This is a genomic window from uncultured Escherichia sp., from assembly GCF_948475835.1.
Classification (GTDB): Bacteria; Pseudomonadota; Gammaproteobacteria; order Enterobacterales; family Enterobacteriaceae; genus ECMA0423.
Genome location: NZ_CAOLGM010000019.1, coordinates 1 through 40,717 on the forward strand (window position 1 = coordinate 1; position 40,717 = coordinate 40,717).

Annotated in this window: 37 protein-coding genes and 3 pseudogenes (1 of these 40 cut by a window edge); 22 read left to right on the forward strand and 18 right to left on the reverse strand. The window is 50.7% G+C overall.

The genetic code is table 11. The features are described 5' to 3' along the window. From QZF50_RS05970 to astC, 7 genes and pseudogenes are all read right to left on the reverse strand, one after another. Window positions 1-101: pseudogene (locus QZF50_RS05970) on the reverse strand (hypothetical protein); the annotation flags it as partial. 202 nt (window positions 102-303) lie between these two features. Beyond that, window positions 304-789, reverse strand: a complete 486-nt coding sequence (gene spy / locus QZF50_RS05975) for an ATP-independent periplasmic protein-refolding chaperone Spy (RefSeq protein ID WP_290388834.1) — start codon at window positions 787-789, stop codon at window positions 304-306. 329 nt (window positions 790-1,118) lie between these two features. Further along, the gene (gene astE, locus QZF50_RS05980; protein WP_000368506.1) at window positions 1,119-2,087 is read right to left on the reverse strand and encodes a succinylglutamate desuccinylase; all 969 of its coding nucleotides are present in this window, start codon (window positions 2,085-2,087) and stop codon (window positions 1,119-1,121) included. Then, entirely contained in the window at window positions 2,080-3,423 is a 1,344-nt protein-coding gene (gene astB / locus QZF50_RS05985) for an N-succinylarginine dihydrolase (RefSeq protein WP_000995007.1), read from the reverse strand. The genes astE and astB overlap by 8 nt, the downstream gene beginning before the upstream one ends. Beyond that, window positions 3,420-4,898, reverse strand: a complete 1,479-nt coding sequence (gene astD / locus QZF50_RS05990) for a succinylglutamate-semialdehyde dehydrogenase (RefSeq protein WP_000177208.1) — start codon at window positions 4,896-4,898, stop codon at window positions 3,420-3,422. Before astD ends, astB begins: the two co-directional genes overlap by 4 nt. Continuing rightward, window positions 4,895-5,929: an arginine N-succinyltransferase gene (gene astA, locus QZF50_RS05995; protein WP_000989414.1), complete on the reverse strand. Its 1,035-nt coding sequence runs from the start codon at window positions 5,927-5,929 to the stop codon at window positions 4,895-4,897. The genes astD and astA overlap by 4 nt, the downstream gene beginning before the upstream one ends. Further along, entirely contained in the window at window positions 5,926-7,146 is a 1,221-nt protein-coding gene (gene astC, locus QZF50_RS06000) for a succinylornithine/acetylornithine transaminase (RefSeq protein WP_061892377.1), read from the reverse strand. Before astC ends, astA begins: the two co-directional genes overlap by 4 nt. A 445-nt stretch (window positions 7,147-7,591) precedes the next feature. Between astC and xthA the strand changes: the two genes are divergently transcribed. From xthA to ynjE, 9 genes are all read left to right on the forward strand, one after another. Beyond that, complete coding sequence (gene xthA / locus QZF50_RS06005) at window positions 7,592-8,398, forward strand: exodeoxyribonuclease III (protein ID WP_000673918.1); 807 nt, start codon at window positions 7,592-7,594, stop codon at window positions 8,396-8,398. 166 nt (window positions 8,399-8,564) lie between these two features. Beyond that, window positions 8,565-9,275, forward strand: a complete 711-nt coding sequence (locus QZF50_RS06010) for a TVP38/TMEM64 family protein (RefSeq protein WP_001315661.1) — start codon at window positions 8,565-8,567, stop codon at window positions 9,273-9,275. Between the two features lie 4 nt (window positions 9,276-9,279). Continuing rightward, complete coding sequence (gene ydjY / locus QZF50_RS06015) at window positions 9,280-9,957, forward strand: lipoprotein YdjY (protein ID WP_000077941.1); 678 nt, start codon at window positions 9,280-9,282, stop codon at window positions 9,955-9,957. A 14-nt stretch (window positions 9,958-9,971) separates the two neighbouring features. Continuing rightward, entirely contained in the window at window positions 9,972-10,679 is a 708-nt protein-coding gene (locus tag QZF50_RS06020; RefSeq protein WP_000975812.1) for a TVP38/TMEM64 family protein, read from the forward strand. After that, a complete protein-coding gene (locus tag QZF50_RS06025; RefSeq protein ID WP_000524080.1) occupies window positions 10,679-11,227 on the forward strand; it encodes a carboxymuconolactone decarboxylase family protein in 549 nt (182 codons plus the stop codon). The genes QZF50_RS06020 and QZF50_RS06025 overlap by 1 nt, the downstream gene beginning before the upstream one ends. Window positions 11,228-11,236: 9 nt before the next feature. Then, complete coding sequence (locus tag QZF50_RS06030) at window positions 11,237-12,403, forward strand: ABC transporter substrate-binding protein (protein WP_061892378.1); 1,167 nt, start codon at window positions 11,237-11,239, stop codon at window positions 12,401-12,403. Continuing rightward, window positions 12,376-13,911, forward strand: coding sequence for an ABC transporter permease subunit (locus QZF50_RS06035; protein WP_000224977.1), 1,536 nt, complete (start codon window positions 12,376-12,378; stop codon window positions 13,909-13,911). The genes QZF50_RS06030 and QZF50_RS06035 overlap by 28 nt, the downstream gene beginning before the upstream one ends. Then, window positions 13,911-14,564, forward strand: coding sequence for an ATP-binding cassette domain-containing protein (locus QZF50_RS06040; protein ID WP_001299561.1), 654 nt, complete (start codon window positions 13,911-13,913; stop codon window positions 14,562-14,564). Before QZF50_RS06035 ends, QZF50_RS06040 begins: the two co-directional genes overlap by 1 nt. 66 nt (window positions 14,565-14,630) lie before the next feature. After that, on the forward strand, window positions 14,631-15,938 hold the full coding sequence (gene ynjE / locus QZF50_RS06045; protein ID WP_001356079.1) for a thiosulfate sulfurtransferase YnjE: 1,308 nt from the start codon (window positions 14,631-14,633) through the stop codon (window positions 15,936-15,938). An 8-nt stretch (window positions 15,939-15,946) separates the two neighbouring features. Here the strand turns inward: ynjE and QZF50_RS06050 are convergent, their stop codons facing one another. After that, window positions 15,947-16,567, reverse strand: a complete 621-nt coding sequence (locus tag QZF50_RS06050) for a CDP-alcohol phosphatidyltransferase family protein (RefSeq protein WP_001307237.1) — start codon at window positions 16,565-16,567, stop codon at window positions 15,947-15,949. An 86-nt stretch (window positions 16,568-16,653) separates the two neighbouring features. Between QZF50_RS06050 and nudG the strand changes: the two genes are divergently transcribed. Beyond that, window positions 16,654-17,061: a CTP pyrophosphohydrolase gene (nudG, locus tag QZF50_RS06055; RefSeq protein ID WP_000781892.1), complete on the forward strand. Its 408-nt coding sequence runs from the start codon at window positions 16,654-16,656 to the stop codon at window positions 17,059-17,061. On the opposite strand, the gene QZF50_RS06060 is transcribed toward nudG, so the two are convergent. Further along, window positions 17,027-17,299: a YnjH family protein gene (locus QZF50_RS06060; protein ID WP_000085233.1), complete on the reverse strand. Its 273-nt coding sequence runs from the start codon at window positions 17,297-17,299 to the stop codon at window positions 17,027-17,029. The genes nudG and QZF50_RS06060 overlap by 35 nt on opposite strands. 235 nt (window positions 17,300-17,534) lie before the next feature. Here QZF50_RS06060 and gdhA point away from each other — a divergent pair, with 235 nt between their 5' ends. Then, window positions 17,535-18,878, forward strand: coding sequence for an NADP-specific glutamate dehydrogenase (gene gdhA / locus QZF50_RS06065; protein ID WP_000373043.1), 1,344 nt, complete (start codon window positions 17,535-17,537; stop codon window positions 18,876-18,878). 116 nt (window positions 18,879-18,994) lie between these two features. Here the strand turns inward: gdhA and QZF50_RS06070 are convergent. The 4 genes and pseudogenes from QZF50_RS06070 to QZF50_RS06085 all read right to left on the reverse strand — a co-directional run bounded on the left by QZF50_RS06070 (window position 18,995) and on the right by QZF50_RS06085 (window position 23,841). After that, window positions 18,995-20,036 (reverse strand): annotated as a pseudogene (locus QZF50_RS06070) (DUF1266 domain-containing protein). Window positions 20,037-20,163: 127 nt separating this feature from the next. Further along, window positions 20,164-22,125: a DNA topoisomerase III gene (gene topB, locus QZF50_RS06075; RefSeq protein WP_001235819.1), complete on the reverse strand. Its 1,962-nt coding sequence runs from the start codon at window positions 22,123-22,125 to the stop codon at window positions 20,164-20,166. 4 nt (window positions 22,126-22,129) lie between these two features. Beyond that, on the reverse strand, window positions 22,130-23,173 hold the full coding sequence (gene selD, locus QZF50_RS06080) for a selenide, water dikinase SelD (RefSeq protein WP_001298241.1): 1,044 nt from the start codon (window positions 23,171-23,173) through the stop codon (window positions 22,130-22,132). 116 nt (window positions 23,174-23,289) lie between these two features. Further along, the gene (locus QZF50_RS06085; protein WP_000339283.1) at window positions 23,290-23,841 is read right to left on the reverse strand and encodes an NAD(P)H nitroreductase; all 552 of its coding nucleotides are present in this window, start codon (window positions 23,839-23,841) and stop codon (window positions 23,290-23,292) included. Window positions 23,842-24,001: 160 nt separating this feature from the next. Between QZF50_RS06085 and sppA the strand changes: the two genes are divergently transcribed. The 3 genes from sppA to pncA all read left to right on the forward strand — a co-directional run bounded on the left by sppA (window position 24,002) and on the right by pncA (window position 27,693). Then, window positions 24,002-25,858, forward strand: coding sequence for a signal peptide peptidase SppA (gene sppA / locus QZF50_RS06090; RefSeq protein ID WP_001259809.1), 1,857 nt, complete (start codon window positions 24,002-24,004; stop codon window positions 25,856-25,858). A gap of 166 nt (window positions 25,859-26,024) precedes the next feature. Beyond that, entirely contained in the window at window positions 26,025-27,041 is a 1,017-nt protein-coding gene (gene ansA, locus QZF50_RS06095; protein ID WP_001170162.1) for an asparaginase, read from the forward strand. A 10-nt stretch (window positions 27,042-27,051) separates the two neighbouring features. Next, window positions 27,052-27,693 carry a bifunctional nicotinamidase/pyrazinamidase gene (pncA, locus tag QZF50_RS06100; RefSeq protein ID WP_001135062.1) on the forward strand — a complete coding sequence of 214 codons (642 nt, stop codon included), beginning with the start codon at window positions 27,052-27,054 and terminating at the stop codon, window positions 27,691-27,693. 160 nt (window positions 27,694-27,853) lie between these two features. On the opposite strand, the gene QZF50_RS06105 is transcribed toward pncA, so the two are convergent. Further along, the gene (locus tag QZF50_RS06105) at window positions 27,854-28,126 is read right to left on the reverse strand and encodes a YeaC family protein (protein WP_001046790.1); all 273 of its coding nucleotides are present in this window, start codon (window positions 28,124-28,126) and stop codon (window positions 27,854-27,856) included. 41 nt (window positions 28,127-28,167) lie between these two features. Continuing rightward, a complete protein-coding gene (gene msrB, locus QZF50_RS06110) occupies window positions 28,168-28,581 on the reverse strand; it encodes a peptide-methionine (R)-S-oxide reductase MsrB (RefSeq protein WP_001284613.1) in 414 nt (137 codons plus the stop codon). A 341-nt stretch (window positions 28,582-28,922) separates the two neighbouring features. Here msrB and gapA point away from each other — a divergent pair, with 341 nt between their 5' ends. Further along, window positions 28,923-29,918 carry a glyceraldehyde-3-phosphate dehydrogenase gene (gene gapA / locus QZF50_RS06115; protein WP_000153502.1) on the forward strand — a complete coding sequence of 332 codons (996 nt, stop codon included), beginning with the start codon at window positions 28,923-28,925 and terminating at the stop codon, window positions 29,916-29,918. A gap of 83 nt (window positions 29,919-30,001) precedes the next feature. After that, the gene (locus QZF50_RS06120) at window positions 30,002-30,886 is read left to right on the forward strand and encodes a D-hexose-6-phosphate mutarotase (RefSeq protein ID WP_001299317.1); all 885 of its coding nucleotides are present in this window, start codon (window positions 30,002-30,004) and stop codon (window positions 30,884-30,886) included. A gap of 50 nt (window positions 30,887-30,936) precedes the next feature. Here the strand turns inward: QZF50_RS06120 and yeaE are convergent, their stop codons facing one another. Continuing rightward, window positions 30,937-31,791, reverse strand: a complete 855-nt coding sequence (gene yeaE, locus QZF50_RS06125; protein WP_001186343.1) for a methylglyoxal reductase YeaE — start codon at window positions 31,789-31,791, stop codon at window positions 30,937-30,939. A gap of 89 nt (window positions 31,792-31,880) precedes the next feature. Then, window positions 31,881-32,627: a scaffolding protein MipA gene (mipA, locus tag QZF50_RS06130; protein ID WP_000163771.1), complete on the reverse strand. Its 747-nt coding sequence runs from the start codon at window positions 32,625-32,627 to the stop codon at window positions 31,881-31,883. Between the two features lie 436 nt (window positions 32,628-33,063). On the opposite strand from mipA, the gene yeaG reads away from it, so the two are divergent. The 5 genes from yeaG (at window position 33,064) to yeaK (ending at window position 40,233) form a co-directional block, all read left to right on the forward strand. Then, a complete protein-coding gene (gene yeaG, locus QZF50_RS06135) occupies window positions 33,064-34,998 on the forward strand; it encodes a protein kinase YeaG (protein WP_061892379.1) in 1,935 nt (644 codons plus the stop codon). A gap of 112 nt (window positions 34,999-35,110) precedes the next feature. Then, window positions 35,111-36,394 (forward strand): YeaH/YhbH family protein, encoded by a 1,284-nt coding sequence (locus QZF50_RS06140; RefSeq protein WP_000219686.1) that lies wholly within the window; start codon window positions 35,111-35,113, stop codon window positions 36,392-36,394. A gap of 146 nt (window positions 36,395-36,540) precedes the next feature. Further along, a complete protein-coding gene (locus QZF50_RS06145; protein ID WP_000616433.1) occupies window positions 36,541-38,016 on the forward strand; it encodes a GGDEF domain-containing protein in 1,476 nt (491 codons plus the stop codon). A gap of 180 nt (window positions 38,017-38,196) precedes the next feature. After that, entirely contained in the window at window positions 38,197-39,687 is a 1,491-nt protein-coding gene (gene dgcJ, locus QZF50_RS06150) for a diguanylate cyclase DgcJ (protein WP_001295489.1), read from the forward strand. 42 nt (window positions 39,688-39,729) lie between these two features. Next, window positions 39,730-40,233 carry a mischarged aminoacyl-tRNA deacylase gene (yeaK, locus tag QZF50_RS06155; RefSeq protein ID WP_000138052.1) on the forward strand — a complete coding sequence of 168 codons (504 nt, stop codon included), beginning with the start codon at window positions 39,730-39,732 and terminating at the stop codon, window positions 40,231-40,233. On the opposite strand, the gene yoaI is transcribed toward yeaK, so the two are convergent. Further along, the gene (gene yoaI / locus QZF50_RS06160) at window positions 40,234-40,338 is read right to left on the reverse strand and encodes a small membrane protein YoaI (RefSeq protein WP_000999630.1); all 105 of its coding nucleotides are present in this window, start codon (window positions 40,336-40,338) and stop codon (window positions 40,234-40,236) included. 169 nt (window positions 40,339-40,507) lie between these two features. Here yoaI and QZF50_RS06165 point away from each other — a divergent pair. Further along, window positions 40,508-40,717: pseudogene (locus QZF50_RS06165) on the forward strand (DUF441 domain-containing protein); it runs 249 nt beyond the window's last position.

A 40,717-nucleotide genomic window follows, 5' to 3' on the forward strand; every position in this document is an offset into this window, starting at 1 on the left:
AAGAATGCCTGCGCTTGGCCATGGAGGAGAATTTCGCGCGTTTCACCGGCAGCATTTCGCCACAGATTCACCGACATTTTACGCATATCAAAGTATTCCATACTCGCTCCCGGCCCGTTCTTTTCATTGTTATCGTTCAGGTAACCGTGGATGGTTATCGGCAACTCGGGTGATTTACGTTAGTGGTGATCAGGCTTTTTTTACAACTGTTTGAGAAGAGAAAAGAAAACCGCCGATCCTGTCCACCGCATTACTGCAAGGTAGTGGACAAGACCGGCGGTCTTAAGTTTTTTGGCTGAAAGATTATTCAGCAGTTGCAGGCATTTTACCTTTTGCCGCTGGACGTTCTGTCAGACGCTTCTCAAAATTAGCATTAAATTGCTTTTTCTGTTCCGGCGTCAGGATGTTGTAAATTTTGTTCTGGGTTTCCATGTGCGCCAGCATGTTAGCTTTGCGCTGTTCTTCCATTTTTGCGATCTGCGCTTCAGCTTTTGCTTTATCGAAGGTATCGCTGGCAATGATGTCATGCATTGCGCGGCGTTCTTCCAGCCGCGGACGTTTCATCTGGTCACGCTGGCCTTTCATGATTTCGCGGATCTGCTGTTTCTGCGCGTCGGTCAGGTTCAGGTCTTTGAACATCATGTCCTGATGCGGACCGAACTTGCCTTTGTGGTGCATCATCGGCTTCGCGTCAGCCGGTGCTGCGGTAGTGGTGTCTGCGGCATGGGCCAGGTTAGCCGCGCCAAGAGCCAGGGTAGAGGCAACAAACAGTGCAGTTAATTTACGCATATTCTATATCCTTCCTTTCAGTTATTTATTACGGCTTTCTTAAGTAGCGTGCCGTGTTGACGAGATTAACTTTACTGACTTTAGCGTCAATTAATCAGAGCAACGGTAAAACAATGAAAGTGTAAAAAACACTTTTGCGCCAATTATGGAGAAAAAAAGAAAATTTGATGGAGAGTGATGAGAGAATATTACAACACGATGATTTTGCAGAGATTATGAAGAACTATACCGGATGACTGGTGATAAATAAAGCAAATAACCAGGATTAATCTGTATTAATTTATAAGAAAGCAACTTAATACCCGCAGAATGATTTCTGCGGGTAAGTATTAGCTTATTTTTTCGAGCATTAATCCCGCGCGTAATCCCAACGCTACCAACGGATTAGGGAATAACACATACTCTACATCATGGGTTACGGTAAAACGTTCCTCTCCGTCCTGCGCCAGCAATGTTCCTTTCTCAAACGGCATAAAATTCAGCGTGTCACTTGCCATATGCATTTCGAAGGACGGCGAGTGGCGAGTAATTTGCGAAACCACCCGATAACGGAGCGGCGGTGTTCTCACGATACCGACACTCTCACCAGATAGCAGCGCAGCAATTGCGCTGGCAGTTACTGCAAACTGGCGAAGATCGTTTTGCCCAAAGGGCAACGCTTTGCCAAGTTCCAGCGTACAGGCCAGCGCGCCAAAATGTCTGGCGCTGAAATGGGTAAACGTACCACCAGGTTCCTGATGGAACACCAGCGCCTCCAGCCCCGCCGCACCCAGCCACGTCAGAAATTTCTCGTCCCAGGGAATGTCGCGTTGCGGTAATACACCGAACTGCGGATGCAAGGAGCCACGAATTGCGGTATGTAGATCAAGGTGCCAGCGCACAGATTCTTTGCCCTGGTCATAAAAATCTTCCAGGCACTGTTCCAGTTCGCGCGCCCGACAGGTTTCTCCGCTTTCAGCAAATAGCTGCCAACGACCGCCAAACATTCGATTCATATCGCTATGGCAATAACGTTTCCCTTGCTTCAGCGCAGGAGGATTCCCGAGGATCACCAGCAACCGCCAACGTAACGGGATCTCGCCGTGAGATATCGCGCCAAGCAACGCGTCCAGCATCTCCACAGGTGCCGTCTCATTACCGTGTATTCCCGCTGAAATCACCAGTGCGCCTTGCGGTGGCGTTAATGGCGTCAGTTCCAGCACACCATCGCCCAGCCAGCGCCAGCGAACGCCGTTGATTTCTCGCTCGGTGATAACCGGTTTTTTACCCGTTAAGGTCAGAGCAAGAAAATTATCCATTGCCCCCTCCCTCGCGCTGGAACGGATAAACCGAACCGAGATTCAGTAATTGGCTCAATACATCCAGTGCTTCCCGCCCTCCGCGCAGCAATTGCGGGTCGGCCAGATCGGCAGCAGTAAGGCGATCGCGGTAGTAACGATCCACCCAGTCATTGAGCGCATTAAACAGCGTATCGTTCATCATCACCGCCGGATTCACCGCCCGGCGTTCTTCTTCTGTCAATACCACCCGCAACCGCAGGCACGCCGGGCCGCCGCCATTCGCCATGCTTTCACGTAAATCAAAGACTTTTAGTTCGCTAATCGGGTTGTCAGCGGCAAGGAGTTCATTGAGATAACCCCATACTCCGGCGTGTTCCCGACACTCCTGAGGCAGCACCAACATCATGGAACCATCATCGCGGCTCAACAGTTGGCTGTTAAACAGATAGGTAGACACCGCATCCGACACGGAAACCTGAGTTGCCGGAACTTCTATCGCCATAAAACCGTTCACCCGCGCACGCAGGTTTGCCAGTAACTGTGACTGGCGAGCGAACGCCTGTTGGTGGCAAAACAGCACCTGGCGGTTACTCACGGCAATCACGTCATTATGAAAAACGCCCTGGTCGATAACGTCCGGGTTTTGCTGGGCGAAAATCACCTGTTGGGGATTCACCTGATTCAGCCTTGCCACCGCCTCGCTGGCTTCGCGAGTCTGTCGCGCCGGATAACGGGAAGGCCGGGTATCATTGCCTTCTTCTCGCCCGTAGACAAAAAGTTGCATACCCGGCTCACCGTAATGACCGCCGAGACGATTGTGGTTTGCCGCCCCCTCATCACCGAGCAACGCTACCTGCGGCAACGCCGAATGAACGCTAAATTTCTCTTCGTCGTTAAAAATCGCTTTTAAAAGTGATTCGGTGACGTGCGCTTCCAGCGAGCGGTGAAATTTATTGTTCAGGTTGGCAACGGTGAGATGCACTTTGCCATCCAGCGTATCGGCAGATGGCGCGATCGTTGCCGCATTGGCTACCCACATTGGCGAAGCGGAACTGACGCTGGAAAGCCAGTGCGGTGCCTGGCGTGCAACTTTTTCCAGTACCTGCTCATCGCTACCACTGAATCCCAACTGACGCAGCACCGGAATAAACGGACGCTCGTGCGGCGGGATCACGGCCTGGGGGAATCCCGCATCGGCAAGGGCTTTCATTTTCAGTAAGCCCTGTTTTGCCGCCTGTCGCGGGTTAGACACCTGAAAACGGTGACGGGTAGAGGCTTCATTACCAAACGACAGGCCAGCGTAATGATGCGTCAGCCCTACCAGCCCGTCGAAATTAACTTCCCAGGCGTTCATCGCACCACCTCATCGGAAAAATCCAGCCCGGGGTTAAGCGTTGCGGGCAAAGTTAACGAGTCCGACTCCAGGCTCGCCATAGGCCATGCGCAGTAATCTGCGGCATACCAGGCGCTGGGGCGATGGTTACCGGATGCACCAATGCCGCCGAATGGCGCGGTACTGGCAGCACCAGTAAGCGGTTTGTTCCAGTTAACAATCCCCGCCCGCGCCTCCAGCAACAGTTGATCGAATTTTTCCCGCTCGGGGGAAACCAGACCGCAAGAGAGTCCGAAGCGAGTGTTATTCGCCATTAGAATCGCTTCCTCGAAAGAATCATAACGCCAGACGCGCAATAACGGTCCGAACACCTCTTCATCTGGTACGCCAGCAACGCCTGTCATTTCAATGATCCCCGGCGTCAGCAACGATGTCTCTGATTGTAATAAGCGCGGCGCAAGCAGGGTTCGTCCGCCCATCGCTTCCAGTTGCTGCCAGGCAGTAACCACCTGCTGTGCGGCCTGTTCAGAAATCAGCCCGCCAATAAACGGCTGCGGTTCGTCATCCCAGTTGCCCGGCGTTAATCGCTGGCTGACGGCAACCAGACGAGCAAGAAACGCATCGCCCTGCGCTCCGCTTTTGAGCAATAAACGGCGGGCGCAGGTGCAGCGTTGCCCGGCTGTGACAAACGCCGACTGAATGGTCAGATGGACAGCCGCGTCGATATCCGCCACCTCATCGATAATTAGCGGATTATTACCGCCCATCTCAAGGGCGAGAATTTTCTCCGGCTGACCGGAGAGCTGGCGATGCAGCTGGTAGCCGGTATTGGCGCTACCGGTAAACAGCAAACCGTCGAGATCCTCCAGCGCACTCAGCGCCTGACCCGTTTCACGCCCGCCCTGCACCAGGTTCAGTACGCCCGGCGGCAAGCCAGCCTGCTGCCATAAACGCATTACCGCTTCGCCACTCCACGGTGTCAGTTCGCTGGGTTTAAAGATAATGGTGTTACCTGCCAGCAATGCCGGAACGATATGTCCGTTCGGCAAATGACCAGGGAAATTATACGGCCCAAACACCGCCAGCACGCCGTGCGGGCGATGTCGCAGGCTCGCCGCACCGTCCGGCATTTCACTACGCTGCTCGCCGGTACGAGCGTGATACGCCTTAATTGATATCGCGATTTTATTGATCATCGCCGTCACTTCGGTTGCCGCTTCCCAGCGCGGCTTGCCGGTTTCTCGGGCAATGATTGCGGTTAATTCGCCTTTATTCCTTTCCAGCAATCCGGCAAAGCGTTCGACAACGACCTGACGTTCAGCCAATGAGAGCCGCGCCCAGCGCGGAAACGCCGCACGAGCTGCCCGACAAGCCTGCTCGACCTGAGCGGCATCGGCATCATTGCCTTGCCATAACACCTCGCCCGATACCGGATTACGCTTCACACGCGATGCGCCCTGGCCCGTTATCCAGTCACCGTTAATCCATAAAGTCATGCTGTTTTCTCCTCTGCGCACAGGCGCACCAGACGAACGCGATCCCCTGCGTGGCATTTGAGGGCATCCAGTTGTGCGGCGGTTAAAATCAAACGCTCGGTTGCCGGATCGGTACGCGCCAGCACCACGCGGAAATGGTGATAATTTTCATTGGCGACCAGGCAGGCCGGAAAATCGCCCTGCGCAGGCTGCCCTTCTGCCACTTCCACCAGCCGACTTTTACGAATGGCGCGCACGCGGTCGATGTCACACTCAAGCGTTGGCCCGCCGTCGAAGATGTCGATATAGTTGCGGTAACGAAAACCTTCTTTCTCCAGCACCGCGCGGGCAGGCGCGGTTTGCGGATGTACCTGACCGATGACGTCCTGGGCTTCCTGGGATAAAAAGTGGGTATAGATCGGATGTTTCGGCATCAGTTCTGCAATAAATGCCTTTTGCCCGGTGCCGCAGAGAAAATCGGCGCGGCTAAAATCCATCGAAAAGAAGCGTTTACCGAGGCTTTGCCAGAACGGTGAATAGCCGTGTTCGTCAATCACCCCGCGCATTTCAGCAACCACTTTGTCATTAAACTTGTCGCGAAAAGCCGCCATAAACATAAAGCGCGATTTCGACAGCAAATAGCCGTTGCCCTCTTTGCGCCAGTCCGGGTCGAGAAACAGCGTGCACAGCTCGCTGCTGCCGGTGTGATCGTTACTGAGAAACAGCGTCGGCAATGCGTTATAGACATTCAGCTCTTTTGAGGCGTGAACCAACGTGCCGACGCGATAGTTGTACCAGGGATCGTTCAGCCCAACCGCCACCTCAATGGCACAAATCCCCGCCACGGTGCCTGTCTCGCTATCTTCCAGCACGAACACATAGCCCTGCTCACTTTTGGGCAGTTCGCCTTGCCAGGTTTTGATTGCCCTTTCGATACGCGCCGAAAGCGTGGCTTCATTGGCGGGAAGCGACGTCAGGCCGCCGCCCGTTTTGCTGGCAAGCTGCATCAGCGCCGAGACATCTGATCGCTCAACGGGACGGATGACCATCATGATGAACCTCGGCTAACAAAGTGTTCGCAAGCAGCTGCAAAGCGATCCAGTCCGGTCGTCACCTCTTCTTCGCTGACATTGAGCGCAGGCGCAAAACGCACCACGTTGCCACCCGCAATCAGTACCATCACGCCTGCTTTCGCCGCTTCCTGAGAGATCTGTTTCGCTTGCCCGGCGTAATCGGCATTCAGTACACAGCCAATCAGCAAACCTAAGCCGCGAACTTCACTGAACAAACCATAGCGGTGATTAATAGTATTAAGACGCTCAACAAACCAGTCGTGACGCTGTTTAACGCCATTAAGCATCTCTGGTGTGTTGATGAGCTCCAGCACTTTGCCTGCCACCGCCGAGGCCAGCGGATTACCGCCATAGGTGGTGCCATGAGTGCCAACGGTCATCACGCGGGCGCACTCTTCGGTTGCCAACAACGCACCGACCGGGAAACCGCCGCCCAGCGCTTTGGCGGTAGTTAACAGATCAGGCGTCACGCCGTAGTGCATATAGGCATACAGTTCCCCGGTGCGCCCGACGCCGGTTTGTACTTCATCAAAAATCAACAGCGCATTGTGGCGGTTACACAATTCACGCAGACCTTGTAAAAACGCGTTGCTGGCTGGCACCACACCGCCTTCCCCCTGGATGGGTTCGACAATCACCGCACAGGTAGAGTCGTCAATCAGCGCGCTGGCAGAGTTAATATCGTTATATGCAGCATGACGAATATCCGCCGGCAGTGGCGCAAAATCCTGTGAATAGGCTGGCTGCCCACCCGCACTGACAGTAAACAGCGTGCGACCATGAAACGCATTTTTGAACGCCACGATGCCGCTCTTATGGCTGCCGTAGCGGTCGTGAGCGAATTTACGCGCCAGTTTTAGCGCCGCTTCGTTGGCTTCCGCACCGGAGTTACAAAAGAAGACGCGATCGGCAAACGTGGCGTCGATCAATTTTTTCGCCAGTCGCAGTACCGGCTCGTTGGTGTAACCGTTGCCGGTATGCCAGAACTTACTCGCCTGTTCGTTCAGCGCTTCACGCAGTTCCGGATGCGCATGGCGCAGCGCGTTCACCGCAATGCCACCCGCGAAGTCGATATACTCTTTCCCCTGCTGATCCCACAAGCGCGAACCTTCGCCACGTACCGGTATAAAGGGTGCCGGAGCGTAAACAGGTATCATCCATTCATCAAAGTTTTCACGCGTAATTGGCTGAGACATAGCGACCTCTATAGTAAATAATTCGTTATTTATATGTTAACAATAAGTAATGTTTGCGCTGTAAATGTAGATTGCAGGGTTCGTGCCAGCCAGTGATAAAAGTGCATAAACGGCGGAGGCTAACTGGAAATCAAGGAGTTATAACCAAACCATATGCATTTAAAGTGCATATAAAGTGAATACGTTTGCGATGTGGGTGAATAAAAAGAATAAAAAACGCAATGTTATGCAGAAGTAAAATATAATTCTGGAATTGTGATCATTGACGAAATTTACTGGAAATTACTGCGCCATTCTGACGCAGCGCGCACCAAAAGCGGGCATTTTTTGCGCCATCGTTGACATCATTAACAACCATCGATCAAATCACTTAACAACAGGCGGTAAGCAACGCGAAATTCTGCTACCATCCACGCACTCTTTATCTGAATAAATGGCAGCGACTATGAAATTTGTCTCTTTTAATATCAACGGCCTGCGCGCCAGACCTCACCAGCTTGAAGCCATCGTCGAAAAGCACCAACCGGATGTGATTGGCCTGCAGGAGACAAAAGTTCATGACGATATGTTTCCGCTCGAAGAGGTGGCGAAGCTCGGCTACAACGTGTTTTATCACGGGCAGAAAGGCCATTATGGCGTGGCGCTGCTGACCAAAGAGACGCCGATTGCCGTGCGTCGCGGCTTTCCCGGTGACGACGAAGAGGCGCAGCGGCGGATTATTATGGCGGAAATCCCCTCACTGCTGGGTAATGTCACCGTGATCAACGGTTACTTCCCGCAGGGTGAAAGCCGCGACCATCCGATAAAATTCCCGGCAAAAGCGCAGTTTTATCAGAATCTGCAAAACTACCTGGAAACCGAACTCAAACGTGATAATCCGGTACTGATTATGGGCGATATGAATATCAGCCCTACAGATCTGGATATCGGCATTGGCGAAGAAAACCGTAAGCGCTGGCTGCGTACCGGTAAATGCTCTTTCCTGCCGGAAGAGCGCGAATGGATGGACAGGCTGATGAGCTGGGGGTTGGTCGATACTTTCCGCCATGCTAATCCGCAAACAGCAGATCGTTTCTCATGGTTTGATTACCGCTCAAAAGGTTTTGACGATAACCGTGGTCTGCGCATCGACCTGCTGCTCGCCAGCCAACCGCTGGCAGAATGTTGCGTAGAAACCGGCATCGACTATGAAATTCGCAGCATGGAAAAACCGTCCGATCACGCCCCCGTCTGGGCGACCTTCCGCCGCTAATTTAGCAGCTCTCCTGGCTCAAACTGGGTCAGGAGAATTAACCTTGAGAAAAATCAACAAACTGTCAGTAATGATTTGTTGCCTGCCGTCCTTTGTTATACCGTCACTGCGTTTTTAGTTGTCTGACCACTTCTCTATTATCAAGTTTGATATAGGAAACTCCACGATGAACGCTGAGCGTAAATTTCTTTTGGCCTGTCTTATTTTTGCGCTGGTCATTTACGCTATCCACACTTTCGGTTTATTCGATCTGCTCACCGATTTACCCCACTTACAGACACTCATCCGCCAGAGCGGATTGTTCGGTTATAGCCTCTATATTCTGTTATTCATTATTGCCACTCTCTTTCTGTTACCAGGAAGCATACTGGTGATCGCTGGAGGAATAGTTTTTGGCCCGCTCTTAGGGACACTACTCTCATTAATTGCCGCCACGCTCGCCTCCTCGTGCTCATTCCTGCTGGCGCGCTGGCTGGGACGTGATTTACTGCTGAAATACGTTGGTCATAGCCATACCTTTCAGGCCATTGAAAAAGGCATTGCGCGTAACGGTATTGATTTTCTTATTCTGACCCGCTTAATCCCGTTGTTTCCTTACAATATTCAAAATTATGCTTACGGATTAACCACAATCGCCTTCTGGCCTTATACCCTTATTTCGGCACTCACGACCCTGCCCGGTATTGTTATTTATACCGTGATGGCAAGCGATCTCGCCAATGAAGGCATTACGCTGCGCTTTATTTTACAACTCTGTCTGGCGGGCCTGGCGCTGTTTATTCTCGTCCAGCTCGCAAAACTCTACGCCCGACACAAACATGTGGATCTGTCTGCTTCGCGCCGCAGCCCACTTACTCACCCAAAAAATGAAGGATAGAACGATGTCGCAACATTATTCAGTGTCATGGAAAAAAGGACTGGCTGCACTCTGCTTACTGGCTGTTGCCGGGCTTAGCGGCTGCGATCAAAAAGAGAATGCGGCGGCAAAAGTGGAATACGACGGACTTTCGAACAGCCAACCGCTGCGCGTCGATGCCAATAACCATACGGTAACCATGCTGGTGCAAATTAATGGTCGTTTCCTCACCGACGACACTCGTCACGGTATTGTGTTTAAAGATGGCTCCAACGGACATAAATCGCTGTTTATGGCTTATGCGACCCCGAAAGCATTTTATGAAGCCCTGAAAGAGGCAGGTGGTACGCCGGGCGAAAACATGACGATGGATAATAAAGAAACGACTCATGTCACAGGCAGCAAACTGGATATTTCGGTCAACTGGCAAGGGGCGGCAAAAGCGTATTCCTTCGATGAAGTGATTGTTGACAGTAATGGCAAGAAACTGGACATGCGCTTTGGCGGTAATTTAACGGCAGCAGAAGAGAAGAAAACGGGTTGCCTGGTGTGTCTGGATAGCTGCCCGGTCGGCATCGTCAGCAATGCAACATACACTTATGGTGCGGTGGAAAAACGCGGCGAAGTGAAATTCAAAGGCAATGCCTCAGTTCTCCCGGCGGATAACACGCTGGCAACGGTTACCTTTAAAATCACCGAATAAAGCCAGGATAAAGGATGATGAAGATACAATCGCGTAAAATCTGGTACTACCGTATAACCCTCATCATCCTGTTGTTCGCTATGCTGCTCGCATGGGCGCTGCTTCCCGGCGTCCATGAGTTTATCAATCGCAGCGTTGCGGCGTTTGCCGCCGTGGACCAACAGGGTATAGAACGCTTTATTCAGTCTTACGGCGCACTAGCGGCAGTTGTCTCGTTCTTGTTGATGATTTTACAGGCCATTGCTGCACCGCTACCTGCGTTTTTGATCACCTTTGCCAATGCGTCGCTGTTTGGCGCGTTCTGGGGCGGCTTGCTGTCGTGGACCAGTTCGATGGCCGGCGCGGCGCTGTGCTTTTTTATCGCCAGAGTGATGGGCCGCGAAGTGGTGGAAAAATTAACCGGCAAAACCGTGCTTGACAGTATGGACGGCTTTTTCACTCGCTACGGCAAACACACCATCCTGGTCTGTCGGTTATTGCCTTTTGTCCCTTTCGATCCAATCAGCTATGCTGCCGGTCTGACTTCAATACGTTTTCGCTCGTTTTTTATCGCCACCGGGCTTGGTCAATTACCGGCGACTATTGTTTATTCCTGGGCGGGCAGCATGTTAACAGGCGGTACTTTCTGGTTTGTCACCGGACTGTTTATTCTGTTTGCCCTGACCGTGGTGATTTTTATGGCGAAGAAAATATGGCTTGAGCGCCAGAAGAGGAATGCCTGATGGGTTTACCGCCGCTTAGCAAAATTCCTTTCATTTTACGTCCGCAGGCGTGGCTGCATCGTCGCCATTACGGCGAGGTGCTAAGCCCGATTCGCTGGTGGGGGCGGATCCCGTTTATCTTTTATTTGGTGTCAATGTTTGTTGGGTGGCTGGAGCGCAAACGCTCACCGCTCGATCCGGTAGTGCGATCGCTTGTCAGCGCGCGCATTGCGCAAATGTGCCTGTGTGAGTTTTGCGTGGATATCACCAGTATGAAAGTCGCCGAGCGTACCGGCAGCACCGATAAACTGCTGGCAGTGGCTGACTGGCGGCAAAGCCCGCTCTTCAGCGATGAAGAACGGCTGGCGCTGGAGTACGCCGAAGCCGCAAGCGTAACGCCGCCAACGGTCGATGATGCCCTGCGCACCCGACTGGCTGCGCATTTTGACGCTCAGGCGCTCACCGAACTGACGGCATTGATCGGCCTGCAAAACCTGTCGGCTCGTTTTAATTCTGCCATGGACATTCCCGCTCAGGGGCTGTGCCGTATTCCGGAAAAACGTTCTTAAGGAGAGAAGATGCGCCATTGTGGGTGGTTGCTGGGATTGTTATCGCTGTTTTCTCTGGCAACACATGCCAGTGACTGGCAGGAAATTAAAAATGAGGCCAAAGGGCAAACCGTCTGGTTTAACGCCTGGGGCGGCGATACCGCAATTAACCGCTATCTCGACTGGGTTAGCGGCGAGATGAAAACCTATTACGCTATAAACCTGAAGATTGTTCGTCTGGCGGATGCCGCAGACGCGGTGAAGCGCATTCAGACCGAAGCTGCTGCCGGACGTAAAACGGGCGGCTCGGTGGATCTGCTCTGGGTGAACGGCGAAAACTTCCGCACCTTAAAAGAGGCCAATTTATTACAAACGGGCTGGGCGGAGACTCTGCCCAACTGGCGCTATGTCGACACACAGCTGCCGGTGCGGGAAGATTTTTCAGTGCCTACAGAAGGGGCTGAATCGCCCTGGGGCGGCGCACAACTGACGTTTATCGCCCGCCGCGATGTTACGCCACAGCCACCACAAACGCCGCAAGCCTTACTGGAGTTTGCTAAAGCCAATCCCGGCACGGTTACCTATCCGCGCCCACCGGACTTTACCGGCACGGCGTTTCTTGAACAGTTGCTGATTATGCTGACGCCCGATCCCGCCGCGTTAAAAGTTGCCCCGGATAAAGCCACTTTCGCCCGCGTCACTGCGCCCTTGTGGCAATATCTTGACGCGCTACATCCCTATTTATGGCGCAAAGGAAAGGATTTCCCGCCTTCGCCCGCGCGGATGGATGCTCTGCTGAAAGCCGGCACATTGCGCCTGTCGCTGACCTTTAACCCTGCTCATGCCCAGCAAAAAATCGCCAGCGGCGATTTGCCTGCAAGCAGTTACAGTTTTGGTTTTAACCAGGGGATGATTGGCAACGTGCATTTCGTCACCATTCCTGCTAACGCAAATGCCAGTGCTGCGGCGAAGGTGGTTGCCAACTTCCTGCTCTCACCCAATGCGCAACTGCGTAAAGCGGATCCCGCTGTCTGGGGCGATCCTTCTGTTCTCGATCCGCAAAAACTGCCTGATGGGCAGCGCGAAACATTGCAATCAAGAATGCCGCAAGATCTGCCGCCGGTACTGGCTGAACCGCACGCAGGTTGGGTAAATGCGCTGGAACAAGAATGGCTACACCGTTACGGTACGCATTAATCTTTTTGCTGTGGGCGATGGTGGCGGTGATTTATGCACCACTGATCCCGGCAGCTCTCACGCTGATATCGCCTGCTTTGTCGTTGACACACTGGCAGGCGTTATTTGCCGATCCACAGTTACCGCAAGCATTACTGGCAACGCTGGTGTCGACAACCATCGCGGCGGTCGGGGCGTTGTTGATTGCCCTGCTGGTGATTGTGGCGCTGTGGCCTTGGCCGAAATGGCAGCGTATGTGTGCCCGTCTGCCGTGGCTGCTCGCCATTCCCCATGTGGCTTTTGCCACCAGCGCCCTTCTGCTCTTTGCTGACGGAGGGCTGCTTTATGACTATTTCCCGTATTTCACTCCGCTAATGGACAAATTGGGTATTGGGCTGGGCCTCACCCTTGCAGTGAAAGAAAGCGCATTTCTGCTGTGGATCTTAGCGGCAGTATTGAGCGAAAAACGGCTGTTGCAGCAGGTCATTGTGCTGGATTCGCTGGGCTACAGCCGCTGGCAATGCCTGAACTGGCTGCTGTTGCCCTCCGTCGCACCTGCACTGGCAATGGCGATGTTGGCGATTGTTGCCTGGTCGCTTTCGGTCGTGGATGTGGCGATTATTCTTGGGCCAGGTAATCCACCGACGCTGGCAGTAATTAGCTGGCAGTGGTTAACTCAGGGCGACGCGGATCAACAAACGAAAGGCGCACTCGCCAGTCTGCTGCTGATGCTGTTACTCGCCGCCTACGTTTTGCTGAGCTATCTGCTATGGCGCAGCTGGCGGCGCACTATTCCCCGCGTAGATGGCATTCGCAAGCCTGCCACACCTTTATTACCAGGCACTACGCTGGCGAGTTTTTTACCCTTAACCGGTGTGCTGTGTGTGGTTCTGCTGGCGATCCTCGCGGATCAGTCGACGATCAATAGTGAAGCACTCATCAACAGCCTGACAATGGGGCTGGTGGCGACATTCATCGCTTTGCTCCTGTTACTGCTGTGGCTGGAATGGGGGCCACAGCGTCGCCAGTTGTGGCTCTGGTTGCCCATTCTATTGCCCGCTCTGCCACTGGTGGCGGGCCAGTACACGCTGGCGCTATGGCTGAACCTGGATGGAAGCTGGACGGCGGTGGTCTGGGGGCATCTGCTGTGGGTAATGCCGTGGATGCTGTTTATCCTGCAACCCGCCTGGCAGCGCATTGATTCACGGTTAATTTTGATTGCGCAAACACTGAGCTGGTCGCGGGCCAAAATCTTCTTTTACGTGAAATGTCCGCTTATGCTACGCCCTACGCTGATTGCCTTCGCGGTGGGATTTTCAGTCAGTATTGCGCAGTATATGCCGACGCTGTGGCTGGGCGCGGGGCGTTTTCCGACGCTCACCACTGAGGCGGTGGCATTAAGCAGCGGCGGCAGCAATGGTATTTTCGCCGCCCAGGCTTTATGGCAACTGCTATTACCGCTTATTATTTTTGCCCTGACCGCGTTAGTCGCAAAATGGGTAGGTTATGTCAGACAAGGACTCCGCTAATGCTCTGCGTGAAAAATGTTTCGCTACGTTTACCAGAAAGCCGCTTGCTGACAAACGTTAACTTTACGGTGGATAAAGGTGACATTGTCACGTTAATGGGGCCGTCTGGCTGTGGAAAATCCACTCTGTTTTCATGGATGATTGGTGCACTGGCTGGACAGTTTTCTTGTACAGGTGAGCTATGGCTCAATGAGCAACGGATTGACATGCTACCCACCGCACAGCGTCAGATTGGCATTCTTTTCCAGGATGCACTGTTATTTGACCAGTTCAGCGTCGGGCAAAATTTACTGCTGGCGCTACCGTCGACGCTCAAGGGGACTGCCAGGCGCAATGCCGTGAAAGACGCGCTTGATCGAGCGGGACTGGCTGAAACTTATCACCAGGACCCTGCGACATTATCAGGCGGTCAGCGAGCGCGGGTGGCCCTGCTGCGCGCCCTTCTCGCTCAGCCAAAAGCGTTACTCCTGGATGAGCCATTCAGCCGTCTTGATGTGGCTCTGCGCGATAATTTTCGCCAGTGGGTGTTCAGCGAAGTTCGCGAACTGGCGATCCCCGTCGTTCAGGTAACGCACGATCTCCAGGATGTTCCTGCTGATAGTTCTGTTCTGGATATGGCGCAGTGGTCAGAAAATTACAACAAACTGCGATAACGCAAAGTTTTTCTCAATGCGTCAGTTCAGAATGGCGCACTCAAAACTACAATGTCGGGATTTTCGATGAAACGTGTTTCTCAAATGACCGCGCTGGCAATGGCTTTAGGGCTGGCTTGCGCTTCTTCGTGGGCCGCTGAACTGGCGAAGCCTCTTACACCTGACCAGCTTCAACAACAAAATGGCAAAGCGATAGATACTCGCCCCAGCGCGTTTTATAACGGCTGGCCACAAACCTTAAATGGCCCTTCTGGTCATGAACCTGCCGCCTTAAACCTCTCTGCCAGCTGGCTCGACAAAATGAGCACCGAACAGCTCAACGCGTGGATCAAGCAACATAACCTGAAAGCCGATGCCCCGGTGGCGCTGTACGGTAATGACAAAGATGTCGACGCCGTCAAAACGCGACTGCAAAAAGCAGGTTTTACGCATATCTCCATTCTGAGTGACGCGCTAAGCGAACCTTCCCGTCTACAAAAACTGCCGCACTTTGAGCAGCTGGTTTATCCGCAATGGCTGCACGACCTGCAACAAGGTAAAGAGGTTACGGCGAAACCTGCCGGTGACTGGAAAGTCATTGAAGCGGCCTGGGGCGCTCCTAAGCTTTACCTTATCAGCCATATTCCCGGTGCTGACTACATCGATACCAACGAAGTGGAAAGCGAACCGCTGTGGAACAAAGTTTCTGATGAACAACTAAAAGCGATGCTGGCAAAACACGGCATTCGCCATGACACCACGGTCATTCTGTACGGGCGTGACGTATACGCTGGAGCGCGTGTGGCGCAAATTATGCTCTACGCAGGCGTGAAAGATGTGCGTCTGCTGGATGGCGGCTGGCAAACCTGGTCCGACGCGGGACTGCCTGTTGAGCGAGGAACGCCACCGAAAGTGAAAGCGGAACCGGATTTCGGCGTGAAGATCCCGGCACAACCGCAGTTGATGCTCGATATGGAACAGGCCCGTGGACTGCTGCATCGCCAGGATGCATCGCTGGTGAGCATTCGTTCGTGGCCAGAATTTATCGGTACGACCAGCGGTTACAGCTATATTAAACCAAAAGGTGAAATAGCCGGAGCACGTTGGGGACACGCTGGTAGCGACTCGACGCATATGGAAGATTTTCATAACCCGGATGGCACCATGCGCAGCGCCGATGATATTACCGCTATGTGGAAAGCGTGGAATATCAAACCAGAGCAGCAAGTTTCATTCTACTGCGGCACCGGCTGGCGCGCGTCCGAAACCTTTATGTACGCACGCGCCATGGGTTGGAAGAATGTTTCCGTGTATGACGGCGGCTGGTACGAATGGAGCAGCGATCCAAAAAATCCGGTAGCAACCGGTGAACGCGGCCCGGACAGTAGCAAATAACATTGCAATTACTGACGCTGGTGCGACTTCAGCGTCAGATACCCACTCCACACCCGCGTAAAGGTCGTCATCCAGCACAACGCACCGAAGATCCACGCAAACCACGCAAACCATGCAGGGAATAAACATCCCAGCACAAACAGTAAGATCGTTTCTGTGCCTTCGGTTAACCCGCCCAGATAATAAAACGATTTATGCGCATAACCGGGATTATCAATCTGATGTTTCGCCGCCAGCGCAGCAAAAGCGAGAAAACTGCTGCCTGTGCCGATAAACGCAAACAGCAGCCAGCCGCCTGCCAGGGCGTTTTGCTGCGGTGCGGCGAGGATAAACCCAAAAGGTACCAGCGCGTAAAAAAGAAAATCGAGAGAAATATCAAGAAAGCCGCCCGCGTCGGTAAGCCCTCTGCGCCGCGCCAGCGCACCGTCCAGACCATCAAGCAGCCTGTTCAACAAAATGACGACAAGCGCCGCCAGATACCAGCCCAGCGCCAGAAAAGGCAGTGCCAGCACGCCGATGGCAAATCCCACTAATGTTAAACCATCTGGCGTAATGCCCGGTTTATCAAGAACCCGCACGCACTGATGCAACAACGGTTTAATCCGGGGATGAAGATGGCGGTCTAGCACAGGCACTCCTTAAATATAAAGCCTTTCTGATTGAGCAACAGTGCGGATATTATGGCATTTTTCGCTTATCTGCCCGTGTGTAATTTATGAAAATGATTGAAGTTGTTGCCGCCATCATTGAACGTGATGGCAAAATTTTACTCGCGCAACGCCCCGCCCAGAGCGATCAGGCGGGATTATGGGAGTTTGCCGGTGGTAAAGTCGAGCCGGATGAAAGCCAGCGGCAGGCGCTGGTGCGTGAGTTACGCGAAGAACTGGGCATCGAAGCAACTGTGGGTGAGTATGTTACCAGCCATCAGCGAGAAGTTTCGGGCCGGATTATCCATCTTCATGCCTGGCACGTACCCGACTTCCACGGGACGTTACAGGCACATGAACATCAGGCGCTGGTCTGGTGCTCACCTGAAGAGGCGCTGCAATATCCGCTGGCCCCTGCTGACATTCCATTATTAGAGGCGTTTATGGCTTTACGCGCCGCCAGACCAGCGGATTAGTGCTAAGGGTTTTGTCATCCCGCTGGCATTGCAGCAGTATTCCCTCGGCTTTAATTACCGCGCCTTCAGAATAATTTTTATCCTGATAAACGCAGCACTGAGTACAGGGCTGCGCTGACTGCCCGCCTGAACTGAACACTTCTGGCGGTACGTTTACCTCCACGTCCGGACGATAATGCGGGTTAGCCAGTGCAATTAATGGAAATGCTAATACTACGGCGAACAATGCTCGACTCACAGGGAACTCCTTAACGTTATTGTCTCTGCTACTGATAACGGTAGCCGGGTGGCAAAACTTTAGCGTCTGAGTTATCGCATTTGGTTATGAGATTACTCTCGTTATTAATTTGCTTTCCTGGGTCATTTTTTTCTTGCTTACCGTCACATTCTTGATGGTATAGTCGAAAACTGCAAAAGCACATCACATAAACAACATAAGCACAATCGTATTAATATATAAGGGTTTTATATCTATGGATCAGACATATTCTCTGGAGTCATTCCTCAACCATGTCCAAAAGCGCGACCCGAATCAAACCGAGTTCGCGCAAGCCGTTCGTGAAGTAATGACCACACTCTGGCCTTTTCTTGAACAAAATCCAAAATATCGCCAGATGTCATTACTGGAGCGTCTGGTTGAACCGGAGCGCGTGATCCAGTTTCGCGTGGTATGGGTTGATGATCGCAATCAGGTACAGGTCAACCGTGCATGGCGTGTGCAGTTCAGCTCAGCCATCGGCCCGTACAAAGGCGGTATGCGCTTCCATCCGTCAGTTAACCTCTCCATTCTCAAATTCCTCGGCTTCGAACAAACCTTCAAAAATGCCCTGACTACCCTGCCGATGGGCGGTGGTAAAGGCGGTAGCGATTTTGACCCGAAAGGTAAAAGCGAAGGCGAAGTGATGCGTTTCTGCCAGGCGCTGATGACCGAGCTTTATCGTCACCTGGGCGCGGATACCGACGTTCCGGCAGGTGATATCGGCGTTGGTGGTCGTGAAGTCGGCTTTATGGCGGGGATGATGAAAAAGCTCTCCAACAATACTGCCTGCGTCTTCACCGGTAAGGGCCTTTCATTTGGCGGTAGTCTTATTCGCCCGGAAGCTACCGGCTACGGTCTGGTTTATTTCACAGAAGCAATGTTAAAACGCCACGGTATGGGTTTTGAAGGGATGCGCGTTTCCGTTTCTGGCTCCGGCAACGTCGCCCAGTACGCTATCGAAAAAGCGATGGAATTTGGTGCTCGTGTGATCACTGCGTCAGACTCCAGCGGCACTGTAGTTGATGAAAGCGGATTCACGAAAGAGAAACTGGCACGTCTTATCGAAATCAAAGCCAGCCGCGATGGTCGAGTGGCAGATTACGCCAAAGAATTTGGTCTGGTCTATCTCGAAGGCCAACAGCCGTGGTCTGTACCGGTTGATATCGCCCTGCCTTGCGCCACCCAGAACGAACTGGATGTTGACGCCGCGCATCAGCTTATCGCCAATGGCGTTAAAGCCGTCGCCGAAGGGGCAAATATGCCGACCACCATCGAAGCGACTGAACTGTTCCAGCAGGCAGGCGTACTGTTTGCACCGGGTAAAGCGGCTAATGCTGGCGGTGTAGCAACGTCAGGCCTTGAAATGGCGCAAAACGCTGCGCGCCTGGGCTGGAAAGCCGAGAAAGTTGACGCACGTTTGCATCACATCATGCTGGATATCCACCATGCCTGTGTTGAGCATGGTGGTGAAGGTGAGCAAACCAACTACGTGCAGGGCGCGAACATTGCCGGTTTTGTGAAGGTTGCCGATGCGATGCTGGCGCAGGGTGTGATTTAAGTTGTAAATGCCTGATGGCGCTACGCTTATCAGGCCTACAAATGGGCACAATTCATTGCAGTTACGCTCTAATGTAGGCCGGGCAAGCGCAGCGCCCCCGGCAAAATTTCAGGCGTTTATGAGTATTTAACGGATGATGCTCCCCAGGGAACATTTCTTATGGGCCAACGGCATTTCTTACTGTAGTGCTCCCAAAACTGCTTGTCGTAACGATAACACGCTTCAAGTTCAGCATCCGTTAACTTTCTGCGATAGCAGCAGATATGCCAGTAAAGAAATCCCATTAGACTATTTTTTTGATAATCTTCTTCGCTTTCGAACAACTCGTGCGCCTTTCGAGAAGCAAGCATTATATAATGCCAGGCCAGTTCTTCTTCAATTGTCCCGTTTTGAAAAGCTGTGCTTGATATCGAGATCATCCATGATAATTCCGCCGCCCATATTAGCTTCGCCGAGGATTTACCGGAGCGATTATTAGCGCAATCAGAGATATAGTCTGAGGGAAAAACAGCAAATTTATTCAACAAGGCGATAACCTGCTCTGGGGCTTCCTCCATGTTTGCTTTAAAGGTATTGGCTCCATGGTCGCCAGAAAGAAAATGCTCCATTAAGGCACAATAACTTTCGCTATCTTCGATACCCCATTGATCCTCTAAAGACTCGCGTCTTTTACTTATGATATCGATCGAGTCAAAAGGAAGCACATGATATTGGAAGGTATCTTTGCCAGGTTCAGGCTTTCGCGGCCAGAACTCCAGCGTTTCAGACCATTGCTTATGATAGAATCGATAAGGTGCGATCAATTGTAGCGCCTGTAACTTCTCGATACTGAGCGGCTCAATACCTTTAGCCTGATAATAATGCAGTTGTTCTTTTTTTGCTTTAAAACCGGCCCGAACAATAAGCCCCATCATAATTAATAGATAAAGAAAAGAGCATCCCGCAGTAATCAGGCCTCTTTCATTCAAACCGTTGGATGTTATCGCTGCGAATACAAACATTACAGCGACAACACATGTTAAATACCCCCCCCCACTTACAAAGCAGCATGGCCTTATTTTCTTTAATCATCCGTTCAAAATTACTATTAAATATTTCCCAGCCATTAAAAGAATACTTCTCGCTCCCAGGATGGTTTTGTAATAAAACTTTTTTCATCACATTCCCTGTTATTACATACTTTAGAGGCGATAATTTTATCCATGCAAAAAAAATATCCAACGAATTTTCTTGATCCGCTGGATATTTCAGAATATGACTCGAATAGCACGAAAGATTCGCTCGCTTACGCTATCGCCCCGCTTCCGGCTTCATCTGCTGGCGGACTTTTTTTCGCACTACGTTTACGCGGTGCAGCCTTTTTCTTATCAGCACTGCCACCACTGCCCGGAGCCACAATGCCGCGAAACTGCCGCACCGGAGTACGTTTGGCTTGATCAATAAGCTGATATAGCGTCCCCACCAGCGGCTGCATAAAGTCCTGATAGCGACACTGCTTTTCGCTGATTTGCGTCAGCACCGATTCCCAGTGCGCGGTCATGTCCGGTCGCGTAGCCATTTCTGGCAGCGAATGGAATAACGCTTTTCCGGCGTCGGTGGAGTGGATATAGCGCCCTTTTTTGGTGAGGAAACCACGCTTGAACAACAGTTCAATAATCCCGGCACGCGTTGCTTCTGTCCCCAGACCATCGGTCGCACGAAGGATCTTTTTCAGATCTTTGTCCTGCACAAAGCGCGCAATCCCGGTCATCGCCGAAAGCAGTGTTGCATCGGTAAAATGGCGCGGCGGCTGGGTTTGCCGCTCTACCACTTCACCTTTTTCACACAGCAACTCATCGCCTTTCGCCACCACAGGCAATGGCGTGCCGTCGTTTTCTTCATCGCGCTCTTTGCTGCCTAACAGCGCGCGCCAACCTGCTTCAGCAAGAAAACGCGCTTTAGCGACAAATTTGCCTTTGGCAATGTCCAGTTCGATAACACACTTGCGGAACACCGCATCCGGGCAGAACTGCATCAGATACTGACGGGCAATCAGGTTATAGACCTTCGCTTCGTTCTCCGTCAGGTTGATCGCAGAACTCCTTGCGGTCGGAATGATGGCGTGGTGCGCATCGACCTTTTTGTCATCCCAACAGCGGTTGCGTATATCTGGATCTACCACTGACTGCGGCAACAGATCCGGTGCATGAACGCTGATGGCATTCATCACCGCGTGGCGTCCGGCAAAATGTTCTTCTGGCAAATAGCGACAATCGGAACGCGGATAAGTGATTAGCTTGTGCGTTTCGTACAGCTTCTGGCAGATATCAAGCACGTTCTGCGCGCTCAGACCGAAGCGTTTTGCCGCTTCAATCTGCAACGCCGAAAGCGAAAACGGCAGCGGCGCGGATTCTGATTCCCGTTTATCGTTATAGCTGGTGACAATAGCCGGTTGACCACTAATGCGGTTAACCACATGCTCCGCCAGTGGACGATGTAACAAGCGCCCTTCTTCATCCTGGTACGGTTCACACGCTTCGCTCGGTTGCCAGATAGCGGTAAACCGCTCATCGGCAGGTGTCACGATATGCGCTTTGACTTCAAAGAAGTCTTTCGCCACGAAGTTTTCAATCTCTTCATCGCGGCGCACCACCAGCCCGAGCACGGGTGTCTGCACGCGTCCCACGGAAAGTACGCCCTGATAACCGGCATTGCGACCGAGAATGGTATACGCACGGGTCATATTGATGCCGTACAGCCAGTCGGCACGCGCTCGCGCCAGCGCAGAAACGCACAGCGGTACAAACTCACTGTTGGAACGAAGACGGTCGATCGCCCGCTCAACCGCCTGCGGGTTCAGGTCGTTTATCAAGCAACGCTGCACCTGCTGGCGCTTTTCCGGTGCCAGTTGTAGATAGTCCAGCACTTCATCCACCAGCAGTTGCCCTTCGCGATCCGGGTCCCCGGCGTGAACGATTTCGCTGGCTTCATGCAGGAACCGTTTGATGACGTTAAGTTGTTTGGTCACGGAGGGTCGGGGCTGTAATTGCCACTTTTCCGGGACAATCGGCAAATCCGCAAGATTCCAGCGCGCATAGCGGCTGTCGTAGGCGTCTGGCTGCGCCTGCTCAAGCAGGTGACCGATACACCAGGTCACCACCTGACCATTACCGCACTCGATAAAGCCATCGCCTTTACGGTGCGGTTTGGGCAGGACATCAGCAATGGCGCGCGCCAGACTCGGTTTTTCGGCAATAAACAACCGCATTGAATTAACGGATCTCAACCATGGCACGACCGCCGCGCGCTGGCACCAGTTCGCCAATCGCCGTCAGTTCAATGCCAAACTCGGCGGCTGTAGCTTTAACCTCATTTTCTGCTTCCGGCATGACCGCCAGCAGCAAACCGCCAGAAGTTTGCGGATCGCACAGCAGATCGCGCACTTCACGCGGCATTTCACCCATCAGATGACCGTAGCTGGCAAAGTTACGTTCGGTGCCGCCTGGCACTGCGCCCAACTTAATGTACTCTTCAACCCCCGGCAATTTCGGGATCGCGTCATAGTCAACGCGCGCCTGCACACCTGCGCCCTGACACATTTCGCTCAAATGGCCCAGCAGACCAAAGCCCGTAACGTCGGTCATCGCTTTTACGCCTTCGATGTTGGCAAAGGACGCACCTGCGATGTTCATCCGGCACATCACTTCCGTCGCCAGTCCCTGATGTTCTGGTTTCAACAGTGATTTTTTCTCAGCCGTGGTAAGAACGCCGATCCCCAGCGGTTTCGTCAGGAACAGTTTGCATCCGGCTTGTGCGGTACTGTTTTTCTTCACCCGCTCGGTCGGTACGATCCCCGTTACCGCCAGACCAAAAATCGGCTCCGGCGCATCGATGGAGTGACCGCCAGCCAGCGCAATACCCGCCTGACGGCATGCATAGCGTCCACCTTCGGTTACTTCGCGGGCAATTTCTGGGGAAAGTTTGTTAATCGGCCAGCCGAGGATCGCAATCGCCATAATCGGTTTGCCCCCCATCGCGAAGATATCGCTGATGGCGTTAGTCGCCGCAATGCGGCCAAAATCGAAAGGATTATCAACGATCGGCATAAAGAAGTCGGTGGTACTGATAACGCTGGTGCCATTGCCCAGATCGTACACCGCCGCATCGTCGCGGGTCTCATTACCCACAAGCAAATTCGGATCAACAAACTTCGCCTGCTCACTGTGCAGGATGGTTTCCAACACTTTTGGGGAAATTTTACAGCCGCAACCAGCTCCGTGGCTGTATTGGGTCAAACGAATCGAGTTCTCGCTCATGGACATCTCCTGTCAATGCAATCCGGGTATGGTAACCCTCATTCCGTGAAGTGATAAGTGAGAGTGTCTGAATTCCTGCGCCTTTGCTCACAATCCAGACAGTTTCGCGACAATTATCAGAAATAAGTTACAAACGGCGTCGGGTCCGGGACGTTAATCGACGTAGATGCTTTCAACTGCGGCGTGCCGAGGTAGAGAAAACCGACAATTTTATCCTGCTCACGGCAACCGAATGCTTCACGCACTACCGGACTTTCAGTTAATGCGCCACTGCGCCAGATGCCGCCAAATCCTTGGGCAACGGCTGCCATTTGCATCGCCATGACCGCGCATCCGGCAGACATTTCCTGTTCCCATCGCGGGACTTTATGATTTTCTTCGCATTTCGCCACCACCGTGATGATGAGCGGTGCGCGGAACGGCGCATTACGGGCTTTGTCGATAGCTTTGTCATCACTACCGGCAGCAATCGCCCCCTGTTCCAGTACGGCGCTGAAACGCTCGCGCCCTTCCCCTTCAATCACAAAAAAATGCCACGGTTGCATGGACTTATGGTCCGGCGCACGCATACCCGCACGCAGGATGTTTTGCAGTTGTTCACCCGTTGGCGCGGGTTCAGCCAGGCGGGAGGCGCTACGGCGATTGATCAATAGTTCGAGTGCATCCATTTGATTAACTCCTGTCGTGATATTTATTCACAAAATTAACACGAGAGTGGATTTTGTTACAGCACAGTCCGCAATTCCTGCTGACAAGTGCCGGTTGGGTCATTACGATAACCACATCTATTGCGCCTGTGACAGGTGTGACCTTAAGTTGGGAGAATACATGCGAACCCTTTGGCGATTTATTGCCGGATTTTTTAAATGGACGTGGCGTCTGCTGAATTTCGTCCGTGAAATGGTACTTAACCTGTTCTTTATTTTCCTCGTACTGGTTGGTGTGGGGATCTGGATGCAGGTCAGTGGTGGTGATTCGAAAGAAACGGCCAGTCGTGGCGCACTGCTGCTGGACATTTCTGGTGTGATCGTCGATAAACCCGACAGTTCTCAGCGGTTTAGTAAATTAAGCCGCCAGCTGCTTGGTGCCAGTTCCGATCGTCTGCAGGAAAACTCACTGTTTGATATCGTCAACACCATTCGCCAGGCGAAGGACGACCGCAATATCACCGGTATCGTGATGGATCTGAAAAACTTCGCAGGCGGCGACCAGCCGTCTATGCAGTACATCGGCAAAGCCCTGAAAGAGTTTCGTGACAGCGGGAAACCGGTTTATGCCGTTGGCGAGAACTACAGCCAGGGGCAATATTATCTCGCCAGTTTCGCCAATAAAATTTGGCTGTCACCGCAAGGCGTGGTTGATCTGCACGGTTTTGCTACCAACGGTCTGTACTACAAATCGTTGCTGGATAAGCTGAAAGTTTCCACCCATGTGTTCCGCGTGGGTACGTATAAATCTGCCGTTGAACCGTTTATTCGTGATGATATGTCACCGGCAGCCCGCGAAGCTGACAGCCGCTGGATTGGTGAGCTGTGGCAAAACTATCTGAATACTGTTGCCGCTAACCGGCAGATCCCTGCTGAGCAGGTATTCCCTGGCGCGCAAGGGTTGCTTGAGGGTTTAACCAAAACCGGTGGCGATACCGCGAAATATGCACTGGAAAACAAGCTGGTCGATGCACTGGCATCGAGTGCGGAAATCGAAAAAGCACTGACCAAAGAATTCGGCTGGAGTAAGACTGATAAAAATTATCGCGCCATCAGTTATTACGATTACGCATTGAAAACGCCGGCAGATACCGGTGACAGCATCGGTGTCGTCTTTGCTAATGGCGCAATTATGGATGGCGAGGAAACTCAGGGGAAAGTTGGCGGTGATACCACTGCGGCACAAATCCGCGACGCTCGCCTTGACCCGAAAGTGAAAGCGATTGTCCTGCGTGTTAATAGCCCAGGCGGCAGCGTTACCGCGTCTGAAGTGATTCGCGCTGAACTGGCAGCAGCCCGGGCAGCGGGTAAGCCTGTGGTTGTATCGATGGGCGGCATGGCGGCATCTGGTGGTTACTGGATTTCCACGCCAGCTAATTACATTGTGGCTAACCCCAGCACCCTGACCGGTTCTATCGGTATCTTCGGCGTGATCACCACCGTAGAAAATAGTCTGGATTCGATTGGTGTTCATACCGATGGTGTCTCAACTTCACCGCTGGCAGATGTTTCTATCACCAGGGCACTGCCGCCGGAAGCACAGCAGATGATGCAGTTAAGCATTGAGAATGGCTATAAACGCTTTATCACGCTGGTTGCTGATGCGCGTCATTCGACGCCGGAGCAAATTGATAAAATCGCCCAGGGCCACGTCTGGACCGGTCAGGATGCAAAAGCTAACGGGCTGGTCGATAGTCTCGGGGATTTCGATGATGCGGTTGCCAAAGCAGCAGAGCTGGCAAAAGTGAAACAGTGGCATCTGGAATACTACGTTGATGAACCGACCTTCTTCGACAAAGTGATGGACAACATGTCTGGTTCTGTCCGGGCAATGTTGCCAGATGCGTTCCAGGCCATGTTACCTGCACCGCTTGCCTCGGTAGCCTCTACCGTTAAAAGTGAAAGCGACAAGCTGGCCGCGTTTAACGACCCACAAAACCGTTATGCGTTTTGCCTGACCTGCGCCAACGTGCGTTAAGTCTTGTACTGAGTGGCCGACAGATCGTCGGCCACATTATTTTTTACCTCGACGAATCCTCTTCCCGCTGTCTCGACCCATATTTCCTTATCCGCATAGTATCAGGTGCGCTCCTCCTGCCTCACGTATATACTTTTGCTCTTTCGATATCATTCATATCAATATCATGCAAAAGAAATCAATTTACGTCGCCTACACGGGCGGGACCATCGGGATGCAGCGTTCCGAGCAGGGTTATATTCCGGTGTCAGGTCATCTACAACGCCAACTGGCGCTGATGCCGGAATTCCATCGCCCGGAGATGCCAGATTTCACCATTCATGAATATACGCCGTTGATGGATTCTTCTGATATGACGCCGGAAGACTGGCAGCATATTGCTGAAGATATTAAAGCGCACTATGACGACTATGATGGTTTTGTCATTCTACACGGTACCGACACGATGGCGTATACCGCCTCTGCGCTGTCGTTCATGCTCGAGAATCTCGGTAAACCGGTCATTGTGACAGGGTCACAAATCCCGCTGGCTGAGTTACGCTCTGACGGACAAATTAATCTGCTGAATGCGTTGTACGTTGCGGCGAATTATCCGATCAACGAAGTAACGCTCTTTTTCAATAACCGATTGTATCGCGGCAACCGCACTACCAAAGCCCATGCCGATGGTTTTGATGCGTTTGCCTCTCCAAACCTTCCTCCGTTACTGGAAGCTGGTATCCATATTCGTCGTTTGAATACGCCACCCGCCCCGCACGGTGAAGGGGAATTAATCGTTCATCCAATCACGCCACAACCAATTGGCGTAGTGACGATTTATCCGGGGATTTCTGCTGATGTCGTGCGCAATTTTCTGCGCCAACCGGTGAAAGCATTGATTCTGCGCTCCTATGGCGTGGGTAATGCGCCACAAAACAAAGCCTTCCTGCAGGAATTACAAGAAGCCAGCGATCGCGGTATTGTGGTGGTCAACCTGACACAATGTATGTCCGGTAAAGTGAATATGGGTGGTTATGCCACCGGTAACGCCCTCGCCCATGCCGGCGTTATTGGCGGTGCAGATATGACTGTAGAAGCCACGCTAACCAAACTGCATTACCTGCTGAGCCAGGAACTGGATACTGAAACCATTCGCAAGGCCATGAGCCAAAACCTGCGCGGCGAACTGACGCCGGATGATTAAGGAGACTGCAATGCCCCCTCGCGCCCTGTTACTGGTCGATTTACAAAATGATTTCTGTGCTGGTGGCGCGCTCGCCGTGCCGGAAGGTGACAGTACGGTGGATGTCGCTAACCGCCTTATTGACTGGTGCCAGTCGCGCGGTGAAGCGGTTATCGCCAGTCAGGACTGGCACCCGGCGAATCACGGCAGTTTTGCCAGTCAGCACTGTGTAGAGCCTTATATGCCAGGTCAACTCGACGGTTTGCCACAAACCTTCTGGCCAGATCACTGTGTGCAGAACAGTGAAGGCGCACAATTACATCCGTTACTGAACCAAAAAGCGATCGCAGCGGTGTTCCATAAAGGCGAAAATCCTTTAGTTGACAGTTACAGTGCCTTTTTTGATAACGGCCGTCGGCAGAAAACCTCTCTCGATGACTGGTTACGCGATCATGAAATCGATGAATTGATCGTTATGGGCCTGGCTACTGACTATTGCGTGAAGTTTACCGTGCTGGACGCGTTACAGTTAGGTTATAAGGTAAACGTGATTACCGATGGTTGTCGTGGCGTGAATATCCAGCCCCAGGACAGTGCGCACGCGTTTATGGAGATGTCAGCAGCTGGGGCAACGCTATATACGCTGGCAGACTGGGAAGAGACGCAGGGGTAATATTAGTTGAATTCATCTCTGGCCTACATTTCCTCAATGACATTGTAGGCCAGATAATACTTGTCAGTGTTGCATTTAACCTACTTGCAGCTAAAACACGACGTCCTAACAAGTATATTTGCCCTCCCTTAATAACAGGCTTAAATACTAGATAACTCATTCACTTAAACATAGCAATAGGCTTTGCTGAGATACCAAAATCTTCTTTTAACTGCTGTTTGCTCTTCATGACCATCTGACCATTTGTGTCAATTGTCATATGCTGTGCTTCGGTATTATGGCGGGCTTGCCACAGCATCACCAGTTGCAGGCAATTCTCTTTTTGTTCCTCGGTCAACGCAACGCCATCAGGCCATTTCCCCAGTTCAACGGCGGTCGACAAACGCTGGTATACCTCAGGCGTCATGCTGTTGATAATGTCATCAAGATTCATAATTTTTCCGCTCCTGTGGAATAAGTTGCTGAATCGTTTTTTCAACCGTTGATTTCTTCACCGTTTTCGCCATCAGTGAAGCGTAAAGAAGCAGAGTTAACACAATAACGTTCGCCTGTTGGTTGCGGCCCGTCGGGAAAGACATGCCCCAGATGGGCATCACAGTTACCGCAACGAATTTCTATGCGCTGCATTCCATGTGACAAGTCTTTGATATAACGAATGGATTCTTCACTCACCGGTTCGTAGAAACTGGGCCAGCCACAGCCGGAATCATACTTCGTTTCGGAATGAAACAGCGGGGCATCGCAGATCAAACAGTGATATACGCCGTCACGCTTGTTATGCAGTAAACGACCCGTAAATGGCGGTTCTGTCCCATGATTCTGCGTCACGTAAAACTGCATCTCGGACAAATTTTTTTTCAGTTCTTCTGCCGAAGGTTTATTAGCCATTTGCTCACATCTCACTTTAATCGTGCTCACATTACGTGACTGATTCTAACAAAACATTAACACCAACTGGCAAAATTTTGTCCTAAACTTGATCTCGACGAAATGGCTGCACCTAAATCGTGATGAAAATCACATTTTTATCGTAATTGCCCTTTAAAATTCGGGGCGCCGACCCCATGTGGTCTCAAGCCCAAAGGAAGAGTGAGGCGAGTCAGTCGCGTAATGCTTAGGCACAGGATTGATTTGTCGCAATGATTGACACGATTCCGCTTGACGCTGCGTAAGGTTTTTGTAATTTTACAGGCAACCTTTTATTCACTAACAAATAGCTGGTGGAATATATGACTATCAAAGTAGGTATCAACGGTTTTGGCCGTATCGGTCGCATTGTTTTCCGTGCTGCTCAGAAACGTTCTGACATCGAGATCGTTGCAATCAACGACCTGTTAGACGCTGATTACATGGCATACATGCTGAAATATGACTCCACTCACGGCCGTTTCGACGGTACCGTTGAAGTGAAAGACGGTCATCTGATCGTTAACGGTAAAAAAATCCGTGTTACCGCTGAACGTGATCCGGCTAACCTGAAATGGGACGAAGTTGGTGTTGACGTTGTCGCTGAAGCAACTGGTCTGTTCCTGACTGACGAAACTGCTCGTAAACACATCACCGCTGGTGCGAAGAAAGTGGTTATGACTGGTCCGTCTAAAGACAACACTCCGATGTTCGTTAAAGGCGCTAACTTCGACAAATATGCTGGCCAGGACATCGTTTCCAACGCTTCCTGCACCACCAACTGCCTGGCTCCGCTGGCTAAAGTTATCAACGATAACTTCGGCATCATCGAAGGTCTGATGACCACCGTTCACGCTACTACCGCTACTCAGAAAACCGTTGATGGCCCGTCTCACAAAGACTGGCGCGGCGGCCGTGGCGCTTCCCAGAACATCATCCCGTCCTCTACCGGTGCTGCTAAAGCTGTAGGTAAAGTACTGCCAGAACTGAATGGCAAACTGACTGGTATGGCGTTCCGCGTTCCGACCCCGAACGTATCCGTAGTTGACCTGACCGTTCGTCTGGAAAAAGCTGCAACTTACGAGCAGATCAAAGCTGCCGTTAAAGCTGCTGCTGAAGGCGAAATGAAAGGCGTTCTGGGCTACACCGAAGATGACGTAGTATCTACCGATTTCAACGGCGAAGTTTGCACTTCCGTGTTCGATGCTAAAGCTGGTATCGCTCTGAACGACAACTTCGTGAAACTGGTATCCTGGTACGACAACGAAACCGGTTACTCCAACAAAGTTCTGGACCTGATCGCTCACATCTCCAAATAAGTTGAGATGACACTGTGATCTAAAAAGAGCGACTTCGGTCGCTCTTTTTTTTACCTGATAAAATGAAGTTAAAGGACTGCGTCATGATTAAGAAAATTTTTGCCCTTCCGGTCATCGAACAAATCTCCCCTGTCCTGTCCCGTCGTAAACTGGATGAACTGGACCTCATTGTGGTCGATCATCCCCAGGTAAAAGCCTCTTTTGCATTACAGGGCGCACACCTTCTCTCGTGGAAACCTGCGGGTGAAGAAGAAGTTCTGTGGTTGAGCAACAACACACCGTTCAAAAATGGCGTCGCTATTCGCGGTGGCGTACCGGTTTGCTGGCCGTGGTTTGGTCCGGCGGCACAACAAGGTCTGCCTGCGCACGGTTTTGCCCGCAACCTGCCGTGGACGCTGAAATCACATCGTGAAGATGCTGATGGCGTAGCGCTGACTTTTGAATTGACGCAAAGCGAAGAGACGAAAAAATTCTGGCCGCACGACTTTACGCTGTTAGCGCATTTCCGCGTGGGTAAAACCTGTGAAATCGATCTTGAATCACATGGCGAATTTGAAACCACCTCTGCCCTGCATACCTACTTTAACGTGGGTGATATCGCTAAGGTAAGCGTCAGTGGGCTGGGCGATCGCTTCATTGATAAAGTAAATGACGCGAAAGAAGATGTACTGACCGACGGTATTCAGACCTTCCCTGACCGTACCGATCGCGTGTATCTGAATCCGCAAGATTGCAGCGTGATTAATGATGAAGCGCTGAATCGTATTATCGCCGTAGGCCACCAGCATCATCTGAACGTTGTCGGCTGGAACCCGGGACCGGCGCTTTCAGTTAGCATGGGCGACATGCCGGATGATGGCTACAAAACATTTGTTTGTGTAGAAACGGCTTACGCTTCAGAAACGCAAAAAGTGACCAAAGAGAAACCTGCACATCTGGCGCAATCCATTCGCGTTGCGAAACGTTAATTTGCGTTAATGTTGTGTGCCGGGTGCGATGCATCCGGCACGTATCAACATCACACCATATCCAGCGCAGTTTTTCCTTTTGGTGCCGGATACGCTTTATCCAGCATGGTTAATTCCGCTGACGAAAGTTCGACCTCAAGCACAGCCGCATTCTGTTGGACATGGGCAATCGTGGCCGCTTTTGGAATCGCCATCACACCCTGATGGCTGATTACCCACGCCAACAATACTTGTGCCGCGCTGATATTGTGAGCATGTGCAATTTCGTTGACTACCGCGTTTTTTAACAGTCCATTGCGCAACCGCCCGGCCTGGGCTAATGGACTGTAAGCCATCACCGGCATCTGCTGTTGCTGGCACCAGGGGAGTAGATCGTACTCAATCCCTCGTGAACCGAGATGGTAAAGCACCTGATTAGTGGCACACTGATTTCCCCCCGGCAGCTGCCAGAGTTCCTGCATATCAGCATGATCAAGGTTAGAAACGCCCCAGCGGCGGATTTTTCCCTGGGCGATCAATTTTTCCATCGCTGCCACAGTCTCTTCAAAAGCGAAACTGCCAGACCAGTGTAATAAGTAGAGATCGAGATAATCAGTATTGAGACGGCGTAAACTGGCTTCGCATGCATTTATCGCTTTTTGCCCGCCAGCATTCCACGGATAGACTTTAGAGACGAGAAAGACGTTATCGCGCAGACCGGTTAATGCTTCCCCAACCACCTTTTCGGCACCGCCATCGGCATACATTTCGGCGGTATCAATGAGGGTTAAACCGAGCTCAATGCCCGCGCGTAGTGCAGCAACTTCTGTTTTGCGCTGACTGGCATCTTCGCCCATATACCATGTTCCCTGCCCTATGGCTGGCAGTGAGACATCGCCACTAAATTGAATCATTTTTTGTTGCATTGTTTCCTCCCAGGTATTGCACCACCGTAATGCAAAACAGGGCGTGACGCCCTGTTTTTATGCACAAAATGCCCTGGAAAGATGCATTATCAGAATTTGTAGGTGATCCCGGTAGAAATCAGGCCAGTCCAGGATTTATCCACCATCGGGCTGTCAGTAACTTCATCAGACAGACGGGTATAGCGCGCGGTACCGTAAACACTCCAGTCGCCGAGGAAGTTGTAGCTGGCGCTCAGCTCCAGGTAAGGGCTCCAGCTGTCGTTCGGGTTATAGCCACGCAGACCGCTGCGAGCGGACTCTTTGCGCGATACGCCATAATAGTATTCGTTCTGGTTTTCGCTGTTCCACTGCACACCAATACCCGGAGTCACGGTCAGGCCACCGTTGGTGTAACGATACAACCAGGCCATATCCCAGACAATACCGTTGCTGTTATCCAGGGTATCGCCAGCCAGGGTGGTACGCAGGTAACCGTACTGGGTAAAGTGAGCATAAGACAGACCAGCCATCATGGTGCTCTTACGGTCATCCAGGTGACGCATTTGGTGATCGCCACTGTCTTTCGCTTTGAAGTAAAGCGGCGACCAGTAAGCGGTAATTGAAAGTTTATCCGTTGCGTCATTCCACAGGTAGTAACCACCACCTAAGCCACGGAACCAGAAGTTATCGCCTTCATAGTTGATTACCGGTACTGGGTAAACATCGGTATCGTAATCTTTATATGGGTGCTCAACGACACCTACGCCTGCGCCCAGGGAAAATTTACCTTCAGCGTGCGCTACGCCTGCAGACGTTGCGATAAGCACTCCAAGTGCCAGAAGTTTGAGTTTGGTCACAATTAATCATTCCTTAAACAAATGTTTAGCGGGCGACAAAGTTTACCCGTCAATACATCGAAACCCAACCTTTTTACGTTTTCATTTTTTAAAGTAACTGTTTAATTTTCCTGACGCGGATGACACCGCGCTTACAGCCAAATGAATTTAGCGTTACTGGCTACCCCGGTCTTTACATTAATTATGCAAAATTTATGGATGAGTTGTTGATATGCCATTGAAATTAAGAAAGCCGTGCAGGCAAGTTTTCCATTTGCCATCTACGCTTAATTTTTGAAGGTGTATCACCGGGCACGTTGTTCTCATCGTCGATAAAATGGCATGAGAGTTGCTGTGTTTTAGCAAGAGACGTCGTTCAGTTTACCTCTTCCGGGAGCCTCTACTATTCATATGAACGGCTCTTAACCTGTGCTAAAAAACGAAAGGACGGCATACCATGAATATATTCGATCACTATCGCCAGCGATATGAAGCTGCCAAGGACGAAGAGTTCACACTGCAGGAGTTTCTTACCACTTGTCGGCAAGATCGCAGTGCTTATGCCAACGCGGCTGAGCGGCTATTGATGGCTATCGGTGAGCCTGTCATGGTCGATACAGCCCAGGAACCCAGACTTTCTCGACTCTTTTCTAACCGGGTCATTGCACGTTATCCGGCATTTGAAGAGTTTTACGGCATGGAAGACGCGATTGAACAGATTGTCTCTTATCTGAAACACGCGGCTCAGGGGCTGGAAGAGAAGAAACAAATCCTGTATCTGCTGGGGCCTGTGGGTGGGGGTAAATCATCGCTTGCTGAGCGACTGAAATCATTAATGCAGCTCGTACCGATTTATGTATTGAGCGCCAACGGTGAGCGTAGCCCGGTCAACGATCATCCGTTCTGTCTTTTCAATCCGCAGGAAGATGCTCAGATTCTGGAAAAAGAGTATGGCATTCCTCGCCGTTATCTCGGCACCATCATGTCGCCATGGGCGGCAAAACGCCTGCATGAATTTGGTGGCGATATCACTAAGTTCCGGGTAGTGAAGGTCTGGCCGTCAATTCTGCAACAAATTGCTATCGCCAAAACGGAACCCGGTGATGAGAACAACCAGGACATCTCCGCGCTGGTTGGGAAAGTCGATATTCGTAAACTCGAACACTACGCGCAGAATGACCCGGACGCCTACGGCTATTCCGGTGCGCTGTGCCGCGCCAACCAAGGGATCATGGAATTTGTCGAGATGTTTAAAGCACCGATAAAAGTGCTGCATCCGCTGTTAACCGCCACTCAGGAAGGTAACTACAACGGGACGGAAGGTATCTCCGCCCTGCCGTTCAACGGGATTATTCTCGCCCACTCGAACGAATCCGAATGGGTCACTTTCCGTAATAACAAAAACAACGAAGCCTTCCTCGACCGTGTTTACATCGTGAAGGTGCCGTATTGCTTACGCATTTCCGAAGAGATCAAAATCTACGAGAAATTGCTTAATCACAGTGAATTGACTCACGCCCCCTGCGCCCCTGGCACGCTGGAAACGCTGTCACGTTTTTCCATTCTTTCGCGCCTTAAAGAGCCAGAAAACTCCAGCATTTATTCAAAGATGCGGGTTTATGATGGCGAAAGTCTGAAAGACACCGATCCCAAAGCCAAGTCGTATCAGGAATATCGTGACTACGCCGGTGTCGATGAAGGGATGAACGGTCTGTCGACGCGTTTTGCGTTTAAGATCCTCTCCCGCGTGTTCAACTTCGATCATGTAGAAGTGGCGGCAAACCCGGTCCATCTGTTCTACGTCCTGGAACAGCAGATCGAGCGCGAGCAGTTCCCACAAGAGCAGGCAGAACGCTATCTGGAGTTCCTGAAAGGTTATCTGATCCCGGAATATGCCGAGTTTATCGGCAAAGAGATCCAGACGGCCTACCTTGAATCCTATTCCGAATATGGGCAAAACATTTTCGACCGTTATGTTACCTACGCGGATTTCTGGATTCAGGATCAGGAGTATCGCGATCCGGATACCGGGCAGCTGTTTGACCGCGAGTCTCTTAACGCCGAGCTGGAGAAAATCGAGAAACCGGCGGGGATCAGTAATCCAAAAGATTTCCGCAACGAGATTGTTAACTTCGTACTGCGCGCCAGAGCGAATAACAGCGGACGCAATCCGAACTGGACCAGCTATGAAAAACTGCGCACGGTTATCGAGAAGAAAATGTTCTCCAATACCGAGGAGCTGTTGCCGGTTATCTCGTTTAACGCCAAAACGTCAACCGACGAGCAGAAGAAACACGACGACTTTGTCGACCGTATGATGGAAAAAGGCTACACCCGTAAACAGGTGCGTTTACTGTGCGAATGGTATTTGCGCGTACGTAAATCGTCTTAACAACCCTGGCCCGGTACACATGTTACCGGGCCTACAACGACAGCGAACCGTGGGCCTGAGAAGCGGCAACACAGGCGTAGCATACAGTTGGCAAATGTAGTACGGGGGGCATATGACCTGGTTTATTGACCGGCGTCTGAACGGCAAAAACAAAAGCATGGTGAATCGCCAGCGTTTTTTACGCCGTTATAAAGCGCAAATTAAACAGTCGATCTCCGAGGCCATTAATAAGCGTTCGGTGACTGACGTCGACAGCGGCGAATCCGTATCCATTCCCACGGAAGATATTAGCGAACCGATGTTTCATCAGGGGCGTGGCGGTCTGCGCCACCGCGTGCATCCGGGCAATGACCATTTCGTCCAGAACGACCGAATTGAACGTCCCCAGGGTGGCGGCGGAGGTTCCGGCAGTGGTCAGGGCCAGGCCAGCCAGGATGGTGAAGGTCAGGATGAATTTGTCTTTCAGATTTCGAAAGATGAGTATCTTGATTTGCTCTTTGAAGATTTGGCCTTACCGAATCTGAAACAAAACCAACAACGCCAGCTGACCGAATATAAAACGCATCGGGCGGGTTATACTGCTAACGGCGTTCCGGCCAATATCAGCGTTGTGCGTTCCTTGCAGAACTCACTGGCGCGACGCACAGCCATGACGGCAGGCAAGCGGCGGGAACTTCATGCACTGGAAGAGAATTTGGCCATCATCAGCAACAGTGAACCTGCGCAGCTGCTGGAAGAGGAACGTCTGCGCAAAGAAATTGCAGAATTACGTGCCAAAATTGAACGCGTCCCTTTTATTGACACCTTCGATTTACGTTACAAGAACTACGAGAAGCGGCCCGATCCCTCCAGCCAGGCAGTGATGTTTTGCCTGATGGACGTTTCCGGTTCAATGGATCAATCCACTAAAGATATGGCTAAGCGTTTTTATATTCTGCTGTATCTGTTCCTCAGCAGAACGTATAAGAACGTGGAAGTCGTATACATCCGCCATCATACCCAGGCGAAAGAAGTCGATGAACATGAGTTTTTCTACTCGCAGGAAACAGGCGGCACCATTGTTTCCAGCGCCCTGAAACTGATGGATGAGGTAGTGAAAGAGCGTTATAACCCGGCACAGTGGAATATTTACGCTGCACAAGCATCGGACGGCGATAACTGGGCCGATGACTCTCCGCTTTGCCATGAAATCCTGGCGAAAAAATTATTACCTGTTGTTCGTTATTACAGCTATATCGAAATTACCCGTCGTGCACATCAGACATTGTGGCGAGAATATGAGCATCTGCAATCTACTTTCGACAACTTTGCGATGCAGCACATCCGCGACCAGGATGATATTTATCCGGTGTTCCGTGAACTGTTTCATAAACAAAATGCAACAGCTAAAGACTAAAACTATCAGCCAGGTCATTATCGCCTGGCTGATTTTTAGCTTACTGTAAATTATCTCATTTATTACATACATTAGCTTACAATCGCTTTAAATATGACAGCATAACCTTTACATAATTTAGTTCCAGAAAACAATCATTCGGAAAAATGATTCAGTCAACACGTATTTCCATGGGGTTATTCTTTAAATATTTTTTATCGTTAACGAAAATTGATCCTGGTCAAAACTATATATCTCTGCCATCAATAAAATCCAGCACTCACATTGCTCTCCTTTTTATGGTTTCTATGGGTACACAAAAATTAAAAGCTCAAAGCTTTTTTATTTTCAGTTTATTGCTGACGTTAATTTTATTTTGCATCACCACATTATATAACGAAAACACAAATGTAAAACTCATCCCACAGATGAATTACCTGATGGTTGTTGTGGCTTTGTTTTTCCTTAACGCCGTCATTTTTCTTTTCATGTTAATGAAATATTTCACTAACAAACAAATTTTACCAACACTCATTTTAAGCCTTGCATTTTTAAGTGGCCTTATCTATTTAGTTGAAACCATTGTAATTATCCATAAACCAATTAACGGCAGTACACTGATCCAGACAAAGTCGAATGATGTTTCTATTTTCTATATTTTCCGCCAACTCAGTTTTATTTGTTTAACCTCGCTGGCACTCTTTTGTTATGGAAAAGACAACATCCTTGACAACAATAAGAAAAAAACGGGAATCCTGTTGCTGGCGCTGATTCCTTTTTTAGTTTTTCCCCTTCTGGCACACAATCTGAGCAGTTATAACGCTGACTATTCTTTGTATGTCGTCGACTACTGTCCGGACAACCATACTGCGACCTGGGGAATCAACTATACAAAAATATTGGTTTGTCTGTGGGCATTTTTACTGTTCTTTATTATCATGCGTACACGATTAGCCAGCGAACTATGGCCGTTAATAGCATTATTATGTCTGGCATCGCTATGCTGCAACTTACTTCTACTGACTCTGGATGAGTATAATTACACCATCTGGTATATCAGTCGCGGGATTGAAGTTTCCAGTAAACTGTTTGTTGTGTCTTTTCTGATTTATAACATTTTTCAGGAACTGCAACTCTCCAGCAAACTGGCAGTTCATGATGTGCTGACCAATATTTATAATCGGCGCTACTTTTTCAACAGCGTAGAGTCATTATTGTCGCGACCTGTTGTTAAGGACTTCTGTGTCATGCTGGTTGATATTAATCAGTTCAAACGCATCAATGCCCAATGGGGACATCGTGTGGGTGATAAAGTGCTGGTTTCAATTGTCGATATTATCCAGCAAAGCATCCGCCCTGATGATATTTTAGCGCGACTGGAGGGTGAGGTGTTTGGCTTGCTATTTACCGAACTCAATAGTGCCCAGGCAAAAATCATTGCGGAACGTATGCGTAAAAATGTCGAACTCCTGACCGGCTTTAGTAACAGATATGATGTTCCTGAACAAATGACCATCAGTATTGGCACGGTTTTTTCAACGGGTGACACGCGTAATATCTCGCTTGTCATGACGGAAGCAGATAAAGCCTTACGCGAAGCGAAAAGCGAGGGGGGCAACAAAGTGATTATTCATCATATTTAAGTGCAAAAATATTCAGAGCCATGCTTTTTGCGTGGCTTTTGCATACAATTTATTACTATTACCCCTAAATTTCCCCTCCCCTGCGGCGCAGAGATGAGTATAATTAGCGCCCCTGTGCCAGGCCGCAATCGAACTTTATCTGGTTTTCTCGTTTCACTAACCGAAGGAGTGCCATTTATCATGAAATTGCACCATAGAATGCTCCGGCATTTTATCGCCGCAAGTGTCATTGTGCTGACATCTTCCTTCCTTATTTTTGAACTTGTCGCCAGCGACAGAGCAATGAGTGCCTATCTGCGCTATATCGTGCAGAAAGCAGACTCCTCCTTTCTTTATGATAAGTATCAGAATCAGAGTATTGCCGCGCATGTGATGCGCGCTCTCGCTGCTGAGCAGTCGGAAGTGTCGCCAGAACAGCGGCGCGCCATCTGCGAGGCTTTTGAGTCTGCCAATAATACCCATGGCTTAAACCTGACTGCCCATAAATACCCGGGCTTACGCGGCACACTACAAACCGCATCCACTGACTGCGACACAATTGTGGAAGCTGCAGCACTATTACCCGCTTTTGATCAGGCAGTGGAAGGCAACCGCCACCAGGATGATTACGGTTCAGGTCTTGGGATGGCCGAAGAGAAATTTCACTATTATCTCGATCTCAATGACCGCTATGTCTATTTTTATGAGCCGGTTAATGTTGAATACTTTGCGATGAATAACTGGTCCTTCCTGCAGTCAGGAAGTATTGGTATCGATCGCAAAGATATTGAAAAGGTATTTACCGGGCGTACCGTATTGTCGAGCATTTACCAGGATCAGCGTACTAAACAGAACGTGATGAGTTTGCTGACGCCGGTGTATGTTGCAGGGCAGCTAAAAGGGATTGTGCTGCTGGATATTAACAAAAACAATTTGCGGAATATCTTTTACACTCATGACCGCCCTCTCCTCTGGCGTTTTCTCAATGTCACGCTAACCGATACCGATTCGGGGCGCGACATTATCATCAACCAGAGCGAAGATAATCTGTTCCAGTATGTCAGTTACGTCCATGACTTACCGGGCGGCATTCGTGTCTCGTTATCCATTGATATTCTTTACTTTATCACGTCTTCGTGGAAAAGCGTTCTGTTCTGGATTTTGACTGCGTTAATTTTGCTGAATATGGTCCGGATGCACTTCCGTTTATACCAAAATGTGTCGCGAGAAAATATTAGTGATGCGATGACTGGACTGTATAATCGCAAAATTTTAACCCCTGAACTGGAACAGCGGTTGCAGAAACTGGTGCAATCCGGTTCTTCGGTGATGTTTATTGCAATTGACATGGACAAGTTAAAGCTAATAAATGACACCCTCGGTCATCAGGAAGGGGATTTAGCGATTACGTTGTTAGCTCAGGCGATTAAACAATCGATTCGTAAAAGTGATTATGCCATCCGACTCGGTGGCGATGAATTCTGCATCATTCTTGTCGATTCGACGCCGCAAATTGCAGCACAACTGCCTGAACGTATCGAAAAACGTCTGCAACATATCGCGCCGCAGAAAGAAATCGGCTTCTCTTCCGGTATTTACGCGATGAAAGAAAACGATACGTTACATGATGCGTATAAAGCTTCCGATGAGCGTTTATATGTCAATAAGCAGAACAAAAACAGCCGTTCATGATAACCTTCTGTGGTTGTTTGCTTGTAATCTCAGGAGCGTGAAATGACTGAAATGGCTAAAGGAAGCGTGACGCATCAGCGGTTAATCGCTTTATTATCACAAGAAGGTGCTAACTTCCGCGTCGTTACCCATGAAGCGGTAGGTAAATGTGAAGCGGTGTCAGAAATTCGTGGCACCGCTTTAGGCCAGGGAGCTAAGGCACTGGTATGTAAAGTCAAAGGCAATGGCGTAAATCAACATGTTCTGGCGATCCTCGCTGCCGATCAACAGGCCGATCTGAGCCAACTTGCCAGCCATATAGGCGGATTACGCGCTTCGTTGGCCAGCCCGGCGGAAGTCGATGAACTCACAGGCTGTGTCTTCGGCGCGATCCCCCCTTTCAGCTTCCATCCAAAACTCAAACTGGTTGCCGACCCTCTACTCTTCGAACGATTTGATGAAATCGCCTTCAATGCAGGGATGCTGGATAAATCCGTTATTTTGAAAACCACGGATTATTTGCGCATTGCGCAACCAGAACTGCTCAATTTCCGCCGCACTGCGTAACTAGCCTGTCCGTTCAATAAGCAGAACGGACAAAACCAGCACAACAGCAATGGCAAAAAACGATGACGTGATAATCAGTGTCTCGACGAACATTTGATCGTTCATAGCATGCCCCCGGGAGATAGCTGTTTTCACGTTATTGTTAGCGTGCACAAATGGCAGTTTGATGACAGTTCGCCTGATTTTTTATGCAAAAAACGTAAAGATTTTCTACTTCCTTCCTGCAGCAAGCGTAAAGTAAGCAGGCTTATTATTTTTTGGCAAGGAAACCACGATGTTTGATGTCACTTTGCTGATCCTGCTCGGGTTAGCTGCGCTGGGCTTTATCAGTCATAACACCACTGTCGCCGTTTCAATTCTGGTGTTGATCATTGTCCGCGTCACACCGTTAAGCACCTTTTTCCCGTGGATTGAAAAACAGGGGCTAAGTATCGGGATAATCATTCTGACGATTGGCGTTATGGCCCCCATCGCCAGCGGGACG

Coding starts and splice junctions, on each gene's coding strand:
- QZF50_RS06140 (WP_000219686.1), top strand. CDS start 35,111: ATGACCTGGTTTATTGACCGGCGTCTGAACGGCAAAAACAAAAGCATG.
- yoaI (WP_000999630.1), bottom strand. CDS start 40,338: ATGAACGATCAAATGTTCGTCGAGACACTGATTATCACGTCATCGTTT.
- ydjY (WP_000077941.1), top strand. CDS start 9,280: ATGTCGCAACATTATTCAGTGTCATGGAAAAAAGGACTGGCTGCACTC.
- QZF50_RS06010 (WP_001315661.1), top strand. CDS start 8,565: ATGAACGCTGAGCGTAAATTTCTTTTGGCCTGTCTTATTTTTGCGCTG.
- QZF50_RS06085 (WP_000339283.1), bottom strand. CDS start 23,841: ATGGATGCACTCGAACTATTGATCAATCGCCGTAGCGCCTCCCGCCTG.
- nudG (WP_000781892.1), top strand. CDS start 16,654: ATGAAAATGATTGAAGTTGTTGCCGCCATCATTGAACGTGATGGCAAA.
- gapA (WP_000153502.1), top strand. CDS start 28,923: ATGACTATCAAAGTAGGTATCAACGGTTTTGGCCGTATCGGTCGCATT.
- astE (WP_000368506.1), bottom strand. CDS start 2,087: ATGGATAATTTTCTTGCTCTGACCTTAACGGGTAAAAAACCGGTTATC.
- astC (WP_061892377.1), bottom strand. CDS start 7,146: ATGTCTCAGCCAATTACGCGTGAAAACTTTGATGAATGGATGATACCT.
- QZF50_RS06035 (WP_000224977.1), top strand. CDS start 12,376: ATGGCTACACCGTTACGGTACGCATTAATCTTTTTGCTGTGGGCGATG.
- spy (WP_290388834.1), bottom strand. CDS start 789: ATGCGTAAATTAACTGCACTGTTTGTTGCCTCTACCCTGGCTCTTGGC.
- yeaK (WP_000138052.1), top strand. CDS start 39,730: ATGACTGAAATGGCTAAAGGAAGCGTGACGCATCAGCGGTTAATCGCT.
- QZF50_RS06040 (WP_001299561.1), top strand. CDS start 13,911: ATGCTCTGCGTGAAAAATGTTTCGCTACGTTTACCAGAAAGCCGCTTG.
- QZF50_RS06105 (WP_001046790.1), bottom strand. CDS start 28,126: ATGAATCTTGATGACATTATCAACAGCATGACGCCTGAGGTATACCAG.
- astB (WP_000995007.1), bottom strand. CDS start 3,423: ATGAACGCCTGGGAAGTTAATTTCGACGGGCTGGTAGGGCTGACGCAT.
- QZF50_RS06030 (WP_061892378.1), top strand. CDS start 11,237: ATGCGCCATTGTGGGTGGTTGCTGGGATTGTTATCGCTGTTTTCTCTG.
- xthA (WP_000673918.1), top strand. CDS start 7,592: ATGAAATTTGTCTCTTTTAATATCAACGGCCTGCGCGCCAGACCTCAC.
- QZF50_RS06025 (WP_000524080.1), top strand. CDS start 10,679: ATGGGTTTACCGCCGCTTAGCAAAATTCCTTTCATTTTACGTCCGCAG.
- ansA (WP_001170162.1), top strand. CDS start 26,025: ATGCAAAAGAAATCAATTTACGTCGCCTACACGGGCGGGACCATCGGG.
- pncA (WP_001135062.1), top strand. CDS start 27,052: ATGCCCCCTCGCGCCCTGTTACTGGTCGATTTACAAAATGATTTCTGT.
- gdhA (WP_000373043.1), top strand. CDS start 17,535: ATGGATCAGACATATTCTCTGGAGTCATTCCTCAACCATGTCCAAAAG.
- dgcJ (WP_001295489.1), top strand. CDS start 38,197: ATGAAATTGCACCATAGAATGCTCCGGCATTTTATCGCCGCAAGTGTC.
- astD (WP_000177208.1), bottom strand. CDS start 4,898: ATGACTTTATGGATTAACGGTGACTGGATAACGGGCCAGGGCGCATCG.
- topB (WP_001235819.1), bottom strand. CDS start 22,125: ATGCGGTTGTTTATTGCCGAAAAACCGAGTCTGGCGCGCGCCATTGCT.
- sppA (WP_001259809.1), top strand. CDS start 24,002: ATGCGAACCCTTTGGCGATTTATTGCCGGATTTTTTAAATGGACGTGG.
- QZF50_RS06120 (WP_001299317.1), top strand. CDS start 30,002: ATGATTAAGAAAATTTTTGCCCTTCCGGTCATCGAACAAATCTCCCCT.
- selD (WP_001298241.1), bottom strand. CDS start 23,173: ATGAGCGAGAACTCGATTCGTTTGACCCAATACAGCCACGGAGCTGGT.
- QZF50_RS06020 (WP_000975812.1), top strand. CDS start 9,972: ATGATGAAGATACAATCGCGTAAAATCTGGTACTACCGTATAACCCTC.
- yeaG (WP_061892379.1), top strand. CDS start 33,064: ATGAATATATTCGATCACTATCGCCAGCGATATGAAGCTGCCAAGGAC.
- QZF50_RS06145 (WP_000616433.1), top strand. CDS start 36,541: ATGATTCAGTCAACACGTATTTCCATGGGGTTATTCTTTAAATATTTT.
- yeaE (WP_001186343.1), bottom strand. CDS start 31,791: ATGCAACAAAAAATGATTCAATTTAGTGGCGATGTCTCACTGCCAGCC.
- astA (WP_000989414.1), bottom strand. CDS start 5,929: ATGATGGTCATCCGTCCCGTTGAGCGATCAGATGTCTCGGCGCTGATG.
- ynjE (WP_001356079.1), top strand. CDS start 14,631: ATGAAACGTGTTTCTCAAATGACCGCGCTGGCAATGGCTTTAGGGCTG.
- msrB (WP_001284613.1), bottom strand. CDS start 28,581: ATGGCTAATAAACCTTCGGCAGAAGAACTGAAAAAAAATTTGTCCGAG.